This is a genomic window from Adlercreutzia sp. ZJ141, from assembly GCF_011038965.1.
Taxonomy (GTDB): Bacteria; Actinomycetota; Coriobacteriia; order Coriobacteriales; family Eggerthellaceae; genus ZJ141.
In genome coordinates, this window is sequence record NZ_JAAKEB010000013.1 from 1 (window position 1) to 57671 (window position 57671).

49 protein-coding genes and 3 tRNA genes (1 of these 52 running past the window's edge) are annotated in these 57671 nt (G+C 54.6%); 16 read left to right on the forward strand and 36 right to left on the reverse strand.

What is annotated here, in order from left to right; genetic code table 11:
* Window positions 1-554: 554 nt before the first annotated feature.
* On the reverse strand, window positions 555-1481 hold the full coding sequence (locus tag G7Y44_RS07305; RefSeq protein WP_165248702.1) for a zinc ribbon domain-containing protein: 927 nt from the start codon (window positions 1479-1481) through the stop codon (window positions 555-557).
* 393 nt (window positions 1482-1874) lie between these two features.
* Between G7Y44_RS07305 and G7Y44_RS07310 the strand changes: the two genes are divergently transcribed.
* Window positions 1875-3071 carry an ATP-binding protein gene (locus G7Y44_RS07310; protein WP_165248704.1) on the forward strand — a complete coding sequence of 399 codons (1197 nt, stop codon included), beginning with the start codon at window positions 1875-1877 and terminating at the stop codon, window positions 3069-3071.
* A gap of 110 nt (window positions 3072-3181) precedes the next feature.
* Here G7Y44_RS07310 and G7Y44_RS07315 read toward each other — a convergent pair whose 3' ends face one another.
* The 9 genes from G7Y44_RS07315 to purE all read right to left on the reverse strand — a co-directional run bounded on the left by G7Y44_RS07315 (window position 3182) and on the right by purE (window position 13383).
* A complete protein-coding gene (locus tag G7Y44_RS07315; protein ID WP_165248706.1) occupies window positions 3182-4486 on the reverse strand; it encodes an ATP-binding protein in 1305 nt (434 codons plus the stop codon).
* A 256-nt stretch (window positions 4487-4742) separates the two neighbouring features.
* Entirely contained in the window at window positions 4743-5360 is a 618-nt protein-coding gene (locus tag G7Y44_RS07320) for a TlpA family protein disulfide reductase (RefSeq protein WP_165043006.1), read from the reverse strand.
* Between the two features lie 8 nt (window positions 5361-5368).
* The gene (locus tag G7Y44_RS07325; RefSeq protein WP_165248708.1) at window positions 5369-6136 is read right to left on the reverse strand and encodes a cytochrome c biogenesis CcdA family protein; all 768 of its coding nucleotides are present in this window, start codon (window positions 6134-6136) and stop codon (window positions 5369-5371) included.
* A 303-nt stretch (window positions 6137-6439) separates the two neighbouring features.
* Window positions 6440-8014, reverse strand: coding sequence for a sodium:solute symporter family protein (locus G7Y44_RS07330; RefSeq protein ID WP_165248710.1), 1575 nt, complete (start codon window positions 8012-8014; stop codon window positions 6440-6442).
* Window positions 8015-8110: 96 nt separating this feature from the next.
* The gene (locus G7Y44_RS07335; protein ID WP_165248712.1) at window positions 8111-8464 is read right to left on the reverse strand and encodes a hypothetical protein; all 354 of its coding nucleotides are present in this window, start codon (window positions 8462-8464) and stop codon (window positions 8111-8113) included.
* Between the two features lie 347 nt (window positions 8465-8811).
* Complete coding sequence (locus G7Y44_RS07340; RefSeq protein ID WP_165248714.1) at window positions 8812-10047, reverse strand: phenylacetate--CoA ligase family protein; 1236 nt, start codon at window positions 10045-10047, stop codon at window positions 8812-8814.
* Window positions 10048-10287: 240 nt separating this feature from the next.
* Window positions 10288-10947: an indolepyruvate oxidoreductase subunit beta gene (locus G7Y44_RS07345; protein ID WP_165042996.1), complete on the reverse strand. Its 660-nt coding sequence runs from the start codon at window positions 10945-10947 to the stop codon at window positions 10288-10290.
* On the reverse strand, window positions 10944-12887 hold the full coding sequence (gene iorA / locus G7Y44_RS07350) for an indolepyruvate ferredoxin oxidoreductase subunit alpha (RefSeq protein ID WP_165248717.1): 1944 nt from the start codon (window positions 12885-12887) through the stop codon (window positions 10944-10946). Before iorA ends, G7Y44_RS07345 begins: the two co-directional genes overlap by 4 nt.
* A gap of 25 nt (window positions 12888-12912) precedes the next feature.
* Complete coding sequence (gene purE / locus G7Y44_RS07355) at window positions 12913-13383, reverse strand: 5-(carboxyamino)imidazole ribonucleotide mutase (protein WP_165248719.1); 471 nt, start codon at window positions 13381-13383, stop codon at window positions 12913-12915.
* Window positions 13384-13547: 164 nt separating this feature from the next.
* Here purE and G7Y44_RS07360 point away from each other — a divergent pair.
* A tRNA-Phe gene (locus G7Y44_RS07360) sits at window positions 13548-13623 on the forward strand.
* A gap of 260 nt (window positions 13624-13883) precedes the next feature.
* Here G7Y44_RS07360 and G7Y44_RS07365 read toward each other — a convergent pair.
* The 5 genes from G7Y44_RS07365 to G7Y44_RS07385 form a co-directional block, all read right to left on the reverse strand.
* Complete coding sequence (locus G7Y44_RS07365) at window positions 13884-14540, reverse strand: HAD family hydrolase (RefSeq protein WP_165248721.1); 657 nt, start codon at window positions 14538-14540, stop codon at window positions 13884-13886.
* Window positions 14541-14585: 45 nt separating this feature from the next.
* A complete protein-coding gene (locus tag G7Y44_RS07370) occupies window positions 14586-15065 on the reverse strand; it encodes a 23S rRNA (pseudouridine(1915)-N(3))-methyltransferase RlmH (RefSeq protein WP_165042988.1) in 480 nt (159 codons plus the stop codon).
* A gap of 18 nt (window positions 15066-15083) precedes the next feature.
* Complete coding sequence (locus G7Y44_RS07375) at window positions 15084-15605, reverse strand: shikimate kinase (protein WP_165248723.1); 522 nt, start codon at window positions 15603-15605, stop codon at window positions 15084-15086.
* A 247-nt stretch (window positions 15606-15852) separates the two neighbouring features.
* Complete coding sequence (locus tag G7Y44_RS07380) at window positions 15853-16764, reverse strand: DMT family transporter (protein ID WP_165248725.1); 912 nt, start codon at window positions 16762-16764, stop codon at window positions 15853-15855.
* Window positions 16765-16810: 46 nt separating this feature from the next.
* Complete coding sequence (locus G7Y44_RS07385; RefSeq protein ID WP_165248727.1) at window positions 16811-19156, reverse strand: DUF2207 domain-containing protein; 2346 nt, start codon at window positions 19154-19156, stop codon at window positions 16811-16813.
* A gap of 64 nt (window positions 19157-19220) precedes the next feature.
* Here G7Y44_RS07385 and G7Y44_RS07390 point away from each other — a divergent pair.
* Window positions 19221-19311: transfer RNA gene (locus G7Y44_RS07390), tRNA-Ser, on the forward strand.
* A gap of 178 nt (window positions 19312-19489) precedes the next feature.
* Here the strand turns inward: G7Y44_RS07390 and G7Y44_RS07395 are convergent.
* Together G7Y44_RS07395 and G7Y44_RS07400 are read right to left on the reverse strand one after the other, a co-directional pair.
* Entirely contained in the window at window positions 19490-20791 is a 1302-nt protein-coding gene (locus G7Y44_RS07395) for a transglutaminase domain-containing protein (protein WP_206214428.1), read from the reverse strand.
* Between the two features lie 591 nt (window positions 20792-21382).
* Window positions 21383-21459 (reverse strand) — tRNA-Arg (locus G7Y44_RS07400).
* Window positions 21460-22120: 661 nt separating this feature from the next.
* Between G7Y44_RS07400 and G7Y44_RS07410 the strand changes: the two genes are divergently transcribed.
* From G7Y44_RS07410 to G7Y44_RS07425, 4 genes are all read left to right on the forward strand, one after another.
* Window positions 22121-22813 carry a 5-formyltetrahydrofolate cyclo-ligase gene (locus G7Y44_RS07410; RefSeq protein WP_165248729.1) on the forward strand — a complete coding sequence of 231 codons (693 nt, stop codon included), beginning with the start codon at window positions 22121-22123 and terminating at the stop codon, window positions 22811-22813.
* 164 nt (window positions 22814-22977) lie between these two features.
* Complete coding sequence (locus tag G7Y44_RS07415; RefSeq protein WP_165042971.1) at window positions 22978-24285, forward strand: glycosyltransferase family 2 protein; 1308 nt, start codon at window positions 22978-22980, stop codon at window positions 24283-24285.
* A gap of 18 nt (window positions 24286-24303) precedes the next feature.
* Complete coding sequence (locus G7Y44_RS07420) at window positions 24304-25236, forward strand: sulfite exporter TauE/SafE family protein (protein ID WP_165248731.1); 933 nt, start codon at window positions 24304-24306, stop codon at window positions 25234-25236.
* 9 nt (window positions 25237-25245) lie between these two features.
* Window positions 25246-26559, forward strand: a complete 1314-nt coding sequence (locus G7Y44_RS07425) for a histidine kinase (protein WP_165248733.1) — start codon at window positions 25246-25248, stop codon at window positions 26557-26559.
* An 87-nt stretch (window positions 26560-26646) separates the two neighbouring features.
* On the opposite strand, the gene G7Y44_RS07430 is transcribed toward G7Y44_RS07425, so the two are convergent.
* The 12 genes from G7Y44_RS07430 to G7Y44_RS07485 all read right to left on the reverse strand — a co-directional run bounded on the left by G7Y44_RS07430 (window position 26647) and on the right by G7Y44_RS07485 (window position 37695).
* Window positions 26647-27996 carry an MFS transporter gene (locus G7Y44_RS07430; protein ID WP_165248735.1) on the reverse strand — a complete coding sequence of 450 codons (1350 nt, stop codon included), beginning with the start codon at window positions 27994-27996 and terminating at the stop codon, window positions 26647-26649.
* A 299-nt stretch (window positions 27997-28295) separates the two neighbouring features.
* On the reverse strand, window positions 28296-29480 hold the full coding sequence (locus G7Y44_RS07435) for a pyridoxal phosphate-dependent aminotransferase (protein WP_165248737.1): 1185 nt from the start codon (window positions 29478-29480) through the stop codon (window positions 28296-28298).
* A gap of 45 nt (window positions 29481-29525) precedes the next feature.
* Entirely contained in the window at window positions 29526-30869 is a 1344-nt protein-coding gene (purB, locus tag G7Y44_RS07440) for an adenylosuccinate lyase (protein WP_165248739.1), read from the reverse strand.
* A gap of 222 nt (window positions 30870-31091) precedes the next feature.
* Window positions 31092-31763, reverse strand: coding sequence for a potassium channel family protein (locus tag G7Y44_RS07445; RefSeq protein ID WP_165042957.1), 672 nt, complete (start codon window positions 31761-31763; stop codon window positions 31092-31094).
* 36 nt (window positions 31764-31799) lie between these two features.
* A complete protein-coding gene (locus G7Y44_RS07450; protein ID WP_165042959.1) occupies window positions 31800-32459 on the reverse strand; it encodes a potassium channel family protein in 660 nt (219 codons plus the stop codon).
* A gap of 230 nt (window positions 32460-32689) precedes the next feature.
* The gene (locus tag G7Y44_RS07455) at window positions 32690-33499 is read right to left on the reverse strand and encodes a CMP-2-keto-3-deoxyoctulosonic acid synthetase (RefSeq protein ID WP_165248741.1); all 810 of its coding nucleotides are present in this window, start codon (window positions 33497-33499) and stop codon (window positions 32690-32692) included.
* 276 nt (window positions 33500-33775) lie between these two features.
* Window positions 33776-34204, reverse strand: a complete 429-nt coding sequence (locus G7Y44_RS07460; protein WP_165248743.1) for a PspC domain-containing protein — start codon at window positions 34202-34204, stop codon at window positions 33776-33778.
* Between the two features lie 26 nt (window positions 34205-34230).
* Complete coding sequence (locus G7Y44_RS07465; protein WP_165248745.1) at window positions 34231-35070, reverse strand: hemolysin family protein; 840 nt, start codon at window positions 35068-35070, stop codon at window positions 34231-34233.
* Window positions 35071-35095: 25 nt separating this feature from the next.
* Window positions 35096-35746: a PAQR family membrane homeostasis protein TrhA gene (trhA, locus tag G7Y44_RS07470; RefSeq protein WP_165042947.1), complete on the reverse strand. Its 651-nt coding sequence runs from the start codon at window positions 35744-35746 to the stop codon at window positions 35096-35098.
* 96 nt (window positions 35747-35842) lie between these two features.
* Window positions 35843-36865 (reverse strand): hydrogenase expression/formation protein HypE, encoded by a 1023-nt coding sequence (hypE, locus tag G7Y44_RS07475; protein WP_165248747.1) that lies wholly within the window; start codon window positions 36863-36865, stop codon window positions 35843-35845.
* 137 nt (window positions 36866-37002) lie between these two features.
* Window positions 37003-37425, reverse strand: a complete 423-nt coding sequence (gene nikR, locus G7Y44_RS07480) for a nickel-responsive transcriptional regulator NikR (protein WP_165042943.1) — start codon at window positions 37423-37425, stop codon at window positions 37003-37005.
* Between the two features lie 15 nt (window positions 37426-37440).
* Window positions 37441-37695, reverse strand: a complete 255-nt coding sequence (locus tag G7Y44_RS07485; protein ID WP_165248749.1) for a dynein gamma chain protein — start codon at window positions 37693-37695, stop codon at window positions 37441-37443.
* Between the two features lie 112 nt (window positions 37696-37807).
* Between G7Y44_RS07485 and G7Y44_RS07490 the strand changes: the two genes are divergently transcribed.
* Window positions 37808-38263 (forward strand): hypothetical protein, encoded by a 456-nt coding sequence (locus G7Y44_RS07490; protein ID WP_206214429.1) that lies wholly within the window; start codon window positions 37808-37810, stop codon window positions 38261-38263.
* 53 nt (window positions 38264-38316) lie between these two features.
* Here the strand turns inward: G7Y44_RS07490 and G7Y44_RS07495 are convergent, their stop codons facing one another.
* Complete coding sequence (locus tag G7Y44_RS07495; protein ID WP_165248753.1) at window positions 38317-39729, reverse strand: phosphoglucosamine mutase; 1413 nt, start codon at window positions 39727-39729, stop codon at window positions 38317-38319.
* Window positions 39730-39984: 255 nt separating this feature from the next.
* On the opposite strand from G7Y44_RS07495, the gene galE reads away from it, so the two are divergent.
* Window positions 39985-41118: a UDP-glucose 4-epimerase GalE gene (gene galE, locus G7Y44_RS07500; RefSeq protein ID WP_165248755.1), complete on the forward strand. Its 1134-nt coding sequence runs from the start codon at window positions 39985-39987 to the stop codon at window positions 41116-41118.
* A 115-nt stretch (window positions 41119-41233) separates the two neighbouring features.
* On the opposite strand, the gene G7Y44_RS07505 is transcribed toward galE, so the two are convergent.
* From G7Y44_RS07505 to G7Y44_RS07520, 4 genes are all read right to left on the reverse strand, one after another.
* Window positions 41234-42574, reverse strand: coding sequence for an LCP family protein (locus G7Y44_RS07505; protein ID WP_241159222.1), 1341 nt, complete (start codon window positions 42572-42574; stop codon window positions 41234-41236).
* Window positions 42575-42853: 279 nt separating this feature from the next.
* Complete coding sequence (upp, locus tag G7Y44_RS07510) at window positions 42854-43483, reverse strand: uracil phosphoribosyltransferase (RefSeq protein WP_165248757.1); 630 nt, start codon at window positions 43481-43483, stop codon at window positions 42854-42856.
* Window positions 43484-43625: 142 nt separating this feature from the next.
* The gene (locus tag G7Y44_RS07515) at window positions 43626-48758 is read right to left on the reverse strand and encodes an FG-GAP repeat protein (RefSeq protein WP_165248759.1); all 5133 of its coding nucleotides are present in this window, start codon (window positions 48756-48758) and stop codon (window positions 43626-43628) included.
* A 203-nt stretch (window positions 48759-48961) separates the two neighbouring features.
* Window positions 48962-49420, reverse strand: coding sequence for a pyridoxamine 5'-phosphate oxidase family protein (locus G7Y44_RS07520; protein ID WP_165248762.1), 459 nt, complete (start codon window positions 49418-49420; stop codon window positions 48962-48964).
* A 434-nt stretch (window positions 49421-49854) separates the two neighbouring features.
* On the opposite strand from G7Y44_RS07520, the gene G7Y44_RS07525 reads away from it, so the two are divergent.
* The 5 genes from G7Y44_RS07525 to G7Y44_RS07545 all read left to right on the forward strand — a co-directional run bounded on the left by G7Y44_RS07525 (window position 49855) and on the right by G7Y44_RS07545 (window position 54769).
* Complete coding sequence (locus G7Y44_RS07525) at window positions 49855-50631, forward strand: SDR family NAD(P)-dependent oxidoreductase (RefSeq protein ID WP_165248764.1); 777 nt, start codon at window positions 49855-49857, stop codon at window positions 50629-50631.
* Between the two features lie 401 nt (window positions 50632-51032).
* Window positions 51033-51857, forward strand: coding sequence for a response regulator transcription factor (locus G7Y44_RS07530; RefSeq protein WP_165248766.1), 825 nt, complete (start codon window positions 51033-51035; stop codon window positions 51855-51857).
* A gap of 202 nt (window positions 51858-52059) precedes the next feature.
* Complete coding sequence (locus tag G7Y44_RS07535; RefSeq protein ID WP_165248768.1) at window positions 52060-53058, forward strand: ABC transporter ATP-binding protein; 999 nt, start codon at window positions 52060-52062, stop codon at window positions 53056-53058.
* Window positions 53051-53836, forward strand: coding sequence for a hypothetical protein (locus tag G7Y44_RS07540; protein ID WP_165248770.1), 786 nt, complete (start codon window positions 53051-53053; stop codon window positions 53834-53836). Before G7Y44_RS07535 ends, G7Y44_RS07540 begins: the two co-directional genes overlap by 8 nt.
* Window positions 53837-53857: 21 nt before the next feature.
* On the forward strand, window positions 53858-54769 hold the full coding sequence (locus tag G7Y44_RS07545) for a sensor histidine kinase (RefSeq protein ID WP_241159223.1): 912 nt from the start codon (window positions 53858-53860) through the stop codon (window positions 54767-54769).
* 58 nt (window positions 54770-54827) lie between these two features.
* Here the strand turns inward: G7Y44_RS07545 and modD are convergent, their stop codons facing one another.
* Window positions 54828-55673 (reverse strand): ModD protein, encoded by an 846-nt coding sequence (gene modD, locus G7Y44_RS07550; RefSeq protein ID WP_165248772.1) that lies wholly within the window; start codon window positions 55671-55673, stop codon window positions 54828-54830.
* Between the two features lie 298 nt (window positions 55674-55971).
* Between modD and G7Y44_RS07555 the strand changes: the two genes are divergently transcribed.
* A complete protein-coding gene (locus G7Y44_RS07555) occupies window positions 55972-56172 on the forward strand; it encodes a helix-turn-helix transcriptional regulator (RefSeq protein ID WP_165248773.1) in 201 nt (66 codons plus the stop codon).
* A 41-nt stretch (window positions 56173-56213) separates the two neighbouring features.
* Complete coding sequence (locus tag G7Y44_RS07560) at window positions 56214-56747, forward strand: hypothetical protein (protein ID WP_165248775.1); 534 nt, start codon at window positions 56214-56216, stop codon at window positions 56745-56747.
* Between the two features lie 5 nt (window positions 56748-56752).
* Here G7Y44_RS07560 and G7Y44_RS07565 read toward each other — a convergent pair whose 3' ends face one another.
* Window positions 56753-57671, reverse strand: the final stretch of a protein-coding gene (locus tag G7Y44_RS07565) for a lectin like domain-containing protein (protein ID WP_165248777.1). Its footprint extends 1583 nt past the window's final position; only the last 919 of its 2502 coding nucleotides appear in the window; its start codon lies beyond the right edge, outside the window; the stop codon is at window positions 56753-56755.

Genomic DNA, 57671 nt, shown 5'->3' on the forward strand with positions numbered 1-57671 from the left:
TGCGATCTGGACCATCGCAGGCCCATCATAGGACAGGAAAGCCTTTTTCTGATTCTCATGTCAGCGGTACGGTTTAACCGTCTACCGCACCACAGGCATAGCCTGTGGGTTTCTCACATGGCGCTAAAGCCATTGATTGATCCTTACTGAATTACTCCTTCATAAGCATTTCTCCCTCGATGTTTCCAGTAGGAACAATTGACTGTGCTTGCTGTAATGGATGTATAGCTAGACGGCATTATCTGACCGTTTTGCGACGCCCCACACTCAGGACAGATTAAACTCCTTAATAATACTAACCATATGCAATGCAATAGATTATCTGTAACACACCAGCAGAAGGTGACCACAGTGCTTCCAAAGCAATAGCAATAGACGTCTGAAATATCCCTTTTTGATTTGCATTAGCTTCTGTGCTCTCAGCAAGCTTTGAATTGGGAAATCCGACTCATTTTTCGCTATACCACCAGATAGATCTCATTGTTACCAACCAAAAGCATCTTTCTTTCTCTCGTATAATCAATCAATAACAAAGCAGCTCACTACTCAAAGCTTTATGCGTCACGCCGTTCCGCTCTATCTATCTGTTCTAGCACTAACTTCTGTTTCTGTTCCCAATACTCAGCCTTTTCCTGGGAAAGCTCTTTGTCGAAAGTTAGTGTATATGCCTTATTGCGAGCAGCTTCATACTCTCCATTCACCATATCGTCCTCGATTTCATAAAGAACTCTTTCTAGATGGTTTTCTGCCATATTGATGTCATACTGTTCGCCTTGAACCACTCTTGCAACACCATCGATAATCAAAATTACTGCCAGAATTCCGCAAACGACTCCCATTGTTGCTAGGATGCTCAACCAGGACTTCCGTTTTTCTTTCCTTATTTTCTTTTCCGATTCCTCTACAAGTCGTTTTATGGCAGCGTTCTCAGTGCTACCTTCTCCAATTATTCTTGATTTTTCATAAGACTGTCTCAGTGACGATACCCACGCTTCCGAAATGCTACTCTCTCCATATTTGGCATAGTCCGCATAATCGATATTCGAAGCCGCAAGAACTGCGAAATCTAACAGCGCTTCTTTTGTATTAGGAATCCCAAAGCTTCGAATGAGATTGATTTTCCGCAAATCAGTCTCTTCGAGCTGCGTGCCAAGCCTTCGCCCCTTCTTTTTCCGAGGCCTAAGACTCTCTATACGATCAAGCTGAGCAGCGAGTTCACTAACGGTGCTTTTGGAAACACCTCTTACTTCATACCCACATAGATCACAGTGTGTTTGATAGGAGTCTATCCTTCCACCGCAATTTGGGCATTTATACACAGTTCCATAAAACTCTTCCCTGCGTACGCTTTCACTATTACCTATTGTCTGCGCTGAATTCGGTGGAGTTAAAACGTCTTGCACCTTTATCCTCACTCCGCACTTATAGCAAAAGACAGCATTCTCATTTAGAGATGTTCCGCATTGCGAGCAAAACGCCATTATTAAACCCCTTCCGGCGACTCAAACACCAGTCATTATAAGCTGCAAGACAGTGTTTTTTTGCTGAAAAGGGTGACCCGTTCTCATTCATTCCGAAAACTTGGTGTCTCTCGCGATGCTTGATACTCTCAGAACGCATCTTCAAGAAAAGTGACAAAATGCCCTGACCCCAATGTCCCTTCCGTCCCTTATTTTCGAGTTTGACTAACTTCGGAAGATTTATCGGAAATTTTCCGCAATAACTTCCTAAATTGTTCATTTTTTTCTGAATTGGAAGAATGCCGGATAGTGTGTCGAATGAGCATCGAATCGTTCAAAAGTGTCTCTTGATTTTACGCAGTATATTGAGTAAATTTACTCAATAGCGTTCGAAGCTAAAGGAGACGAACCACAATGTTCCAGCGCAAGATCGTTGCAACCATCGCAGCAAGAATGCAAGAGGACGACAATCCCCTCTTGCAGGTAGTGGCAGGCCCCCGCCAAACCGGCAAATCAACCGCAATCGCTCAAGCGCTTGACCAGGTCGAAAAGCCATTCCTTTCGGCAAGCGCTGATGACATATTCGCTCCCAACATAGATTGGTTACGTACGGAGTGGCAACAGGCACGCAATCTGCAGCGCAACTCGGAAAAGCCAACAATCCTCGTACTCGACGAGGTACAGAAGGTGGCCGGCTGGCCTAACGTAGTGAAGGGGCTCTGGGATGCCGACCGACGCGAGCAGCGACCCCTGAAGGTCGTTCTGTCCGGCTCGTCGAGCCTGCTTCTACGCAAAGGTTTGGAAGACTCGCTTAAAGGACGCTTTGAGGTGCTACGATCCACCCATTGGAGCCTGGCAGAATGCCGGGAGGCGTTCGGCTTCACACTCGACGATTTTCTGTTCTTCGGGGGCTTCCCAGGCGCCGCACGACTGGCCGGCGACGAGAGACGCTGGCGCGCCTACATGCGCGACTCGATTATCGAGCCGACTATATCAAACGACGTGCTAGAGCAGGAGGATGTGCGTAAACCAGCACTCATGCGGGCACTCTTTGAACTGGGTGCACGCTTCTCTGCTCAGGAACTCTCTTACACCAAGATGCTCGGACAGCTTCAGGATGCTGGAAACACAACAACGCTGGCGCATTACCTCACCCTGCTCGACAAAGCGGGTGTCTTGTGCGGCCTGGAGAAATACGACCCGAAGGCAATCAAGCGCAAAAAGTCTTCACCACGGTTCATGGTCTACAACACGGCGCTTATGACTGCGGCGTCCGGACGCGCTAAGGAGTTGTTGCTCAGCGATCCTGAACTGCGCGGCCACCTTGTGGAAAGCGCCATAGGAGCTCACTTGCTCGCTTTAGGATCCGACCTTGGCTTTAACGTGCATTGGTGGCGCGAGGGCAACAGTGAAGTTGATTTTGTACTTGAAGGCGAAAACAAACTTGCAGCGATCGAAGTGAAGAGCGGTCGAACGAAATCCCAGGGCGGCATGGCAGCGTTCCTGCGTACATGCCCCGAAGCAACGCGCATCGTAGTCGGCGGCAGTACTGCAGGCGCAGTCTCGATCGAAGACTTCCTCCTTGGTGACGTAGCCCTTCCCTGGTTGTGACAATAGTGACAATAGGGTCAGGTCATTCTGTCACATGCGCACGGATTTACCATCCACCCAGAATGGATCTGCGCACGCAGACCACCGCTTTCGACTTAAGGAAGCACTGATTAAAGATACATCACCATATAGACGGGCAGATAGAGTATCTTTTCCGCCAACGAGACGTTGCCTTCGCACAGCACCACGGCTTTTTCGATTCGGTAGTTCTGGGAGGACAGCACCTTGGTCAAGGCGCTATGCCGCTTGTAGCTCTTCCCGCTCTTTACCTCTATGGGAAGAACCTGTCCGTTCCCTGTCTCTATCACGAAATCGAGTTCGCCTATGCTCTTATTGCGGAAGAACCGCAGTTTATACCCATGGCACTTCAGCTCTTGGGCAACAGCGTTCTCGTATATGGAACCGTAGTTCACCCCCAGCTCGTCGCTGAGAATGCTCTTCGCCACGTCCACCTCGCTCATTGCGCACAGCAGCCCCACGTCGTTGGCGAACAGCTTGAAGAAGCTCCTTTGCTCGGACATCTTGAGTGGATGCCTCGGCTCGGTGACGTTGATGACAGGCAACGCCACACCCGCATCCGCCAACCAAACGAACTCCTCGCTGTACCGCTCGTACGTTCCTTTGGGTGCCAAGCTTGCGAAGCTGAAACGCTTCGACTGCGAATCAAGCTGGGCGGGCAGCTGGTCGTACACGTCTTTGACGACAAGTTTGCTTGTTTCGGCATACTTCGAAATATCCGCACGATACAGGATAACGATATCGTTTTGGATGCGCTTGACCTCGGCCACGTTGCCGGATCGCGCGAACTCGTCAACTGCCGCCGGCATACCGCCCACCAACAGATACTGGTGAAACAGCGAAAGCAGGCGTTCGTGGATGGGCCCGATAACCGAAGTTGACGACTCGAAGCAGCCCCTTACATAGGAGAGGGCTTCGTCACCTACGTCCAGCGCCCAGCAGAATTCCTCGAAATCGAGCGGGAACATCTCTATCGTCCGCAGGTAGCCAACGGGCTGGGATCTTATATCCTGCAGCTCAATGCCAAGAAGGGATCCCGACAGAATGAAGTCGTAACCTTCCCTTTGGACGAGGTACTTTATGTAGGTGATCGCCTCCTTGCACTCCTGCACTTCATCTATAAACACGCACGTATCGCCAGCGATGAACCGGGAACCACCGAACGCGGACAGAACCATGAACAACTCGTCGGCGTTGCGGCACCCTTCCATGGCAGAAAGGAGATCGGGCTGCTCGATGAGATCGAAGCGCACGTAATGCTCGTAGTTGCGGGAAGCAAATTCGTCAACAATGTAGGACTTCCCCACCTGCCTTGCGCCTGTCACCAGCAACGCACGGCTCGCGCGCGAGCTCTTCCACTCTTCCAGCTGCCGCGTGATCTTCCTCTTGAGAGACATAGGCTTTCCTTCTGTAGGATTTTTCCAACCTGATAATCTACGAAAACAGGGATCTTTCCAACCATTCTATCGTCCGTTGGGATTTTTCCAACCTGATAATCTACGAAAACAGGGATCTTTCCAACAAGCACGGCAAGTCGCTCCATCACGCAATGTAATGAGCGCGTCAGAAAGCCGCAAGCAGGGTGGCGGGAGACTAGATTGTACGGCTTGCATGTGACAGAATGACCTGACCCTATTGTCATTCGCTCCGCATCTACAGCAAGTTATCGAGCGCGGTGGCGAGCGCCTCTTCTTCGACAACGCCGGAAACGTAGCCGATAACGTTACCTTCGGGGCTCACGACAACCGTTGTGGGAAAACCTCGCACTGCGTATGCCGACAACGCCTGACCGTCGGTGTCGAAATAAAACGGCATGGTAAATCCACCGTCGGCGATGTAGGCATCGGCAGCTTCACGCGTCTCGCGCGATTCATCGGTGGCGTTAATCATCATGAACTGCACCCGATCGCCGTACGTTTCCCACATGGACTGCATCATGGGCATTTCTTCCTTGCAGTACGTGCACCAGCTAGTCCAGAAGTTGATAACCACCGGCTTGCCCTCAAACGACGACAGCGACACTTGCTGACCATTTTGGTCTTCCACGGTAAAATCGGGAGCCTCAATCGGCTCGTTATCTTTCGCATCCGCTGCCCCATCTTGCCCGTTTTCCGTTCCCTCCGACTGCCCGGCGCCCTGCGCACTTTCCGCACCAGAAGTCAGCGATGCATCCTTCGATCCAGCTAACGCACCGTATGCAACCGCTGCAACAGCCACCACCGCAACCAATGCGACCGCAATGATGATCAGAGTTTTCTTTCCGTTCTGCATAAAGCCTCCTAAAAGCTCAATAGCGAGAGCGCCCTCCCCATAAGCCCTGTTGCCATAAGGACGCCAACCACCACCAACAGCCCGCCGCACACCAGGTTAACAACGCGATAATGCCGTTTGATAACGTTGAACGCTGATTCCAGCTGCTTGACCAGCACCGCGCTGAGCACAAAGGGAATACCCAACCCCAGCGAATAGCACACGAGCATGGTAATGCCAACGAGCATAGAACCTTGCTGAGCGGCCAACAGCAGGGCCGAACCTAAAAATGCACCCACGCACGGCGTCCAGCCGGCAGCGAACACTAACCCAAACAACGCCGACGAGAAAAAACCCACCGGACGCACCGATGAATCCGCCTTGATGGTTTTATTCAGCAACCCAATGTTCAACACGCCCATGAAGTTTAGTCCGAACACGACAACAATCAGGCCACACACGATATTGAACGCTGTTTGGTACGTTGTAAGAAACGCGCCGACCGTACCTGCAAAGGCGCCGAGTATCACGAACACGATGGTGAAACCAAGTACGAACCCGAGCGCATTCACCAGCGTTTTCGAAAGCAGCCCGGCCGATTCGGTTGTGGTGCTCGCTTCGGCAAAACCGTTTGCGGACGCGTCACCACTTGTGGCAACCTCGCCATCCGCACCGGCCGTTGCAATGCCCGTACCAGCATCGCCGGCGAAATACGCCAAGTAAATGGGGATCATGGGCAGAATGCACGGCGATACGAACGTAATGATGCCTTCGAGAAACGAAACAAGGTATTCCACATGCGCCTCCTTCAACAACGTAACCCGGCACTTACGCACCCGCACGATACGCGAGTCTGTTTCACGTGAAGCGTACCATGCATGCAATCACACGCAATGTAAAACTCCGTAACAACTCGGTGATCTTCCTACCGGCATTTCTCACCCCGCAAAAGAGGGAGCAAAGCCGAAGTTCTGCCCCCTCTTGAGGAAACGCTGATTCAAGCCATCTTGTCATGCGTTTCCCGAACACACGCGTTGTTGCCACGTGAGTTCACGCACGCAATTGCGGCGCGAACTGTTTGTCGTTATGTCGTTACCTTGTTACGCCGTAGCACCTTCCTGCGCTGCATCAGCCTCGTGCTCGCTCTCGAGTTCTTTGGCATACTCGCGGTCGATCGCGCCCTCAACCGACGGCGGGTTCACGTCGAACGGCACGCTCTTCGTGAACAGGCTCACCACCGGCACAATGATAAGCGACAACACCATGGCAATTGCACCACAGTTGATAGGACTTGCGATAAGCGGCGTACCCATGAAACCGAGTAGCATGTTGCCCGTGGTCAGGCTAACGCCCACAATGAAACTCACCCACACAGCTGCCTTCGACACCTTGCCGGAGTACAAACCCCACAAGAAGGGCCCCAAGAACGCGCCGGCCAGCGCGCCCCAAGAAATACCCATGAGCTGGGCGATAAAGGTGATCGACGAATGATATTGCACTAGCGCGATAGCAGCCGACACGGCAACAAACACCAGCAGCAGCACACGCATGTAGCGAATTTTCTTCTTCTCTTCCATGCCTTTCACAATGTTGCCCTGAATGAGGTCGAGCGTGAGCGTAGATGAACTGGTGAGCACCAGCGAACTCAATGTTGACATCGAAGCCGACAGTACCAGCACGATAACCAGGCCGATCAGTAAGTCGGGCAGCGTCGACAGCATGGTAGGAACAATGGAGTCATACACCGGCGCTCCGTTGGGCCCCATTTCAACCTGGCTGCCATACAAACGACCAAAGCCACCTAAGAAGTACGAACCACCCGCAACCACAAACGCGAACAACGTGGAAATAATAGCGCCTTGTTTTACCGCAGGGCCGCTTTTAATAGCGTAGAACTTCTGCACCATCTGCGGCAAGCCCCACGTACCCAGCGACGTAAGGATAACCACGCCCAGCAAGTTCAGCGGATCTGGCCCGAACATGCTAATGAACGCGCCTTGCATTTCGGTTCCCTCGGCGGGAATTTGCGAGAGCGTGGTAAGTGCGCCCATGAAGCCGCCGTTGTCGCCGATAACCACCGCAATAACACCGCTGATGCCCAGCAACATAACAATACCTTGCAGAAAGTCGTTCATAACCGTTGCCATGTAGCCGCCAACCACCACATACACGCAGGTGATCAGCGCCATGCCGATAACGCACCATTCATACGGCAAGCCAAACGCCATACCGAACAGACGCGACAGGCCATTGTAGACGCTGGCGGTGTATGGAATCAGGAACACGAAGATGATAGCCGCCGCGGCAATGCGCAAACCCTTACTGTCATAGCGCTTACCGAAAAACTCCGGCATGGTGGTTGCCCCCAGGCGGTGCGTCATCTCGCGCGTACGCGGGCCAAGCACCCACCAAGCAAGCAAGCTACCTAAAATGGCGTTGCCAATGCCTGCCCACGTGGCGGCGATGCCGTACTTCCACCCAAACTGACCGGCATAACCAATAAACACCACGGCGCTGAAGTAGCTCGTGCCGTAGGCAAACGCGCTCATCCACGGGCCAACGTTGCGCCCTCCCAAAACGAACCCATCAACATTAGTGGTCGATTGGCGACAGTAAATACCCACGCCAACTGCAACGCCCACGAAAATGAGCACCATGCATATCTTTGCAATCATGTCGTTTTTTCCTTTCCTTACAAGAACTCAGTTACGCATCGGAGGCGCACACGGCCTTTGCAGGGCAAAAAAAATAGCACCGGCAAAACCCGTGTGCTAACAATATCGGTAGATCAAATTTGGGGAATTCACGCGCGCACGCACGGATTGCTGAGCCTCGTGCTGACTCATCACGGCGCAAGCGTTCTCAACGGACTTCTGAGCTACATGCTGCGACATGATGGCGCACGCCACGTCGTCGCTCGTACACTTCTGGGCGACGTGCTGGCTCATCACCGCATTGGCGGTGTCGAGGGAACACTTCTGAGCGACATGCTGCGACATAATGGCGCACGCAACATCACCTTGCAGGCACGCGGCGGCACGCGCAATCGAAGACGCGCCGTGCGCGATTCGTGCGATTCGTGCGGTTGCCCATGCGGATGCGGTATGTTTCCAAGCGAATGCCATGCGCACCACTTTATCACAGCAAAGCGATTGCGCAAAGGCTTTTTTGCTGCGTTCGAGCTGTGTCTGCCGTGTCTGCCTGCTGTGCCGTACCGAGTTCAAGAGTCCAAAGCCACGCTGTGTCTGAGCTGTACCCGCCGCACCAAACCGTGCTACCATGACGTTTAAGAAAACACTGATTAATTCCACCAGTCCCGCGCTTGCCAAACACACCGCAAGAAACCCCTTCCGAAAGCTCTTTTTCGGAAGGGGTTTCTTCAGTACTCAGACCAATACCACTGTCAGGGCTCGACACCACTGAGACCGGCGTTACCAGTGACGTCGTCCAAATTCAGCGACCAACACCTGCGTTAATAGCGGCTGTCGAAAATGCGTTTGGTCTTTTTCTCGGAACGAGGCAACTCGCCCATAGGCACGCCCTTGGCGTCGGGCGTGCAGCCCAACTTCGCCTTGAAGATCATAGCCAGCTCTTCCTCGCAGCGTGTCTTTTCGTCACCTTCAAGCGGCGTTTCGAACAGCACCGTAAGAACATCCTTGCCGCTGATGTTTTCGATCATCACCTGATACTCAGAGCTCGCACCATTCGTTACCTGAATGACCTCTTCCACCTGAGCCGGGAACATGTTGCACCCCTTCACCTTGAACATGTCATCGGTGCGTCCCGTAAGCGTTGCGATGCGCGGATGCTTGCTGCCGCACGCGCAGTCACCGGGAATGATGCGCGTTAAGTCGTGCGTACGATAGCGGATGAGCGGCGCGCCTTCCTTCTGCAGCGTAGTGAGCACCAGCTCGCCTTCTTCCCCATCGGGAAGCGGCGCACCCGTTGCCGGGTCGACTACCTCGATGTACACATAATCGCTCCAGATGTGCATGCCAGCATGCTCGTCGCAACTGATGCCGATGCCCGGACCATAGATTTCCGTCAGGCCATAAATGTCGTAAATCTGAATGCCCAGCTCGTTTTGGATGCGGTTGCGCATCTTCTCGCCCCAGCGCTCCGATCCGATAACGCCCTTGCGCAGCTTCAGCTTGTCGCGCAAACCGCGTGCCTGAATTTCCTCGGCCAGCAGCAATGCATACGAGCTGGTGGCACCGATAACGGTCGAACCCAAGTCTTGCATCATCTTCAGCTGCTTTTCGGTGTTACCGGGCCCCATGGGAATAGCCATAGCTCCCAGACGCTCGGCGCCCAGTTGGAAACCGATGCCTGCCGTCCACAGACCGTAACCCGGCGTAATTTGGATGCGGTCGCGATTAGTGATGCCTGCCATTTCGTAGCACCGCGCGAACTGAATGGCCCAATCGTCCACGTCTTTTTGGGTGTAGGGAATGATAACCGGCGTACCCGTGGTGCCCGATGAACTGTGAATGCGAACTACATCTTCGTCTGGCACCGCTTGAAGTCCCAGTGGATACGCGGCGCGCAGATCGTCTTTTTCGGAGAAGGGCAGGCGCTCGAAATCCTCTTGCGATTGGATGTCGGTAAGATCGATGCCTTCGAATTTCTTCGCGTAGAAAGCACTTCGCTCTTTTAAGGTGGCAAATTGCTTCTTTAGCAGGGCAAACTGCTCGGTGGTTAACTGCATGGGAACCTCTTTCTCGATCTATGCTGCACGAAGATGCGCTGTTTTGCAGAATTGCGACAATGCGCAGGGTTACGATGCCGCGCAACGTTGCGCACGGAGTTTCGAAATACGACGCTTCAAGCCCACGACCCGCCAGCAACGCCAGCGGGTTCGCCCGAACTTGAAGCTAAAGCCATCGACCAGCCAACGCGGTGCGCGCGGCTATAAAAAGAGAGATGTTCGAACAAGAATCCATGTGCACTATTGTAGGCTAAAGTACTGCTGTTGCAAGCGGCTTTTCACGATAAACCACGGGCACTCTGTGGTGTGTTTCTCCACAACGGTGTCTACTGCGCGTAAGTTCATGTCCACAAATTTCGGTTTCACGCACAAAGAGATGGCGCTTTTCAGCTCGTCAATGGTAATAGGCACGCGACCTTCCGTAATGGCGCAAGCCAAAAGCACCATGTTGAGCACTTTGCTACTGCCGATTTCATGAATAAACTCCGCTTCATGAACAATCGAGAGCGCTTGATCGGCGATCATTGCACGATCAATACCGACAAGCACATCATTTGCCCGATACGGTTCCTTCGACAACGCAGCGGTCACCGGCTGAATGGCAGTGACGGCGGTCACCAGCAAACCGTCGGTTGCCAGATACGGCAGCACGCGTGCCGCCTCTCCCGGTTCGAACGCGATAATCAGATCAGCGGTTCCCGGAAAGATCAGCGGCGCGTGCACCATTTCGCCATCGTTTCCCATGCGTACGTGCGACACCACGCTGCCGCCTCGTTGTGCCATGCCGATGGTTTCCGCCGTGCGCACATGCCAGCCCTTGCTCTGCGCCGCCTGAGCCAACACTTTTGCCGCTAGCACCGTGCCCTGGCCGCCCACACCTGTCAACAGTATGTTGATCATCGGGTTCCTCCTTCTGCTGGCGCAATCGCATCGAACGGGCACACTTGCACGCACAACCCGCAACCGTCGCACAGCGTTTCGTTCACAAGCGCCTGACCTCGATCTTTGCTTCGTGCGCCTGTCGCATCAAAGTCAAAGCCAATGGCGGGACAACCGATCTCGGTAATGCACTTTTTGCAGCCCGTGCACGCTTCTGTATTAATGTGTACCGCCGGATCGGGCTTTTTCAGCTGAATGCACGGCGAACGGAAGATGATGGCGGACGGCCCTTCGAAATCGATCGCCTCGCGCGCCGCCGCTTCCGCTTCCGCAAGATTTAACGGATCGGCGAATGTGATGCATTCCACACCTATGGCACGCAGCACGCCTTCGATGCTTACCGGCTTGCGCTTGTGGCCCATGAGCGTGACGCCCGTGCCAGGGTGCGGCTGCGAGCCGGTCATGGCAGTGGTTGCGTTATCCAGCACCGTAACCGTGATGTCGTGCCCGTTATACACTGCATTCACAATGCCGGTTAGACCGCTCGCGAAGAAGGTAGAGTCACCCACAAACGCCACATGCTTCTTATGCGGCTCTGCCACAGCGAAGCCTTGCGCCATAGTAATGCCCGCACCCATGCACAAACACGTGTCCACCGCGTCGAGTGGCTTGGCATTGCCCAGCGTGTAACAACCAATGTCACCGCACAGTACCGCATCGCGCTTGCCAAGCGCACGCTTCACCGCGTAGAAGCTGCCGCGATGTGGGCATCCCGCACAGAGCACTGGTGGGCGCACGGGCAGCGCGTCGGGATAGCGGGTAAGGGCAGATTTGTAGGTAAACTTCTTGACCAGCGACTCGAAAAAGCAATCCTCTTTGTCGAAGAAGTGCGCCAATCGCATGATAATGTCCTCGGTGGAATTCTCGCCGCGGTCGCTCGCATCGCCCGTGAGTTTGCCACGTACCTCAACCGACAAATGACGCGTGCCTGCAAGCTTTAGCAGCTCGTCTTCAAGCACATAATCGAGCTCTTCGAACACAATTATTTCGCTGAGTCCTTCAGCGAAGCGCGCAGCAGCATCTGTAGGGAACGGGTAGGGCGTGCCTACTTGCATGAAACGATACGCCGGCAACGTCTCACCCATTTCTCTGGCAAGACGATCCAACAGCGAAAGCGCTTCGCGTGCATATGCAGCAGACACACCGCCCGCAACCACGCCAAACCGTGGACGTTCGGACGTGTTGCCGTCTTCTGTCACAGGGTTGAACTGCACAAACGACAGATCTTCGCTGAAGTCGCGCGCTATGTCGCGCATACGCTGATTGATTTCACCATGCGCTTCGAAACTGCGTCGCGGGAAAATGACCCAGCGCGGGTCTTTCTCAAAACCTCCTTCAGGCACGTCAAGTGCTTGGGTTTCCGCCGGTACGTCGAAGAACGTGGATGCATGGCAGATACGCGTGGTGGGGCGCACAATCACCGGCGTGCCGTAGCGCTCCGACAGCTCAAACGCCGCACGCATCATAGCAGCGCCTTCTTCGGGTGTGGAAGGATCGAGCACCGGCACCTTCGCGAATGAGGCAAAGCGACGCGTGTCTTGCTCGGTCTGCGACGAAATAGGACCAGGATCATCCGCCACAAACAGCACTGTTCCACCGCGCACGCCCACGTAATTCAGCGACATCAGCGCATCGCTCGCTACGTTGAGCCCCACCTGCTTGCAGGTGAACAGCACACGAGCACCGCAGTACGCTGCGCCCGCAACAAGTTCCAGCGCCGCTTTCTCGTTGGTGGACCACTCTACGTGCACGCCATGCGCCACACCTGCGTCATGCAGCTTCGCCACCGTTTCGATGAGTTCAGACGACGGCGTACCCGGGTATCCTGCCACCACGCGCACACCCGCTTCCAGCGCCGCCCACGCGAACGCCTCGTTACCCATCAGCAGTTTCTTCGCCATACGTTCCTCTTCCGTCGGCAAAACCTTACGCTTGCGCCATGGCCGCCTTGTAATCGATAATTTTCTGACGCGCTCCCTCGCAACCGGTTCCCATAATTTGAACCGCCAAAATGGCTGCATTCTTTGCGCCGTTGATGGCAACACACGCCACCGGCACACCACTTGGCATCTGCACCATAGACAGCAGCGAGTCAAGCCCGCCCAAATCAGACGTTTTCATGGGCACCGCAATAACCGGGCACGGCGTGTACGCAGCAACAACGCCGCCCAAGTGCGCGGCCTTTCCCGCAGCGGCAATGATCACGCGAATGCCGCGCTCGTGTGCCGTGCTGGCCCACTCGTGAACCTCAGCGGGCTTGCGATGGGCGCTAGCCACCTTCACCTCGTAAGGCACACCGAAATCATCGAGCTGTTTCATGCACGCTTCCATGACCGGCATGTCAGATTCAGACCCCATGATGATGCCAATATGCGGATTATTTCCAGAACACGACATGTTTTCTCCTATCCTCAAAACGCAATAGTCTAAATTCTATCAACTCAGACCAGTAACGAAGTTCGAGTCTGTGTTGCAGAACGAAAAATTCGGTCATTCTCCCACTTGACCCAAGAGCAAAACATAGGTAGACTATCTACTCGCGTTCGAATCGATCGCAATTTGGTCGGGTAGCTCAGTTGGTAGAGCAGCGGACTGAAAATCCGCGTGCCGAGGGTTCAAGTCCCCCTCCGACCACCATAAACCGCACGGCTCCCAACACTGGGAGCCGTTTCATTATTGGGGATAGTCCTGGGACTTGAACCCTGCGAAGGCGAAACCGTCCAGCGGACGGTTTCGGCGCGAGCACCGCGTAAGCGGGGCGCAGCGAAGCGGTTTCGCAAAGCGTAAACGCCAAGTCCCCCTCCGACCACCATAAACAGCACGACCCCCAGCAATGGGGTCGTTTCATTGTTGGGGAGAGTCCTGGGACTTGAACCCTGCGCCTTATGCGCTCGCCGTTAGTACGTCGTCAGTACATCGGCGGGCACTTCAATGATTATGTTGGCACCTGCCTTTTGCAGCACCTCTGTTGGCTGATAGCCCCATGCAACGCCGATGCTGAACGTGTTGGCGCGGCGCGCCACCTCCATGTCACCCGCGGAGTCGCCCACGTACGCCGCGCGACTGGGTGCCACCCCAAGCTCCTGTAGCGTGCGCAAAAGACCTGCGGGGTCAGGCTTGCGAGGAAACTCGTCGCATTCGCCATGTACAACATCGAACACACCCGGGAAATGCTCGGCGATAACCGATTGCGTGGCCGCGTCGAACTTGTTTGACAGCACCGCCAACTTCGCGCCGCGGCTTTTCAGCTGATGGAGCATTTCGGGCATGCCCGCATAGGGAAGTGTGAGCCGATGTCCCAGCGTGGCGTAACTCGCCTTCCACCGGTCGAGCGCCGCCTGCGTGTCGGCTATGCTGGTGTTCGGCGGAACCGCCTGTTTTATCAAAGTGAACGCTCCGTTACCCACGTAGCTTAAGATTTCTTCGCGCGTGTGCTCAGGATACCCGCATTCGCGCAGCACTGTATTCGTCAGAACCACCAGGTCAGGGATCGTGTCGAGCAAAGTGCCATCCAAGTCGAACACGTATGCATCAAATGGGAGTTTTTCGTCCATCTATTCCTCGCCTTTCTGCGGTTTTGCGGCTTTTGCAGCGCTTGCCTACTTATGATACGGCTCCCCGCGCGAGATACGCTGCGCACGGTACAGTTGCTCGAGCAACACCACGCGAGCAAGATTGTGCGGCAGCGTGATGGGTCCAAACGATAGCGTTTCGTGCGCCCGGGCTCGTACTGCATCGCTCACGCCATCAGACCCGCCAATGACGAAGGCCACGTCGCTCGTTCCGCCCAGCGCCAGCGCATCAAGTCTGCGGGAAAAGTCGACGCTACCGCGCTGCGTGCCCTCTATCGCCAACAGCACCACTCTTGTTTGCGCAGGCAGCGCGCCAAGTGTAGCAAGAATAGCTTCGCCTTCGCGGTTGCGCGCATCATCCACGCCTCCAGCTCGCGCCGGATCAACATCAGCAACTTCGCGCACGACCGTTTTCCCATAGGGCTGCAAGCGCTTCACGTACTCGTCACACGCTTCTTTCCAGAAACGCTCTTTCAACTTGCCAACAGCAACGATGGTAAATCTCATGACTGAAAACGAAATGCGCTACGCGTGAAACTTTTCGAGAGCAGACGCAACCTTGCGCGCGGCTTCCGTGATGGTTAGACCGTTCACGTCAACCGTCACTTCAGCGTACTGCTCGTACAAGGGCCTGCGCTCATCGAACAGCTCGCGCAGACTCATGCCCATGCCGCCTTTCAGTACCACGCCGCGCTCTTGCAAGTCGCCCAAACGACGCGTCAGTTCGTCGTAGGTGATTTGCAAGTACACGATAACGCCTTCAGAAGCCAGATGCTTCATAGCAGCGTGCGAGTACACAGCGCTGCCACCCGTAGCTATAACGGTGTCTTCCATGTCGATAACCGACAAAACCTGATTCTCAACCTCAATAAACCCATCGGGGCCACATGCATCAATGATCTTCTGCAGTGTTCTGTCGCATTGCTTTTGAATGAGCAGGTCGCCATCGACGAACTCCATGTTCAGCATCTTCGCCAGAACCACGCCCAACGTCGACTTGCCGGCTCCCGGCATACCAATGAGAACGATGTTGCTCTTTTCCGCCATGAAAACACTCCCTTTCACCAGCCTGCGCGTCCCGGAAAACACTGACCACGTTGCCACATCGCAGCTGCCCCACGCCTGAGTCTTTTACTAATCGGAGCCATTATAAAAGATGACCGCTTGGCCGCAAGTCCCGAACCAGCAGGCATGCAATAAGACACGACAAAACGACGAAATGAGACAAACCCGTGAGAGAAAACTTCTATGAATTTCCAGGTCAATCAGGTGGTTTATCGAGTGCTGCAGATTCTCACGATTGCGATTCCAGTTCATTCGGCGCACAGGAGCGCTTCTTTAACGGAAACGTTTCGCTGATAACGATGGCGGCAAAGATAAGGGCAAAACCCGCGATCAAACGAGGAGTCATCTGCTCGCCATACAACAGCACACTGAAAACCACACCGAATACGCTTTCCAAGCTGAGAAGCAGCGATGCCTGCGCCGGCGGAACATGAGCCAACGCAATGTTTTGAAATAGCAGCGCCAAACACGACGCGCATATTACCAAATACAACATGGTGGTCACTAAATCGGCATTTACTGCCGAAGCAGGGGGCAGTGTTTCTGTGCAGGCCCCCACCGCCAAACCACATACGCCACCAACCAGAAATTGATACACAGTAAGTGCCAGCACGTTTAACCCTGCGTCAGAGAACTTCGAAACACACACGATATGGAATGCGAAGAAGAACGCACATACAAGCGTCATCAGGTCGCCAAACTCTATGGTCAGCTCGGATAGCGAGCCGGTCAGCGACACCAAACCCAAGCCAGCAACGGCAAGCACAGCCGCAACCAGGTTAAATACCGTCGGACGTTTCTTTGCCACAAGCCACCAGGCAAACGGCACGATAACGCAGTACACGCCCGTGATGAACGCGTTCTTCCCCGGCGTCGTATACGCGAGCCCGATCGTTTGCACCCAGAAGGCCAGAAAGTTCAAAACGCCCACAATCAAACCCGCTACAAGATGCCGACGATCGAGTGACTGGCGCACGTGTTTCCACAAAATCGCAAGCAAGATCAGGCCAGCAAACGAAAACCGAATGCCGATCAGGTATGCCGGCTGAAGCACGTTCACGGCGTCTTTCATGAACACGAAGGACAGGCCCCACATGATGGTGGCTGCCACAATGAGCAACTTGTACCAGACGTTTGACATCCCGCTTAACGTATTCCTTCCCTTGTTCTGCTTGCTTGTCGTTTTTCTACCCTTGCGGCCATGTGTTCAGCTCGGTGTCACCCCCAAAACTGCTACGCTCCGAAGACAGCGCTGCACGCGCCGCATGCATGGCCTCATCGAGTGACCGTTGCAGCTCGTCGGCAGCACGCGCGTAGTCGGCGGCTTTCCTAGCATCGTCTGACCCCCAGGCGTTCGCAACAGCGGCGTCCAGCACGCCAAACTGATAGGCATACGGCACCAGAAGCCGCCAATCGACCACGGCGTCGGAAAGCGACTCGCCTCGATCACCGAACTCGAGCAGCCAGTTGCGCAGCGCCTTGCAGCGCGCAACCAGGTTGTTCCCCGAAACGGATCTGCGCGGAAGGTAATTACCCAAAACCGCCATGGCAAGCGCAGTGGGAACCGCAAACACCGCCGGAAACATACTACCCGCCAAAAGCGACAACGCAATGCCGCCAGCAAACACCACCAACGCCGCAATGAGCACGGCTTTTTGAACCGCGCGCGAACGCTCGTCGAAATAACCTCGGTGCCCAATCTCCGCACCAAGTTCGTTATTGAAGGTACTCATGGCATGAACGTACACATGCGCGTCTTCTTCGCCAAAACGCCTGATGTCGGCCGTGGTCAGCTCGCCGGAGTCCTGTGCTATCACATCGAACAGCGCCGAAAGGACCGACGCATCAAAGGGGTCGCTAAGCGTGTCTGGTGCTGCAAGTGCTCGTAAAACAAGCTGGTCGCCGGATGTCGTTTCGCTCGCTTTACCTGCTTCGCCTGCTGCCCCCATTGCGCCCGTTTCACCCGCAACGTCGGCGCGCCACTCCCACGCAAGCGATCCTTCGTTTCGAAGATGCATTACCGTCGCAACAAAATCGGCCCGACTGGGATGATTCCATCGCCACAACCGACCAGCCAGCGCTGGATGAAGGTTGCTGTCGGGCATATCACACCAATAGTCGCCGGTGAAATCCGGCTTGCGCTCGCGCCCGAACGCAAGATAAGCAACAACCGCCGCGAAAAGCGCTATAACACACACGATCGCCGACACTGCCGCCCGATTGAGCTCGGCAAGACGACGCATACTGTTCTGGTCGGCCCATCCATCTTCTTCGTTGAGCGCCGTGGCAAGGCGCATGGTTTCGCCGGTTTCAGCTCGGGCTTCATCGGACACGTCGTAGAGCCAGCCAACCGGGAATGTTACGCGTGCTTCGGCAAATTGCCCCGCTTCAACCCGGTCAGCCGAATACGTGATTGTGCCGTCATCGTTCACGCCAAACGTTCCACTCTGCGGTCCGTGACCCCACGCATGCACGTTGTCGCCAGCCACCGCCGAAACACCTTGGGGTACGGGTAGCGTCAGTGTCATGGTTACCTGCTCCGACGCCACGTTCCATTTGTCGCTTACATACTTCCAATACACCTCGCCAACGTCTTTGTATGCAGCGACACCGTTGACGATTGTGTAGTCGAGCTCCACAACAAGGGGAGTTTGCTTTTGCTTATCTACTTCTTCCTGAGCGCGGAGTTCTTGGTCGGCCGCTTCGGTATCAGTCGTTTCGTTGCCGACGGAGTCAGCATCGACATCGGCGGTGACAGTTGTCATATCGGTTTCGGCGTCAGGCGCTGCGGCGGCAGAAGCGTCATTTTGCGCTTCTGGTTCGCCGGCGGATCGGTTTGCTTCTTCGCCTTCCCCTTTGCCTTCGCCGCCTGCCGTCGCAGTCCCTTCGGCATCTTCGTCATCTGTGCTACCCTCACCCGAGCCAACACCTATGAACACATAGATATCGTTTTGAGGGTTGTCCACCGCGAAGGAATCGGCATCGGGACTCCCGCTTTTCCGCCAATCAACCACGAAGTAAGTGCTTGCCAGCTCGGTCCAATCTCCCACTGCCTCGCCATTGGAATCAGCCGCAGCGAAGCACACCGAGTTGACGGCAAGCTCGGCATTATCGGAAGGCTTCTCAACGTGCCACACGGCCGAAAGTTCGCCGCTCTCCCCGATAAGAACCCGGCGCTCAACCACATGCAGCGAGCCATCAGCACCAACCCGAGCATCAATGGACACGCTAGGGGAAGCAACAGCATCGGCGTACGCTACGGTCCTGCTTGCAGCAACTTGACCGGCGGCGAGCAACATCGGACCTCTGTCAGCAGGCGCCGCCAGCTCGCCGCGCACACCGTTCGCAAAAGGAGCAGCCGCAACCAAAGCGAATGCGCATACAAGCGAAACGAGCGCACGCGCGCACGCCGCCAACAGCGAACGTAGCGAATGACACGACCAACGTCGCGCGATATGCCGCTCACCGCTAGGCGTATAGAACGCATCGGGCGCATTCGAACGCGTTTTCTGCGCATGACCTGTGTTTTGCACGTTTCTGCTCCTTGCAAGTTTTCAGTGGTCACGGTATCATAGCAAATCGCATTTGTTGTTGCGTGGAGAGCTGACCGAGAGGCCGAAGGTGCTCGCCTGCTAAGCGAGTATACGCCAAAAGCGTATCTGGGGTTCGAATCCCCAGCTCTCCGCCACTGGCAAGTTAGTCGAACCCCTACCTATTTTCAGGTAGGGGTTCGTTACATTCGGCGGCACAAGCTAGCGACGAATGCCATGGCGCTTCGCTTGAACCATTGGTCCAGATAAAAAAGTGCAGCTCATCGATTTTCATCAAGAGCTGCACGCTATAACACTATAGATTTGTTGCTTGGCTTATGCTTTCTCTGCAAAAGCAATGGAGTAGACGAACGCATCCGGCGTGTAATAGTCGACCGCTTCACCGTCAACTTCAGCGTAAGGATATCCGAATGTGTTCAACGGATCTCCATCCTGAGCAGGATTCAACGTGAGATCCCTTCCACGAGAAAGCTCAACGCGCTTTTCGTCCCAGTTGCCCCAATAGTACTCTTGCATTTCTTTCGTCTCGTTGGACGACTTATCCCATTCGTTCGTCAAAACAGCCTTTAGAACGTCGGCAGGATCCGCCGGAATCCATCCGGTACCCGGCAAGTAGAACTCTGCCCAGCAATGCTGGTTCTTCGTGATGTCCTCATCGTTGATACGAACGCCGAACATCTCGCGAGCAGGCACTCCCGACGCACGGCATAAGGCAACAAACATGGAATTGATGTCGGTGCACTTGCCCGCCTTCGTATCCAGCAAAGCACAAACATCGCCCTGGCCGCAGCCCTTAACATCGTTGTCGCGGTTCATGTTGGCAATGACCCAGTCGTAAATCGCACGGGCCTTGCCCAAATACGTCGTTTCGTCCTTCGTAATTTCGTCGGCAAGATCTTTCACTTCACCGGTCACCGACACCATGCTGGAAGCGCCAAGGTACTCTTCCATGTCGCTTCCAACTGTGCCTTCTTCAACCAGTTCGGGGCAAGCTGCCTCTTCACGCTCTACGAAGAAAGAGCAGCTCGCAACTCGGCTCGCGGGCTCAACCGAGGCATCCCATTCAACGTACAGCATCTGATTTCCATAAGTATCTTCGGTGATTTCGGCTCTTGTTGCACCATCGGCTTCATAGGCAACATCGTCGATTACCTGATACTCGTTCGACTGAGCAACGGGAATCCAGGCACGAACAACACTACCCTTGTCGTATTGGGACATATCGACGCTCGTCGTAACCGTACCGGCTTGCGTTGCTCCTTCAACAGTAACCGGAACGGATGCCCGAACCTCATCAGAGTCGGGAGCCATGGCGCTAATCGTGGCAGAACCAGCCTTAACGGCAGTCACAACACCTTGGTCATCAACCGTTGCAACATTTTCGTTGCTCGACTGATAAACGACATTGCTTGCTTCTTCAGCAGGAGTCACTTCGATCGTTGTGGTATCGCCCTTCTTAAGCGCCTGGTTGGCAACGTCGATTGTGATTTCCTGAGCAGCGCTGGGCTCTTCGGCAGGCTCTGAGGTCTCCGAAGACGTGCTGCATGAGCACAAAGCGAGAGGGAAAGCGATTGTCGCCATAAATAAGGCTGCCGCTTTCCGAACAGTCAGTTTCATTTTGTTCTCCTTTACAACATTAGTAAACGTTGTTTTCAACATTAGGAACGTTGTTTTTCGGCACTACACGCCATAAGGCATGAAGAAGGCCGTGCAGAAGGCTCCATTCGCTTTACAAGCTCAAAACAAGCTGTCCCCCACATGGCAGGCACGAACGGAATAATGAAAGCAGATAACGCGAATGAGGCTCGTACGCTGCCCAAGATATTCAACGAGCAACAAGCCGCAAAGCAGCCCTCCCCCGCTGCAGAAGCGAATATCTAGATCGCGAAGTGATAGTCTAACTTGCTAGATTCGATTTCGCAACTTCCCCTTCTTATGTTTCCTGTGTTGCGTATTTAAATTTACAAGAATTTGATGTTTTGAGGTGCCTACACACAACCCAGCCAAAAACGGATGCTGAGAGATTGGAGGCCTCATACAAGATTGGAACACTCATTCAAGACTCGCTCAAAACCCTGACTACAAGCAGTGAATAATCGGTCCTCGCACACTTTTTGAAACTTAACCCTGAAACCCGATAAACAAGGCAAAAACCGCAGAAAACAAAAATCCTGAAATCGTCTTCGATTCCAGGACCTTACGTTCAAGTGGTGCGCCGTGAGGGATTCGAACCCCCGACGTACTGATTCGTAGTCAGTCCCTCTATCCAGCTGAGGTAACGGCGCACTTCCAAAACAGCAAAGGCTATTTTGCTACTAAGACAAGCTCCTGTCAAGCACGAATTTCACTTTTTTACAATGGACGTCATTGCTTGTTACCGCCCACGGATCAGCGAAACTTTTCATACTCAGCGCAACACCCCCGGGTGTTGCAGTTACTTTGAAAAGTTACCCACAGTATTGCAGCCCATGGGTTAGCCGGCTGGACGGATAGCACCGACCTGCGTCAAACAGAAATCGACGTTGCCTTCTTTGCCATTCTCTATTCTCGGCGCAGATAATCCGCCAAATACGGAACTGCAAATGCAACTTTCCCTCGAGCAGGTGCTTCAATGATTCCAGCGTCAATAAGCCTTTTGCGGTACTTTTGAACGTAGTCGTGCGGAAAAGACATTGACTTCCCGTTGTGGAGGTTCGTTTTCCTTTTTTTCCTATTTGTCAAGAAAGCGCTCAGCAACGGTTTAACCTCAGCCTGTCAAATGACACGTCAGGCCATTCCCTCTTGAGATGAATAGACGAGCAGAATATAGAAAGCAGAAGAGCCACTCGTTGCAAGTTTGGGCAAGAGCGGAAAGTGAGTTGATTCTTGCAGTTTCTTGCAAACGGCATCTTTGAAGCGCGAACGTCTTTTTTTCTCTTTCCGCGCCGCTTTGCTATACTCGCCCTTATGACTGATCGAGAACAACAAGCCACGCAGCAAAACGCCCGCAACGCTGCTGAAAGCACAACGTACGCCGACAAGGCCGCGAAAACAGCCTGTCGGAAAGCGGCGCTGGCCGCGCGCGATGCGATTCCACCCGAATTGCGCGCACAGAAAAGCGCTGCTATTTGCGCCGAGCTTGTTCGTTTGGCCGACAGCCTTCTGCAGCAAGCCAATATCGCGCCACATACGCGCGCCATAAAAGCAACGCACAAGCCAACCATAGCCGTATACTTCCCCATGAAAAGCGAAGTTGACCTGCATGACTTCTTCTTTGCGGCGTACAAGCGCGGCTGGCGTCTCGCCTTCCCCGTGATGACCGATACCGGCATGGCGTCCTACGACATTCCCGTTGCGCGCTTTACCGAAGCTCGCAACGCTTTTCTCAGCACGCCGCTACGCACGATATCGCATGCCCACATGCGCGAACTCGTATATTGCCAGGTCAGCGCCGCTTCCATAGACCTCGCGATATGTCCGCTTGTCGCCTTCGACAACAGCAACGCACGCTTAGGATATGGCGGCGGAAATTACGATCGGCTCCTTCCCCAGCTTCGAGCGAACGCGCCCGCGATCGGTGTCGCATTCAGCGAGCAGCGCGTCCACCACGTACCCACCGAGCCACACGACAAGCCGCTACAACAAATCGTGTGCGCGTAAGCGAGCGCACCCTCCACAAAACCCCGCCAAGCCGCTTGCAATGATTCGATGAAGAGCGCTTTCAATCTGCGAAAACGAGTACAATACGAACCCAGCGGCAGCAGTGCGCGCACGTTGCACGCGCTACCCGCATCGCAGCATCGCACCCGAAACGAAGGATTTGCATGAACCCAGCAATTGTTGTTCCCACCTTTGTTTCCGCTCGCGCCGCCCGACGCGACGGCGGCGGCGTGACTACAACCTACGACCACACCACACCCCTTCAGCAAGATGGCGAACTTCCCCGTTTGCTTGAATCGTTGCAATCGGTAACTGGTGTCGGGCAAATAATTATCCTTGTTGCCGCTGAAAAGCCTATCGAAACGCAGGCGGCCGAGAAGGTGCAAGATATCGCCATGCGCTTCCCGACGCTCAACATTGTAGTTATCGGCGCGCCTGAAGCAGCACTGGTGCATCAGCGAATGGAGCAGCTGAATCTGGGTCGTCCCACAAAGGAAGTAGGGCTTGCCGGATATGGTGCCATCCGCAACATGGGCCTGGTGATCGCACATGTACTCGGGTTCGACTCGGTGGTATTTTTGGACGACGACGAAGTCATCGACGACCCGAACTTCCTGGTAAACGCCATGTATGGCCTAGGCAAGCTCACGCGTAAGGGTATTCCTATTCTGGCCAAAACCGGCTTCTACTTAAATTCCCAAAACTCGTGCATGGCCAGTCGCGAAAACAAATGGTACGACCGCTTCTGGCAGCAGAACTCAGCCTTCAATGAATGGATAGCGAAAGCGTTGCGCGGGCCGCGATTGTCGCGCTCGAACCACGTGTGCGGCGGGTGCTTAGCCATCCACCGCGAAGCGTACAAGCGCCTTTCGTTCGACCCATGGATCGCGCGCGGAGAAGACCTCGACTACATGCTGAACCTGCGCATGTACGGATCGGATATTTGGTTCGACAACAAGTGGCACATGCGGCATCTGCCACCCGCAACAAGAAGCGAAGGCACGCGTTTTCGCCAAGACATCTACCGCTGGCTGTATGAATTCCGCAAGATGGAATACAGTCGCACGCAAATTGACCTGATGAAGATAACCGCCGACTCACTCGAGCCGTACCCTGGTCCATTCTTGCGCCCAGGCATCCGCCGCCGCATCCGTTTGACCGCATGGCTGCGCAGTATCGGTCGTCCCGACAAGGCGGCTTACCGCAAGGCAGCAAAAGCCGCGGCGGGCGAGGCGTCCGTGTACGCCGAGCGCAATTGCACGAACTACTTCGAGTTCCAGTACGTATGGCCTGAGCTCATGTCTCGCCTGGAAAATGACCGTGCACTGCGTACGGCGCTCGTCCAGTCGACCATTCAGCGTCGCGGACTCGATGTCGCGCAAAGCGCTGCGGCCGTAGCCGAAGAGCCCACGCCAGTCCGCAACATCGACCCGGGCGCAACCACGGAGATTCGCCTGAACTTGGCCGAGTAGGCGGACACAGGAATCGGAATGGATGTTGTTTCGCTGATCGTTCTCCCCGCGCTTTGCGGCGTGGGAATCGGCATTTTCTCGGGGTTGCTGGGCATCGGCGGCGGCACTGTTATGGTGCCCGCATTCCGGCTGCTGTTCGACATGAGTCCCACCATGAGCACGGCAACCTCGATGTTCGCGATTATTCCCACGTCCATTTCCGGAGCGACACAGCACCTGCGAAACAAAACGTGCCTGCCAGCCGTCGGCCTTGCTGCCGGCATCGGCGGGGCCTTCACCTCTCCAGTAGGTGTGTGGCTGGCACAATGCTCCCCTGGCTGGATGGTTATGCTCGCGGCAGCGCTGGTTATCGGCTATTCGGCGTTCACCATGCTGCAGAAAGCCGTGAAGATGGGGGCGTCTTCTCAGGGGGAGTCTTCTCAAAGCTCGTCCTCCCAAAGCTCGCCCGCGCAAGGGCTACATTCCCAAAGTTCGTCTTCACAAGCCGAAACGCAAGCAACGGCCGAGCCACTTGAAACCCCAGCAGCAACCAGCGTAACCAGCGTAACCAGCGAAGCTGCTCCGACAAAAACATCGCGTCGGCAACTCGCCCTTGCCGCGGGAATCGGCTTGATTGCCGGAGTCGCTTCGGGATATGTGGGTGTGGGCGGCGGCTTCCTCATGGTACCGTTGTTCATATCGCTTATAGGTCTGTCTATGAAGCAGGCTTCGGGCACATCGCTCATCGCGGTCATGATTTTGGCCGTTCCGGGCGTTATCGAGCAAATGTTGCTTGGCAACGTGAACTACTTCGCCGGACTCGCCATCGTAGCGGGAACCGTTCCCGGTGCCATCATAGGTGCACGCCTGGTTCGCCGCGTGCCCGAACGCGCACTGCGTTTCATCTTCGGCGGCTTCCTCGCGTTTGCCGCCATCATGTTAGCAGTCAACGAATTCGGCTTAATCGGCTAGGAGGGCACCATGACGCAAGAAAACGGGCGCGCAAGCAGTGCCATGTCCCATTCGTTCGTTCTCGAAATGCTCATGATCACCATTGCGGTGGCGTCATCGTTTGTGTTAGCCGGCACCATCTTCGGCCCACTGCATAGCCCACTGCTCACCGTGTTGTCGGGCTTAGTGTTCACCCTTTCCGTAGTGGTGGTGGTGCGGCTGCTGATGGATCCCGACTCCGTACGCGCGCATCAAACCGACTCGATGCTCAAGCTCGCCCGCCAAACTCTGGAGAACATATCGGGCGAGGAATTCTCCACCGTACAGGCACAAAAGATTTGTTCGCTTTTGCTCCCATCAACAGCCGCCATCGCCGTGTCTATCACCGATACCGAAGTTATCCGCGGATACGTTGGCTACGATGAAGAACGAAACCCCACCGGCTCTCCCATTCGCACACAAGCAACCCGCAACGTCATTAACGATGGCGAAATGCGCATTCTCACCAGCTCATCTGCAATCGGCTTTCCCAGCCAGAAAACCAAGATCAACGCCGCTATCATTGTGCCGCTGAAGAAAAGTCGTCGGCAGATATGGGGCACCTTGAAGTTCTACTACCGCAACCCGAAGCAAATCACTGAAACGCAAACTTCCATTGCCGAGGGTTTTGGCAACCTGCTGTCAACGCAGCTTGCAGCCGTGTCGCTTGAAGAACAGACTAAGCTTGCAACGCAAATGGAGCTGAAAATGTTGCAAAGCCAGATTAACCCTCATTTTCTGTTCAACACTATCAACACTATCGCGTCGCTGATTCGCACCGATCCGAACAAAGCCCGGCAACTGCTGCGCGAGTTTGCCGTATTCTACCGGCGCACGCTGGAGAACTCCGTCGATCTGATTCAGTTCGACCGTGAGATGGAACAAGTCGAACGGTATTTCTCGTTCGAAGTGGCCCGTTTTGGCACCGACCGTGTGCAGCTTCACACCGACATACAGCCCGCCGTGAACGAAATCATGGTGCCGTCGTTTTTGGTGCAGCCCCTGGTAGAAAATGCCGTGCATCATGCCATGCCTGCCGAAGGGTTGTTGACCATTACCGTGAAAGGTGTCATGCACGGTGAAGACGCTATTATTCACGTCATCGACGACGGCGTGGGTATGGATGAGCAAACATGCGCGAATATCATGAGCCCCGAAATGAGCACCGGTATGGGCATCGCCGTGAAAAACGTACGCGACCGTATTGCCGGCTACTTCGGAACCGGCGCAACCATGGAAGTTGCCAGCGAGCTGGGAGAAGGAACGCGCGTGACGCTGGTGCTGAAGGATGCCGCGAACCGTTAACTATCTCGGCCAGCTGTTCTAAGTTACTCCGACAGCCTGCGCTTTCCTCATTCCAGATAGCACAACCAATTGCCACCCTGCGTTTCGTTAATCTTTGGGTGCACGCAGCAAAGCGAACGACCCCGAAACACCAAGGAGCACGAGCATGGCAAGCACCGTAACAAAGGTGACATCATATCCAACGCCTTCGATAAGGAAACCCCACGCCGACGTGAACACCACGCCCGACAGCGAGCTTGCCGTGGAAATACGCGAGTAAATTGCCGGGTACTCACGCGTACCGAAGATGACGCGTGCCATAATGGGCATCTGCACCGTTTCCGCCGCATACAGAATGCCATACAGAAAACCAGCTGCCAAAAACAGCGGCGCCACGTTCGGAATCAGCCACAGAACAACAATACTCACAACTCCACATCCACCGGCCAGCAGCAATCCCGCAGGCGCGCTTTTGTCGCCAACAATCCCCAGCAAAACCTTACCGATTGCCTGCCCCGCCATGGTAGCGGCGGCAAGCGTTGCCGCCAGGGCTGCGATCTGAGGATACTCATTTCCAAGTGAACTTGCATACGACGGGAAGAACAGGTAGAACGACACCAGCGCCGTAACCATGACAGCAAACACCAACATGGCATAAAACGACGGCTCGCGCAGGGCCTCCTTGGCGGTAACGCCCCGGCGTGGTGATCGAACCGGCCGGGCCGCTTGGGTTGATTGGAGCGGTTGAGCCGAGCGGTCGGCTTGGACGGATTGGGAAGATTGGTCGGATTGGCCTGATTGATCGGATTGCGGCATGCCCGCCTGCGCGCACCACTCTTTCGACCACACCGGATGCATTCCTAAATCAGATGGCCAACTTCGCACACAGAACAAGGTAAACGGCAACGCAATGGCAATCGTTAGGACACCGAACACCAGATACCCCAGCCTCCAGCCTTCCGGTCCACTGGCAATAATCGCCCCGCCAATCGGGTTAAAGATAACGCCACCCACACCCGTAAACGCCATGCAGATTCCCACGTAAAAGCCCACTCGCTTTTCGAACCACCGTCCTACCAGCGTCGACACAGCCAAGTAGAGAATAGGTGCATCACCAATACCCATGATAGCTCCGGCAAGATAGAAATCCCACACCGAGTCGAACTGAGACATCAGCGCCATCGGGGCACCCATAAGTACCACCGCCACCGACAGCACGATACGCAAGTCAGCCCGCTCCATCAAACGACCCATGAACGGCAGCGCAAGCGTTTGGGCAAGATAGAAAAATGTCATATACAGCGAGAATACTCCCTTACCAACGCCTAGTGCCTCGCTTACCGGTGTGTAGAAGATGCCAGCACAACTAAACGTCAACGTAATCGGACCTAAGCAGAGTGCGCAGCCTGTCGCCACAACCAGATAGGGAAATATCTTTTGCTTGACTGAAAGCGCCACGAGGATCTACTCCTTCTACCGTTTTCGCGGAGAAAGGGCGGCCGCCTTCTTCCCATAAGGCAGTCGCCCTTTCCCCGTAACCCACGCATCGAAGGGAATTGTAGCGCCACGAAAACGCAACCGTCTACCGCATTGGCATGCGGAAATGTCAGCTTGCTTATGAAGCGTTGCGACGCTGCGCCATCCGCGACGACACTAATGAAAAAGGGATCGTCCAGTCACGCATGAGCATAACTGGACGATCGTTTAAATCTGCAAACGCGAGGCTTGAATAAAAGAAAGCCGCACGTTAATCGATGTTATTCTTGCCGATAGCTCTCCATAAGAGCCTTAAACCCAGGCATAGCGCCGGTAATGACTTCAGGGGCAACGCAGTAGCTGATACGCACCCAGCCGCCCACGCCGAAGCTATCCGATGGAACGAGAAGCAGCTCGAAGCGTTTCGCGCGATCACTGAACGCCTGCGCATCATCTTCAAACGCCTTCACCCACAGGTAGAACGCACCATCGGGCTGCACGTACTCGTAGCCAAGCTCGCTCAATCCCTCGGTTAGCAAGCGACGATTCTCACGGTACGCTTCCACATTGGATGGCTCGTCAATGCATTTCGCAATGGCACGTTGCATGAGCACCGGAGCGCAGATGTAACCCAGCGCTCGCCCTGCACCAGCAACAGCCAGCGACACCTCGTGCGCGTTAGTCATGCGATCCGACACGTACACGTAACCGATGCGCTCACCCGGCAAGCTCATGCTCTTTGAATACGAATAGCACACGATGGTATTCGCATACAAGCAGGGCACATACGGCACCTCGCAGCCGTATGTAATCTCGCGATACGGCTCGTCGCATACGATGAAAATCTGATGTCCCAACTCAACCTGCTTACGCTCAAGCATGTCTGCCAAGCGTTCCAACACCTCGCGCGTATACACAGCACCAACAGGGTTGTTCGGTGAGTTTATAATGATAGCGCTCGTGCGCTCGGTAATAGCCGCCTCAATAGCTTCAACATCCAGCTGGAAGCTGGGCACCAGCGTGGGAACTTCGATGCGCGTGCAACCAGCGGTTTCAATCCACACCCCATATTCGGGAAAGAAGGGGCTCGGGACGATAACCTCATCGCCCGGCTTCGTCACCGCAGACAACGAGATGGCAATGGCTGCGGCGGCGCCCGCCGTCATGTAGATGTTGCCCGGCGTGGCTTCAATACCGAAACGGCGACGAATGCTATCGGCAACTACCTGCTTTACCGCAGGATCGCCCGACGCCGGCGTGTAGCCATGCAGCGCGCAGGGCGGCTCTTCCATCAGCTCAAGTACCGCGCGCTTCAGCGCCTCGGGCGCAGGAACACTCGGATTACCGATGCTGAAGTCGAACACCTTGTCAGCACCGATTTCTGCCTTACGCTTCAAGCCGTACGAGAACAGCTCACGGATGGCGCTCGGTTCGTCGCCCAGCCCGAACATCCTCTCGTTAATCATGTGACATGCACCTTTCCTTCGAAAACTTTTCTTGCTCGCAGCGCGCTAGAACTCCAACTCCTGCAAACGCTCAAACACCGCATCTTTGCGCGTAAGGAACGCCCACGGATCGAAAATAGCGTCGAGCTGTTCGGCCGACAGCTTGGCATCGGGGTCGGCTTCCAAGCGTTCGCGATACGTGGGGCCATCAACCGCGTTCTGAATGTCTTCCCACACTGCCATGGCATTGCGTTGCACGATGACGTAGGCATCTTCGCGCGTGATACCCGTTTGTACCAGCGCCAACAGCACCTTCGAGCTAAAAATAAGGCCGCGCGTCCGCCACAGATTCTGCTCCATCTTCGCCGGATAGGTGCGCAGGCCATCGAGCATCCACTGCATTTTCCCGAACATGTAATCAAGCGCCGTGAAGCTATCGGCCAGCGCCACACGTTCGGCACCAGAATGCGAGATGTCACGTTCAAACCACAGCGCCACGTTGTCAAGCGCCACTTGTGCGTTGCTCTTCACCACGCGCGACAGGCCACACACGCGCTCCGCCGTAATGGGGTTGCGCTTGTGAGGCATGGCCGACGAGCCTTTTTGCCCTTTCGTGAACGGCTCTTCCGCCTCAATAACGTCAGACTGTTGCAGCAGACGCACCTGCATAGCGATGCTTTCCAACGTAGACGCGCACACAGCAAGCGCGCACATTACCTGAGCATGACGGTCGCGCGCAAGCACCTGCGTGGACAGCGGGTCGGGAGTAAGGCCCATCTTCTCGCACACGTACTCTTCCACAAACGAATCGATGCTCGAATACGTGCCTACCGCACCCGAAATAGCACCTGTAGCGGCTACCTCACGCGCTTGCTCCATGCGCACTTGCGCGCGCTTTAAGGCCCACGCCCAGCTGCCGAATTTCATGCCGAACGTCATGGGCTCGGCGTGAATGCCGTGCGTACGACCCACACACAGCGTCTCCTGGAATTCGAATGCACGACGCTTGCATGTTTCCCCAAGTTGCTTGATGTCATCCAAAATAATGTCAATCGCTTGCGTGATCTGGTAAGACAGCGCGGTGTCGCCCAAATCAGACGACGTCATGCCGTAGTGAACCCAACGGCTGGGCTTTTCTTGCCCCTCGGGAACATCGGCGTCAATGCATTCTGCCATGTTTGTGGTGAAGGCGATAACGTCGTGATTCGTCACCTTCTCTATCTCGTCGATGCGTTCGACGGTGAAGCCGGCGTGTTCGCGAATCCAGGCGGCTTCTTCCTTGGTAATGCCTGCTTGACCCAGCTCAGCTTGGGCTTCGCACGCAAGAACCTCGATCTCCTTCCAGATTTCGAACTTGTTCGCGAGCGTCCAAATATGACCCATAGCAGGGCGAGTGTAGCGATTGATCATGGCAAGGCCTTTCTACGAAAATACGCACTACGAAGTATAGTGCGTCAATCGCGGCCGCGCCCAGAAAACCACCGGAAACGAATCGAACGGCACAAGGGGGTGAGTTACAACTCACAGGTCAACCAGACAGGCAGCATGTTCGGCTGCACGTAGATGAAGCCGGCAGAAAACTCGCGAAATGCGCGATTGAGCAAAGTTACAGCGATCGCTATTTTGCTTGCTCTACAGCGCTTTGAAGATGCTGCGCACGTGATCGAGTAGGTCGGTGTCGGAGACGACAATAGCTTTGTCGCCGGGGAACAGGCGTGTGTCGGCGTTGCACACAATAGCGTCGTCCTCTTTGGCAACTGCAACAATCAGGCTGTCTTCGGGCATGGGAATGTCAGCAGCTAAAACGCCTTCGGCGTTGGAATGATGTCTCATACGCGGCACCAGCATTTCAGCCAACACCACGTTGCCATGCGCCAGCGACGACACGACACTCACGCTGCCCAGTAACGCTTCCTCTTCAATAAGCCCCGCGATAACCGTGGTGGACGACACACACTCGATGCCTACCTCTTTGAAAATGCGCAAGTTTTTTGGGCTGTTCGCGCGGGCAATGCACCGTGGCACGTTGAACACGCGCTGGGCAATTTCGCACGAAACCAAGTTGCTGTCATCTTGTCCGGTAACCGCCACGAACACATCGGCATGACGAATGCCAGCATCCTCCTGATAACGGGAGTCGCAACCATCGCCATGAATGACCAGGTAGCGGCCTTGTAGAACAACCGACAGACGGTTCGCGGTTTCAAGCGATTGCTCAATGACGGCAACCGAGTTGCCGCTTTCCAGCAATACGCTTGCCAAATACTCCCCTATCTTTCCTCCACCGGCGATAACGATGTACATGGTTGCCCTTTCCTCTGCCAAGCGCTTTTCGCGCCGCTAATCTTGAATGTACTTCGAAAACGGCTCGATCAGATCGTGACGAACGCACGCGAGAATGGAGTCGCCATGATACAGAATGGAATCCTTCGTGGGAATCGAGCTCGCCGATCCGTCGCCGCGCTCGAATACGATGATCCGCACGTTGTGGTCGCGCTCTATTTCGGAAACGCGGATGGTGCGCTTGTCGTGCCAACTTAAGTCGAGCGAGAACCGCAGCACTTCGAACTCACCAAACGTGTCGAGGTGCGAACCATGCCCCGACACCACCTTACTGAACACATCTTCGGCAACGAGCGAGGTGCCACACACGTAGTCGATACCCAGTTGCATGTACGCACGTTCATGATCGGGATTGTACAGACGTGCGATCACGTGAGGCACTCCACATAGACGGCTGGCAACCTCAGCGACCATGAGGTTGGTGTTGTCAGACTGGGTGACTGCCGCAACAACATCGCACTCCTTCGCCCCTGCTTGAATGAGCAGGTCTTCGTCGAAGCCTACCCCTTGTAGTGTGGAGCCGTTGAAGCCTCTTCCTAAATTCGTGAACGCGTCGGGGTTGCGGTCGATGACGCACACGTTGTTACCGCTATCGGAAAGCATATTCGACAAGCTCGAACCAACGCGGCCGCACCCGACAACAATGACATTGCTCATAGACGTTCCTTCTACGAATAACGATGCTGCCAAAAAGCATACCCCAATATGGGCCGTAATGAGAGACGCGTCGGTTACAAATGAAAAACCGCCGTACGAAGACGGCGGGAAAACTCAAACGATACAACGAAACGAGAAAGCCACTGCAAAGGAGAAATACTCAGACTGAAGCCTTTCAGAAAACCTATCCATTCCACCAGCCCTGAACAGACGAGTCGACACGGAGGGCTTTAAATAAGCATCATCTGGCCCAGCGTGTTATAGAACCAGTGATCGTAATTCGGTGGGCAGTATTTTTGGGCACCAGCATAGGTTATCGAGTAACCATAACCTTTGGCAAGACCAGCCACATGTGCGCGAATGGCCTCTTCCCAACTCGACCAGCTCGAACTGCCCCAGCCCCATGCGTTGTATGGTTTAAAGCACACCAGTCCGTTGCCGCTTTCGGTGTTCGAAATAGCCGGCGAGAAGCGTGGGTCGATGCCGTTGTCCCATGCCGCTTCCGCAAACACGCTGCCATACCCGGCTAAATTCGTGCCAGCAAGGTACGCATCAATGCGCGCGCTCCATTCGGCAACGAATGCGTCTTTGCCAACTTCCCAGTCCACTTCGGACAACTGGGCTACAGCAGCCGATGCGGCGTCAGCGATCATCGTCGCCTGCTGCTCAGCCCGAGCCTGCTGCGCAGCAGCGATGCGAGCTTCTTCCTCCTGACGAGCAGCTTCCTCAGCCGCTTTGCGCGCCGCTTCCTCTTCAGCTTCGATGCTTTCAATACCCGCAGAAATATCGCGATTCGTTTCCATAGCTAACGACGAGCTATCAGTCGACAAGGTATCGGATGTTGCACCAGAAAAGTCAGTCGCAGCGGACGACGCGCTAACGGCGTCGATTCCAAACGTGTCAGCATCCGATGAGGCCCCGCTTCCCGCAGAGGCGAACCCGAGGCCGATGAAAACGGCGAATGCGCACGATACTAGCGAGCCAACCGCGAAACGCGCGACAATGCTCGTTGTACGATGCGTTTTTCTCCGCTGTGCCAAGCGGCTTCCTTTCTCCGGACAACAAAAACACGACAACCGCAAAGCGGATGACAGCTTGTTGGATTATGAGTGGGATTACTGTCGAAAAAGAGCTTTATGCTTTTGTCGCTGGTTGTATTTTACCGAATCGAACAGCCTAAACGCAAAGTTATATGGAGAGCAGCTCCATGTTTTGTTCGCTTGACAGTGGCAAAATTTGGCAAAAAACCAGGTCGTTTTACAATTTGCAGTAAGCATCAAAGTCCTGCGCACAAAAAACGTCACAAATCGCGCACCTTACGTTCGATCGCTCTTTTGCTGCTCAGCGGTCGGTAGATCGGTCTCATCGGCGTTCCAACAACTCGGAGGCTGCGGAGGTAAATGACCCACACTTACAAAGCGGTTCGACAGATTGGAAGACACGACATAACGTGAATCAGGATTTTTTGGACGCAAATACGGTCGGCTCGACACGTACTCAACCCGCCCGTACGTTTCGGAGAGCACCGTTTCTGGACGCACCTCGTATGGGTCGTCCAAGGCAGAGGCCATAGGAAGGAGCTTCCACAGCACAAGATACGCAACGCCGGCAACACCACCTGTTACCGGCATCGACGCGACAAACAAGATGCGCACCACAAGCGAATCACACTCAAACGCATGGGCTATTCCCGAACACACGCCGCCGACAACGCCGTTTCTGCTTCGCGTGATCTTTCTGTGCATCGCTGTTCCTCACAAATCCTCTTCAGTTATGCCTTGGTGGCATCTACCGTGTCGGATTCGGGCAAGCACTCGATACGGACCTTCGATATACGTAGGCGGCGCATAGCAACAATACGAAAGCGATATCCCTGGAAATCAAGCTGGTCGCCGGTTTCTGGCACAGTATCGAGCTTGCTCATAAGCCAGCCGGCCAACGTTTCGTAATCGTCGGAATCCTCAAGCGGCCAACCGCGCTCGATAGCTTCTTCCACCGTGCAACGCCCATCGGCCAACCAAGCGCCGTCGGACACCACCGAGATGAGCGTCGCTTCGTGGTCTGTCTCATCCGCAATTTCGCCGACAATTTCCTCAACGATGTCCTCGACGGTAATAAGGCCATCGGTCCCGCCATATTCGTCAACCACAATGGCCATCTGCTGTCGTTTCGTCTGCATTTCTGCGAGCAGGGGAAACACATCTTTCGATTCGGGAACAAACATAGCTTCGTACGCGTAGTCGGCCACAGTATCGTCGCAGCGACCATCCATAAGCGGAGCAATGAGATCTTTGAAATGAATGATGCCGGTAATGTTGTCGCAATCCTCGTGATACACCGGCAAGCGGGAATAACCCGTGCCACGCATGCGGTCGAGCGCTTGGCGGATCGTTTCCACATCTTCAACTAAAATCATGTCGACGCGAGGAATCATGATCTCGCGAACTGCCATGTCGCGCAAATCGAGAATGTCGCTGATCATGCGCTTCTCGTCGGCAAGTAGTTCCTCGTTGCCTTCGACCATTGATTTAATCTCTTCTTCAGAAAGCGACTGATTCTTTCGATTGAAGAGCTCGAACATGCCACGGCCCTGCTTCTTTCCCTTTTCCATTCTCTAATCAATCCGCCTTTCGCGGTTACACGACGTACAACGCCACCGACAAAAACTGTAACACGCTACCTGCAACCACGAACAAATGGAACACGAAATGCAGGTAGGGAATTTTTTTGAACACGTAAAACACGGCACCGATCGTATATGACAAGCCACCGGCAAGCAAAAGCCAGAAGCCTGGCGCCGCAAGCGAGCTGTACAAAGCAGGCAGGAAGAACACGATGCTCCACCCCAATAGGAGGTACAACACCGCCGACACCCAACGTGGACGAAACACCCAAAATGCCTCGGCCGCCATACCCGCAAGCGCTACCGCCCACACGAACACCGCCAGCAGTATACCGCCATGCGGTGCGAGCGTGATCAGGCAATACGGCGTATAGCTTCCCGCGATAAGCAGGTAGATACCACAATGATCGAGCACCTTAAACACGCGCTTTGCCTTTTCGGCAGCGATGGCATGGTACAGCGTGGACATAGTGTATTCGAGCAACAGCGATATGGAGAACACCAACGCCGCAAGCAAACGAATACCGCCGCCATGGCTAACCGCAATAACCGTGAGAATAGGAATCGCGGCGATGGAAAGGGCAGCACCGATGCCATGAGAGATTGAATTGGCGATCTCTTCGCCAAGTCGGTACTCGCGCGTTATGTTCGTTTTCGTCGTCATGGGTTTACTCTAACATGTATTCAACCCATTGAGTGTGGCGTTGCTGTCTGTAATGAAGCTGCTACCAGCCAGTGGCCGAATCGCCCACTTACCGCGTTAGCAGATGCGGGGCAATTGCTCACCTACCAGCATGTCGAGAATGCGCGTGCCACCAAACGCTGTTTCCAACAGCACTTTCGGCCCCCGGTCTAAGCGGGCTGCCGACACCTCGCCAATAATGGCCGCATCGGCACCGTAACGGTTTGCACGCATGGCGGAAAGCGCCGCATCGGCCTCGTCAGGCGCAACAACACACACCATCTTCCCCTCGTTCGCAACTTGCAACACGTCGTACCCGAGCATGTCGCACGCGCCCTGCACGGCTGGCTTTACCGGAACGTCACTTTCGCGCACTGTAATGTCCACACCCGCCTGCGCAGCCAACTCGTTGAGCGTCGACGCCAAGCCGCCACGCGTGGGATCACGGAAGCAGCGCGTATGTGGGGCAACAGCCAACACATCAGCAATCAGATGATTCAGTGGTGCGGCGTCGCTTTGTACGTTCGCGGTAAACGACAGGTCCTCACGGCACGCCATGATAGCAATGCCGTGATCGCCCAACGTGCCGCTCACCAGCACCTTGTCGCCTGGGCAGCATTGCGCGCCGCCCAGGTTCACACCTTCGGGAACTATACCGATGCCGCTGGTGTTAATATACACGCCGTCGCCGTGCCCCCGATTTACCACCTTGGTATCGCCCGTGACGATGCGCACGCCAGCTTCTGCTGCAGCGACAGCCATCGAAGCACAGATGCGCTTGAGGTCAGCGATGGGATACCCCTCTTCCAACACGAAACCGCAACTGAGATACAACGGGGCGGCGCCGCTTGTCGCCACGTCGTTTACCGTGCCGCACACGGCCAAGCGCCCGATGTCTCCGCCAGGAAAGAAATGCGGTGTAACCACGAAGCTGTCGGTCGAAAACGCCAGGCGCTCGCCTGCCTGCAACGCTGGCAGCACCGCAGCATCATCGCCACGACGCAGCTCATCGCCTGCGTACGCTTCAAAGAACACTTCGTCGATGATGCGTTTCATCATCGTGCCACCGCTTCCGTGGCCCAGCATGACTGTCGTATCCATAACCTTCCCTATAACGTTTCTCAATTCGGCTTTTGTGAGCAGCCCCGGCACTTTCGCACTTGATCGGTCGCACGGTTACATGGTCGCACAAGTACTCGGTTTCGCGATTCCCTCGTCAGTTGCGCAGTTTCGCGCAGCTATGCAACCGACGGAGCAACCGTAAGCACCAGCTTGCCGTGTTGCACGCCCTTCGTTCCCAAAATCAAGTTCGCAACGTCTTGTACCAGCGTTACCTCGCCGCGCAAAACGATAACTTCCAAGCATGCATGTGCATCAAGGTGCACATGCAGCGACGTGGTGATATTGGCGAAATAATCGTGCTGGATGGCGTGCAGTTTCTCCTGCAAATCGCTCGCGTGGTGGTTGAACACGATGGTCAGCGTGCCCACCACTTCGGTGCCGGGCAGGGCGCATGCTTCCTCTACCAGCGCATCACGCACGAGATCGCGCACCACCTCGCTGCGATTCTTCGCAAGACCCCGGCGCGCGACGAGCGCATCAAAGCGAACGAGTAAGTCTTCCGGCATGGCAACCGAAAAACGCATGAGGTCGTTGCTCATCGTATCCCACCCGTTCTACACAAGGCTCACCGTTATGTTCGATGCGCTGGCTGCATCATCTTCCAGCGCGTCTTTTGCCTCGTCAAGCGCTGCACGTACGTCATCGAGCAGCGCTTGTACCGTATGCAGCTTCTCGGACACCGTTTCGTAGCCGGCATCCCCCGCCATATGAGCGAGTGTGTGGGACCAACGGCGCTCCAGCTTGATATGATCGTCAATCTGGTCAATCATCTGCTCGAACTGCCCAGTATTTACTCCATTTGTGCACATGGCTTTCTCCTTACGCATCGCGTTGTTCTTGCTACTATGGGTTATACGGCTAATCGGTAGCAAGTTCAAGCGCGGCTCGCAAGGAAGTGTGATTTTTTCTATGAAAGGTAACATGTACGAAACAGCTCTTGCTGAAACCTGGGCCTTGTTCGGCGACTACGCATGCGGCAGCGAAGCAGCACTGACGTGTGCGGTGTCTACATCCCCTTTAACTATTGAAGCACAGCGCGCCTTGAACAGCTCGTTTGCAACGTTTGGGTACGGGCGCGACGCCACGACATTCGTTGTGATGCGCGGAACATCAGGTCAAGAACAGCCGCTCGATCCCCAAGCACTGTTCACGCTGATTGAGGGGTTCGATCCGCTGCTATTAGTCGTTACCGATGCCGATGCGACTCGCCTGCTGGCAGAAGCGTACCGGTGCACCCTTCCACTCGATGACGCGAGCCATGCGTTCGGGCGAACCGTAGTGGCGTTTCGCAACTTCGAAAACCTCATGGAAAGTGCCCAGACAAAGCAAGTCGCCTGGGCACTATTGAAACGGCTCCCCAAATTCGGAGAATGCTAAGCAAAGCACCTGGAAACGCGCGTTCGGCGTTGCGGGCTCTTGACACGTAACCGTCAGGCGAGAATCACAGCCTTCGCGGCATCAAGCAGATCATGCACCTCGTCAACCGTTTCGGCTTCGGCGTAGATGCGAACGAGCGGCTCGGTGCCAGAGGGGCGCATCATTACCCACGCATCGCCTTCTAGGTAGAACTTCACGCCATCACGCCGATCGACATCGACCACCTTCTTGCCACACACCTCGCTAGGCGCATACGCAGGAATAGTGTTCGCGCGGAAGTTCACCATCTGCTCATCAGTGATCGTAAGACCCTGACGCTCAAATTCGAGCTTACCCACTTTCTCGAACATGTCGTCCATCAGCTGACCCAAACTCATGCCGCGCTGCGCCATTGTCTCGCACAGAAGCAGCGCCATCAGCAGGCCGTCACGTTCCATAACGTGGCCGGGAATACCAATGCCGCCGGATTCTTCGCCGCCGAGCATGACATCACCCTTCTCCATTTCGGCGTAAATCCATTTGAAGCCTACCGGCGTGCTGGTTAGTTCGAGCCCCAAGCGCTTGCACTGGCGCGCAAGCATGGCTGATGCCGTAATGGTTGACACCACCCGACCAGAAAGCCCCTTGTCTTCGGCTAGATGCGACGTAATCAACGTGATGATGCGATGCGGGTTCACAAAGTTACCGTGCTCATCCACTGCACCAATACGGTCGGCATCGCCGTCGTTAATGAAGCCGGCGTCGTAGCCCAACTCGGGGACTTTCGCCAGACAGCGGTTCACCCATGGCGGAATAGGCTCGGGATGCAGTCCGTCGAAGGTGGGGTCACACGCGTTATTGATCTCGCACACTTCCACACCAATCTCGCGCAGCAGGTTCGCCAGATGAATACGCCCAGCGCCATATAACGGATCGACAACCACGCGCAGCCCCGCGTTGCGAATGGCCTCAACGTCGACTGCTTCCTTCAGTGTGTGTAAATACGGGGTCATCAGATCAACTTCGACGTAGCTTGCGCGCGCCGACGTGGGCTTATCTGAAAACGCCGCCTCCACGCGATCGGTAAATTCCTTGCCTGCGGCACCACCATCCGCCATGCGCAGCTTCACGCCCAGGTATTTGGCGGGGTTGTGGCTGCTCGTAAGCATAATACCTCCCACCGCATCGGCATCTTGCGCCACACTCCAACACAGCGTAGGCGTGGGGCAGTAATCCTGGGTAAGCTTCACGGTAAAGCCATGCGTAGCAGCAACCTCGGCTGCCAGCTGCGCGTATGCATGAGCATCTTGACGGCAATCGTGCCCGATGATAATCGTGCCAAGGCTGTCGGCTGCGCGCCCCAACGCAACGGCATCCTCTTTAAACACACGCGCCGACGCATCGATAACGCGAACGAGGTTGTCGGCCGTGAAGTCCTCACCGATGATGGCGCGCCATCCGTCGGTTCCGAAATGAATATCAGTCACGGGATCCTTCTTTCTTGTCCGGTTGGCTGCCTGCGCCCTCTCATCCCTTGCGCCAGATGACGTGACGGGGAAAGAAGCGAGCCGCCAACTCAAAGCCACTGCTTGTCACCCCATTATAAACAAGTTGTTTGTTCCTTTTGGCGAAAGCTCGCCGCTTCCCATAACCAAGCATGTAGCCTGCTACCATAGCCCTATACAAAATGAAACAAACGGGACGAAGCGGGACAAGCAAAACGCCCAAGATAGGAGACAGTTATGTCGAACAGAAGCCTCGCTCACAGCCATGGGGAAACCTGCATTCTGGTTACCGGCGGCGCAGGATTCATAGGAAGCCACACCTGTGTTGAGCTGCTCGAACAGGGCTACCACGTGGTAGTGGTTGACGACTTAAGTAATTCAAGCGCAATCGCACTTGACCGCGTGCGCGAGATAACTGGCCTTTCCGCCGATGATAACCGTTTGCGCTTCTACGAGAAGAACATTCTCGACCGAGCGGCAATGGAAACTATCTTTGCAGAGAACGACATTGACGCCATCATTCACTTCGCTGGCTTTAAGGCCGTTGGTGAAAGTGTTGCAAAGCCGCTCGAGTACTATTGGAACAACATCACTGGCACCCTAACCTTGTGTGATGTCGCGCGTTCCCACGGCGTGAAAAACATTGTGTTTTCTAGCAGCGCAACGGTATATGGTGAGCCCGAGTTTATCCCCATCACCGAAGATTGTCCAAAGCACAGCGCCACAAATCCCTACGGGCAAACAAAGAGCATGCTTGAGCAAATTCTGTCCGACCTCTACGTGGGCGACAACGAATGGAACGTTGTGTTGCTTCGCTACTTCAACCCCATCGGCGCGCACGTGAGCGGCAAAATTGGTGAAGATCCGCAGGGAATTCCCAATAACTTAGTACCCTACGTTGCGCAAGTTGCCGTTGGACGCCTAAGCAGCGTTGGTGTGTTCGGCGACGACTACCCCACACCCGACGGCACGGGTGTGCGCGACTACATTCACGTGGTTGACTTAGCACGCGGGCACGTTGCAGCGCTTGACTGGATGGGCGGCAAAGTTGGCAGCGGAACCACCGTCACTTTAGGTGACATTCCCGGAGAAGCAGCCGAAGATGGCACCCGCCGTGGAGTTGCCATCTTTAACTTGGGAACAGGAACAGGGTCGAGCGTTTTGGATGTCATCCATTCCTTCGAGCGCGCCTGCGAGCATACGCTTCCCTACGATATCAAGCCACGTCGCGCAGGCGATATTGCCGAGAACTATGCAGCATGCGACAAGGCACGCGTCGAACTTAGATGGGTGGCTGAATACGACCTTGACCGCATGTGCCAAGACAGTTGGCGCTGGCAGTCGTCAAACCCGAACGGATACCGCGGCTAGCGTCGACCAATATCGGTTAGCACCGATTAGCGCAGCGTCAGTTAATGAGGTTGTTATGGACGCGGTTACACACACGCCCGCAACAACCTCATGATAGTTTGCTAGCAACCTGCAACTAGCCTACCGTCGCATCGCCTGTAGCCACACCACTTGCGCCACCTGCGCTTTGACCTTGAGTGTAGCCGGGATCAACGTATCCAGGATCGGAATACCCTGGGTCAACATACCCCGGATTGGTAAAACTCGGATCAACGGCCCCTGGGTCAACGTAGTTCGGATCGGTGTAACCGTAGTTATACCCCGGATCGGTGTAATACGCAGACGAATCATCGTAGTACGCGCCACCACTTTGATCGGCACCCGTAGAATCGCTCGCACCGCCACCCGTACTTACCACTTCAACCGTGCTGGGGTCTTCTCCTGCTTCAACGAGTCTCATGAATTCGTCAAGCACCGCTTCGTCGGTGTACACATATGATATTCCATCCTCCATGCCAGTGTAGGAAGGCACCATAGCCGAATAGATAACAAGCTCATCGGCAGAATCTTTAAACTGAGTTGCCAAATCAATCAGATCATCAACCGACAAGTCGGTGGTAACACAACTTGCTGCTGCGCTAATAACCCTCGGCAGATCGGTTACGGGCATTGCGAGCACTTCGTTTACAATAGCCATCACTAGTTCACGCTGATGAGCTGTGCGCGTGAAGTCGCCGTCAACGAACTGGCGTGTACGTGCGTAAGCAAGCGCCTGCTCGCCGTTGAGATGCTGCTCACCAGCTTCAATATACACACCAGGAATATGAGGGTCGTCAATGGGCTCTTCAACCGTGATATCCACTCCACCAACCGCATCGACCAACTCTGAAAGGCTCTCGAAATCGACTTCAGCATAGTGCGAAATATCAATATCGAGTAGCTTTTCCGCCTCTTCGATGGCACCTGCCGCACCAAGATAGTTATACGCTGCATTGAACTTGTTCGTTCCGTAACCTTCGAGCTGAATCTGCGTGTCACGGGGAATGGAAACCATAGTGACAATACTCTTCGTTGGATCGACGCGAACGACCATGTTTGTGTCCGATCGCGAACCCTCAACCGAACCATCCGCACGTTTGTCGCTACCGATGAGCATCATGTAAAACGGCTCCGTGAACGACTTCGGCTTATCGGTTGACAAGGCATCTTGAATGGCGAGCAGCTCGTCATCGGTTTTGTCACCCTTGGTAAGCTCATTGTTTACCGAGTTAAAGTACAACGCAGCAGCAGACCCTACACCTAACGCCGCCACAATAAACGCAGCCAGCATTCCGATGGCAATCTTTTTTCCAACACCCATGCGGCTACTCTTTTTGGAGTACGCCGGATTCATACGCGAGTATTGACTCATGTTGCCAGCAGGGTTCACTGCCCCATACGAAGATCCCGGATACGGGACACGATTACCGTTAGCCATGTGCTGACGAGCCTGTCGCTCATAAGAGTTATTGAACTGCCCATATTGCTGCGTGTTTTTTTTCCGCCTCGCCATAGATGCCCTCATTCTCCCTCAAAGCCGTACGGCGAACTTTTTCCTTGAATGCATAAAACAAACAATTATTTTACCATCTCATAACGCCGCACATAAAACGGCCATTCGCGCACGATAATCTGCGCAAAAGCTGCGAAAAAAGCAAAGTTGCTCAGTTGGCTGCACAGGCGGCTCGATATGCCGAAGGAGTCGCTGGGATCGATTCTACTTTGTGCCGAATATGCGGTCGCCTGCATCTCCCAACCCAGGAACAATATAGGCATCTTCGTTAAGACCCTCATCGATAGCCGCCACGTAAATATCCACGTCAGGATGAGCTTTTTGCATAGCGGCAACGCCTTCGGGAGCTGCCACCAAGTTCATGAGACGGAGATTCGTGCAGCCGCGGCTTTTCAGTGCACTCACAGCATCTATGGCGCTGCCGCCGGTTGCCAACATGGGGTCAACCACGATTACAATGGAGTCCTCAACCCGCTTCGGCATTTTAAAGTAGTACTCCACCGGCTGATGGGTTTCCTCATCGCGATACATGCCGATGTGGCCCACATGCGCAAACGGCATAAGCTCCAGCATACCGTCAACCATACCAATACCCGCACGCAGGATGGGCACGATCGTGATGAAGCGCTGCTCAAGCTGCGGAAACATGCCTTCGCACAAGGGAGTTTGCACGCTCACTTGCTTTACGGCGAAATCACGCGTCACCTCATAGCCCATAAGCAGCGATATCTCTTTCAGGAGCTGCCGGAAGTCCTTCGAGGATGTATCCTCGCTGCGCATATGCGACAGCTTATCGAGTATCAGCGGATGAGACATAACGTGTACTTCGCTCATAGAAGCATCCTTCCGTACGGTCTTTCGTTTTCGCATGCACCCGTTATAGCAGCTACCGATCGTAGGCAAGCCGCCACTCGCAGGAAAACAACAACCGCACGGAAGGAGAGCGCACTGCTTTCAGCCTCGCATTCAACACTCGCTACGCACGTCGCCGCACGAGACGAATTACCGCCGCAATCATCGCCGAAACAGCTGCCACAAGTGCAAACGTAATAACGAATTTGTACGTGGTATCTCCCGTTTCGACAAGTGCGGCAGGTTTCTTGGTGCCACCTGCGTTTGGATCCTTCCCGTCTAACGGAGGATTACTTGTGCTACCGCCACCGCCACCGTCGCCATCCGGCGGGGTCACTGGCCCAGCCTCAGGCTTCGTTTCGGCTTTGCCCAAAGGATGCGTAACGCCTGTCAGCTCCACCGATTTTTGCGACACAACACCTGCCCCGTTGGTGAGACGTAGCGTGTACCAGCCGTTTTCTAGGCGACCGTCATCCAGGGGTTTTTTGTCTGACCCTAGTGTGGGATCGGCCCATTCAGCTATGTAGGTGATACCCTTCTTGTAGCTGTTGCTCACATCAACAAAACCGCTCGTAGCATTTTGCCCACGGGCGATCTCCACACGGCCCACATCCGACGGCCCCGTTGAAGGCCAGACCATAATGGTACGGGTGCCATTGTTAGCACTGGAACCATTTTCGTCGACACCGTTGATGCACCATATGGCCATATCGGGCACTTGCGAATCCTTCGCGAACACAACAGCGCGCGCATCGAAGAGTGGGTCGTTAACACTCTGAGCAAGCGCTATGACCTTATGTGTTCCATCGGAAAGCGGACTTATCGTTTCGCTGATCCGTCCTTCTTCGGCCCCAATCATCTGTAGCGTTTTCTCATTATTGGCAGGGGATGCCAAAAGTACCGAACCAATATTCACATTCAATGCGCTGAGATTCAGCTTCGCCCCCGCATCCGTTATCCACAAAGGTGTATCAACAGGCTTTGTGTCGGTTGCACCCGTGTTTGCGGCACTCTCGCGGGAATCCGCACCCGCAGTGACCTCATTAGCATCTTCACCCTGCACTTCCGCGCCCTCAGATGTCGGCGTCTCTTTAGCAGCTACGTGACTTATACGCTCGTCGCTGGCAAGCGTCGTGTCATCAGAGCCGACTAAGCTCATGCCCCAATCGCTAAACTCAATTGCCGTGGGCGTCACAGGGCCATCAGGGTTGTCTGGCACGCTCGGATCAACTGGTGTCAAAGAGGTGGCTTTCACCGCAATATCGCCATGTGCCTCACTGATAACCAAAACCTTTCCGTCATCAAACACCTTGACACGCGGATCGCTTGTAATGTCGCTGGCAATTCCGTCACGCGTTTCGGTCACCTGCCACGAGTCAACCTGCCACCCGTTAAAGGGCAACGCGATGAAATCGAGTTGCGAACCATCGGTAAAAAGTGCACCGTTGGAAAGCGCATGCTTCCAACCCGTTTCAGCACTCACCGACCGCGCTGCCATCAGCCCCCACGGGTTGAATTCGTCGAACGTCACCGTAAACGAGTCAACTTGCTCGGTTTGCGCTACAGCCGTGCAGGAGTGTTTGCGCTGTGAGTCGGTAATGCGGTACGAGTACGATGTATCGGAGAGAAGCCGCTCATCAGTTCCGTTGCCATCGGGGCCACCCTGGTCGGTGAATGTTTCCGTAAAAACAGTCGGCGAGGTTTCGTCCAGGTTTGGTTTCTCGAAGGTGTGGATGGTTTGCCATTGACCTGTTGTGGAGTCCAGTCGCTCAAGCAGATAGGCGCTATCGGAGTTATCAGCCCCCCAAGGAATATCCGCCGCGATGTCTACGGTATGTGCCGTAGTATCAGCGATTTTTAAGCCGCGCGGCGTTGCCACTCCGTAACGCACATTTTCGGTATCATATCCCACCACGACATACTCGCCTACAGAGTCATTGTTGCTCATCGGGTCTTCTATGGTGGTGTAAGTTTTTTTGCCAGCATACATCGTCATCGACATGCCGTAGTCGTTCCACTCTTCGGTCAGACACTTCACATCACCCTTGTAGGCTTTACCGTTGTATACCGACTTCCCGCCATTTCCGGAAAGGTTCATACCAAACGCCAGCGTGAACTTGTTGAAACGCGAGCTTTCCTCGAACTTCAGGCCCATCTTCAGATTCAAAGCACACGAACCACCATCGGAATTCTTCCAGGTACTCAGCAGCGACTGACTACTTGAGCCGAAATCGTTGCCGTAGTCGAGCGCAAGCGGTGTGTCGGTCAAATTGAATTCCGAAGTATCTAGTCCGTCGAGACGTGTATAGGTTTCGGGCTTCCCTTTTGTGTGGGGCATCAGCGTATCCGCTTCGGGCAAAAGCGCAAGCCGAGGCGTTTTGCTAGACAATCTTTCGTTGAAAGCACTTATAACCTTGTTGTAATTAATAGCCTGTTCATTATACGTCTCGATGGGCACAATTTTCACGTTGGGAGCATTAGGTGCACGCATGACGGCAAGGTCGAGATATTGATGGGCGCCAGGCCGCAGCACTTCGTAATAGTACAAGTCCATGGGGGTGCAGGTTAGCACCACACTGTCCTGCCCCTTAGAAATGTTCACAGAATACTGCTCCTCATGGGTTTTCGAGCCCTTGTACGAAGGAGTTACCCCAAACCCGGGCGTCTTTCCCACCTTCATCGAGTTCTTACCAGCTTCCGCGCCATACAATATGTTGAAATCAAACGACACCGATGCACTGGCACCGTACTCCACCGTGTTACCCTCAATGCGAGTAAGTGCCGTTGAACCCGAATCATAGCCGCCGGTTGCAAGAGACACATCATAGCCGGTTGCAAGAGACACATCTTCAAAGGAAGGCGGCGCCTGAAGAACCGACTCCACCACAGGCTCGGTGTAGACAAACTCATGTCCTACCAAGCGCAGGTACATGGAGTCCCGATCTTGGGAGAAGTCTGAATCCATATCTGAATCCATACCCCAATCGAGGTTCGCCAAGAATGGAACGATTGGCGAGTTCTTACCCCAGTCGAACTCTATTTTATCTTCTTTATCGTTGCTCCAGGAAAAATCTACGCTGCTGCCATTGTCGTGGTAGGTATAACGATCGATGCGCATCCTGTCGCCGTAATCCTTTGTTTGGTCGAATAGCGCTGCCTGATAGAGAAGCTCGGCACCGTAATAGTCCATCATGGTAGCAAGACCCGCATCGGACGACTCACAGTTGGGAACCATGTCCTCAGCTACAGTAGGCTCGGACAACATCAGCAAAAGGTTATTGTTATCCAGCTCGTTGAAATCCTCATGAATTCTGCCGCGCCACGGCGTAAACGTCCCACTCCCCTTGTCATAGCCGTAGAAGTAGCTTCCGAAAAACACCTGGTCGTTGGTATTGTTGTCCACGTATCCCGTTAGGCTTAGGCAATTCAGCGGCACTGTCCAGTTCGAAGTATTCGTATAGCGCGAAAGGTTGTAGGACGCATAGTTGTTTAATCTGCTTTTGTAGAAGGTACTGTCTGCGTCCTCATAGTACAGCGAGGTATCCTCATCGGCTTTATGACCGGCAAGCTTGCTGCCCGTTGTTTTATGCAGCCCGTTGTCGTCAGTAAGCCAGGTGAACCCGTACACGTTTTCCATGTCCAGGTAGCCGCTCGTTCCGTCCGGGCTCGCACCGTTCGCTGGGTCTACACTCGCACCGCTCTCTTCACCTGAATTCGCACCGCTTGCTTCGCCTGAACTCACATCACTTCCGTATTCAACCCACTCAAGATAACTCAGATACAGCTCGCCTTGCATGGCATTTGACCCTGCGTAGCCGCCCACTACCAGTTCTGGGTGGCTATCGGCGTCAATATCGCCCACCGAAACCGAGGTCATTTGGGTGCTCGGCCCGCCAGCGGGTGCCCAGCGTGCACTTTTTTGAGCAGTGTTCGGCTGGGTAACGGTGATCGTCTTGGGTTCCTGGAAGTGATTCTTAATATTGAACTGCAGATCGGTTCCCTCAATCGTCTGGACCACCTGGATACCCGAACAGTAATTCGATCCCGCCGTAGGGTCGCCCGCCTGGAAGGCAATGATAATCTCTGCCTTGCCGTTTCCGGAAAGATCGGCCACTTCAAGCGATGCGGGCAGGTAGACGTTGCCAACCTGCGCGCCGTAATTTTGCAACGGTGCGGTATCAACAGGTATCGGCTGATGGTAGAAAAGGAGTTGGTCGGTTTCGCGCTGTTTCTCTCCTAAGCGCTGGGAAGCTTGCCACCCTTCGGGTAAGGAGATATCGGCATCCATTCTGGCCTGTTTAATGTAGAAGGAATACCACACATCCAGCCAAGGCTTGCCGTTTTCGTCGTAGCAGAACATCACAAGGTCTTCGTAGCCGTTGCCGTCAAGATCGCCCGATTTCAAGTGATAGAGGTTGGGCTCCTGTATTGTGGCACTGTATTTGTCGTGGTCGAGCTGCTTGTACGATTCCGCACCGTCCGTGCGTGTATAGAAACTGCGACCCGGATCAAAGACGGCTATGTTTCCCGTCTGATAATCTTCAGGTACTACTCCGCCGTAGCAGGATCCTTCGCCGTACGAGGCATTGTAGACCCTTACCTTACCGTCACCACTGAGCACTGCAAGGTCATCAAGGCCATCGTGGTCTAGGTCAACCGGAGCGACAGCTCCTATAGTCCCGCCTTTAGCTGCGAAGTCGTAGTAGAGGCTTCTCCAGTGCTTCGTGTTGTCAACATTTTCTGCAGTGGTTTTCACTATGTCGGAAAAATACATGGGAGATGTTATGTGGGAAGAACTCGAGCTATAAGGGTCGTACGTTAGCCAGCCGTACTCCAGCGGCGTGATGCCGACCCAGCCGTTCACGGGGTTGTCGGTGCCGCATTCTTCCGACACCGTGTTTTTGCGCGTGGTGTCAAATCCCATCAGACTTGCGCTCGACAAGCTCGAGTTGTCAGCGACAGGTACCAAGGTGGTACCGTCGTTGAGGGTTTCTCCGTATTCGAGGGATTCCTCATCGGCAGAGACGGGCTGTGTGGTGCTTGAGGTGGGTGCTGTAGTATCTGCTTGTGTTGTGTCGGATTGCTGCACACCTTCGTTAGAAGAGGAAGGCTCCGCCAGCGCCCATTGCGTAGGAAAAAGCGAAGCCACCAGCGTGCAGACGATTAGTATTGATACGAGAGAAGCAAGATCAGGCATACCCTTTGCACGAAGGGCACGGAAAGCACGAACCTTAAGGGCGGGCGTTTTTCTCATCATGAGAGTAACCTCCGAATCCGTTATGTTGGAGGTTCAAGTGTAGCAACCGCTCTAAAAGAAATGCCTTTTGAACAGGAACTTTACCTACGCTTGCGCATGCATGTGAACAGAAGTTCAACCTCGCTCATAGCTTGTACGCAGATACTTTACAACAACGCGAGGATGTACGACAGTGTGGCTCTTTGACCCATCTGTTCGCCCCGCTACGCATGCCGGGCTTTTCCCGTTATTGCTGTGGGCGTTAATTTCCACACAGCGGTGCGCTTACTACTTTTGGCAAGGGCGTCTTCGAAGTTGCCTACGTTCTCAGGAGCGTAGCGCGCGGCAATAGCGTACAGCGCGGCGGTTCGCTCGTCGGTATCTTCTACCAGCGACACAACACCGCACGCGACGGCGCTGGCGTAGGTGGTGGAGTACTGCTCGGGCAGGGGTACGACGTCAGTCACGCCCGTAAGGCAAGCGGCAGGGTTTGCCTCTATGATCTTGGTTTTCTCGCCATGCTTGGCGGAATGGAAGTACACAGTACCGTTCAGCACCACATGCGATACCGGCACCGCATAAGGCGCACCCTCGCAGTCGACAAGCGAAAGCACGCCGTAAGGGCAGCGCCCTAACACGTCCCAGGCAAATTCCGCGGTTTGTTCCCTATCCTTGCGACGCATGTTCGGGGCCTTTCTCTTCATAACTTCAATCAGTGTTTCCTTATGATCCACTTGCCAAGCTTATCGCTAAACAGCTGTTTCTTGAAGGGTGCCAGCGTGCCCGTGGGCAGTTAACACTTTTGCGGCACCGCAATGCCTGTAACGCTTACGCACAACGAAGACGCACGAGAAACGTAGATACAACAAGCCCATAACTTTCGTCTACGCTCAGCTCAGATCAGTTCAGATTCCCAGACTATCGTGATAAAGCTATGGGGGAGGGTAAACACAATGATGCGATACTAAGCACAATTTGTCACCCCTCTATTCTCCATACCATTCACAGTTTCTCTTTGGCGAAGTTAGGCGTCCTTTTACGGTTTTGTACAGCCATCTTTAACCATAATGCGATATAAATCACGTGGGTGTATCTCCAAAGAGAAAGAAGGAATCGTATGAACAAGGACTATTTCGATCTGACCGGTCAGGTGGCAATCGTTACGGGTGCGTCGGGGGGCCTCGGCGTGCAGATGGCCAAGGCGCTGGCCAACCAGGGTGCTAAGGTTGTTGTGATGGCGCGCCGTCAGGAAAAGATCGACGCGGTGGCCGCTGAGATCGCCGAAGAGTTCGGCGTGGAGACGCTCGCTATCCGCTGCGACATCACCGACACCGAAAATGTAAACGCCGCCGTGGCAGAAGTCGTTGAGAAGCTGGGCCGCATCGACATCCTTATCAACAATGCGGGCACGGGTGCCGTGGCTCCTGCTGAAGACATCACCGACGAACAGTTCTCTAACGAAATGGAAATCGACCTGTTTGGCAGTTTCAAGGTTGCCCGCGCCGTAGCCAAGCAAGCCATGATCCCGGCCAACTACGGGCGCATCATCAATATTGCGAGCATGTACGGCCTGGTGGGCAACAAAGTTGCCGGCAGCGCTCCTTACCATGCGGCAAAGGGTGGCGTGGTGAACCTTACGCGCGCACTAGCTTCCGAATGGGGTAAGTACGGCATCACCGTGAACTCCATCTGCCCTGGCTACTTCTACACTCCGTTGACCAAGGAAACGCTCGACAGCGATTTCTTCCAGCAGAATGCCAAGACCATGATCCCCGAAGAGCGCTACGGTAACGAGGGCGAGCTCGACACGGCCGCCGTCTTCCTGGCGTCTCCGGCTTCGAGTTACGTTACGGGTGTGCAGCTGCCCGTCGACGGTGGCTACACCTGCATGTAGTAGAAGCGAGCATAGTAAACAGCACCGAAAGGGCCGCATGAGATGTGCGGCCCTTTCGCTTTACATGCTTTATTCGACAAGCATCCATTTCCAGGCGGGAACTTGCCTGACGGTGCGCCCGTTGTTCCACTGTGACCTATGGGCAGACGCGGCTGTGCGCCTGTGCTCCTGTGCGAATTCCGGCCAGATGCCCCAATGTGACAAAGACTCACGCTACGTGGCATAATGACGCAGTTCGAGTCGTCGTTTGGAAGAGTATGCGTCAGAAGCGGCTGTTGCTTTAGCTCATTGAGTGATGTATGACATTTGGTGTGACCCCCTCTGACACAGACATATGCAGGGAGACAGTGTGGTATTAGCTGGTCTTTGGCACACGTTAACACACGAAAGGGGTGCGATCGATGTCTGGAAGAGAAGCAGACTCCCGTTTTGCCTGGTCACATCACGCCAAAATTCTCGTGATCGAGGACGATGCGGCTATTAGTGACGTGGTGTGTTCGACACTGTGCGGGGCAGGATTTTGCTGCATCCCTGCCTATTCGGGTACGGAAGCTCGATTGCTGCTTGATCAAAAGGACGTTTTCGACCTCGTGATTTGCGATTTGATGTTGCCCGGCATTCCCGGTGAAGAAGTAGTCTCGCTCATCCGCACGAAAAGTGCCGTTCCGATACTTGTGACCTCCGCGAAGGCGCAGGTGGTCGACCGCGTGGCATTGCTTCATATGGGAGCCGATGACTATCTGGTCAAACCGTTTGATCTCGACGAACTTGTTGCACGTGTAGAAGCGCTCATTCGGCGCTCGATGCGCCCCGTCGGCGTTTTAGGTGAGAGCACAGCGCCCAAGCTCGCCAGTTCATCCAATTCCACCAGCCTCACCGCGAACTCATCTGCCCCTTCCCAAACATATGGGAAGTGGAAGCTCTACGAAGACGCGCGAAAGCTCGAAGCTGCAGGCACCCCTGTCAAGCTAACCCGCACCGAGTTCGATATTGTTGCCGCGCTCATGCGCCGTCCCAGTAAGGTATTCACCAAGCGCGAGCTCTACCGCGAGGTGTGGCATGAGGACGCCGCTGTTGAAGAGAAAGCTATCAACACGCACGTCTCCAACATCCGGACGAAACTAAAAGGAACAGGCACGGAGAGTTACATCGAAACCGTATGGGGCATTGGCTTCAAGCTAGCGGAGCTGGAAAAGTTGGAAGAGCTGTCGGAGTTGGAACAATGACTCAGCCGGCGTTCGCCCAGCTCGAAAGACAAACAGCCAAAAGGTTGTCTTCAACAGCGCGCTCCTTTGGCGCGCTTTGTCATAGGCCATCCAAAAAGCATGCCGAATCTTGTAACTTTCTTATAACTTCACGGAAGGTTCGTAAACCTTTGCCGTCCATACTCGAATCATCGAGAGGAACGATGGTTCGAAAGGAGAAGGAATGGACGCAATAAGAACGTCTGACCTGACGAAGACGTACGGCGCCAAGCGTGCTGTTGACAACGTGAGCTTGCATGTGGGCGCAGGCGAAATCTATGGATTTGTCGGGCGTAACGGTGCTGGCAAATCGACCGTCATGAAGATGCTCGCAGGGCTGGTGTTGCCCACGGCGGGCGAGATCGAGATTCTGGGGGAGCGGCAGGCGCCTGGGAGCACGAGTCGCCGACTCGGCGCGCTCATTGAGAACCCGGGTGTTCATCCGGGGCTGTCCGCTCTTGACAACGTTATGGTGCGCGCCCTTGCGCTTGGTGTTCCCCAGGCGAGGGTAGCGAGCATGGACGCACTTGAGATCGTAGGCCTGGCACCGGTTGCAAAGAAGCTCGTCAAAACTTACTCGCTGGGCATGAAGCAGCGCCTCGGGCTCGCGCTTGCGTTGGTGGGGTCACCCGACGTACTGCTGCTCGACGAGCCGTTCAATGGGCTAGACCCACAGGCGGTGCGCGAGGTGCGCACAACCATCGTGAACCTTGCGCGGGCTCGCTCCCTTACGGTGTTCGTCAGTTCTCACGTACTTGACCAGCTTGAACGCATGGTTACCCGCTACGGAGTAATCCGCGACGGGCATCTTGTACGCGAAATGAGCGCGGCGGAGGTCGATGCCGAATGTGCCGACTACTTATCTATTCGCGCGGCAACGCCCCAGCTTGCTCTCGCAAAGCTTCAGGAAGCGTTCCCGACAGCGCGCTTTTCCGTGATGGAAGACGATGCGATCCGCGCGGAAGGCGAAGTATCAGCTGAGGATGCGGGGCGCGCGTTGTCAGAGGCGGGAATTCCCGTCACGGAGCTGTTCGTTCACGAACGTGACATCGAAGAACTATTTGTGGGGTTGATGGGTGCCGACCTGGCTATGCTTGGTTGCGACAGCGCCGCTTGGTCTCAGGCAACGAATGCCAACAGGCCGCGCGGGTTCGCTGGGAAAGAGGGTGGTCAGGATGCTTAGCATGGTTAGATCGCTTCTCTATCGTATCGTGAAGTTACGCATCTTCGCTGCCTTCATAGTAGTCATCCTTCTCTGTGCTTTGTTTACCCCCTTTATGCTGTGGCTCAACGAAGTGTGGCCCACCTTTGCCGCCACGGGGATTGTTGAACTTCCCGATGGGCCCGCGCCGGCGCTCCAGCTGTACGGATTTTCCCTTGTTGGAGGCTCATTCCTTTCTTCCGTTATCTGCTTGATGGTGGGGTGCCTTGTGGCATACGATTTCAACTTCGATTTCGTGAAGAATCTCGTTCAAGCAAAAGGTGGCAGGTTATCCTATGTTTGTGCGGCGATGATAAGTGCAGTTGTCCTTACCACGATCGTCGTTGCGGCGGGAACGGCTGTTGTGGCGCTCGCGCTGTTTCTGCAAGACATTCCGCTGACGCCCCCCGAAGTTGGCGAGGCTATTCAATGGTTTATCCAGGTGGTGCTCTGTATATCTGCCTATGCGTCCATAGCTGTTTTTCTCGGTATCGCCACGGGTTCTGAGACGGTTGCGTGCATTGGTGGGGTGATTTTTGGCGGAGGTGTGATTGAAGCAGTCCTGCAAATGATCCTAGCCAATGTGCCTGGTCTGCCCGTTTTCATACGCGACTGCCTTGACGGGTACCTTGCTGCTGATTTAGATGTGCTGACCCAAGGAATCGTATGTGACCCGATGACGTACGTGCAAGCGGTGGTGACGCTGCTCGTCGTTGGAATTCTTACCGCTCTCGTCATGCGGCGCAGGAGTCTGGGATAAGGTGTACTGGAAGGAGAGTCCATGGACGGGGTGCTGGCAATAGCGGTGCTTGTTGTGGTGATTGCTGCGACGGCAGTCACCGTCGCACTCTACGAGCGAGAGCTCAAGCACATTGCGTACTTCCTGCGCCGTAGCGATCGCAGTTCCAACGAGCGGGCAACAGTAGGACTCTCCACGCCGGGCATCTCGTCGGTGGCTGCTGCCGTGAACAGCGAAATGGACAAGCTGCGCGATGAGCGCTCCGCCATGGACGAGCAACAAGAAACGTTTCGGCGCGACCTTGCCGCTCTCTCCCACGACATCCGCACCCCCCTTACGGGTGCGCAGGGGTATCTTCAACTTTATGAACGAAGCTCTGACCCCGAAGAACAGGCCCGCTGCTTGCGCGAGGCGGCTTCGCGTCTTGCGGCCATGCGCGAGCTCACCGATAAGCTATTCGAGTATTCGAAAGCGGTCGACACTGACCGGCCTTTGGAGTTGGGGCCGGTCGAGGTCCTTCCTGTTCTTGCCGAAGTTCTGGCAGGCGCGTATCCTCAGTTTGCCGCACGCGGTTGGGAAGCTCGCATCCACTTCGAAGATGAGGACGTAACGATTCTGGGTGATGAAGAATCGCTTGCTCGCGTGTTCTCGAACTTACTGTCGAACTCCCTACGGTATGGTGCATCTGCCCCAGCTATCACGCAGGAAATTGTGCCCGAGGAAGGCGACATGTTGGTTGTTATTTCGGTTTCCAATGAAGTAACGGACCCCAATTCAATTGAGACAGATCGGCTGTTCGAGCGGTTCTATCGCGCCGACGGCGCACGCGGCGGCGGCGGATCGGGCTTAGGTTTGGCAATTGTTGCGAGCCTTTGTTCAAACATGGGAGGTTTCGTAGAAGCGCGTCTCGAAGGGAACAACCTCACTGTTGTCGTGAAACTTCGATCCGCGTAAGCGTTACAGGCATTGTGGCGCCGCAAAAGTGTGACCCTCTGACACGTGGGCACCCGTCCTATAGAGAAGGGACCATGCGAGCACTCATGTCCATTGGTTTAGCTGCGAAAGGTGCTGTGGTTGCCAGACCATCTACTCCGGTGCCTGCATACTCTTCGACATTCTTGAGACCGATACCACCCGCCGCGATAAGCGTGATATGGCTGTTCACGGCCCGAATTTGCTCGACAACGTCTTTCAACTCTTCGGCAGGTATTTTGTCTAACTGGATACCATCGACGCCCGCTTTTGCTAAATCTAAGGCATGGTCTACCCCGGATTCGACAAACAACTTCTTTTCTATGCAGCGCGCTCTGAACTCAGGCATTCTTTCGATGAACGCATCGAAACCCCCCAGGAACGCGAGATGCTGCTCAAACACCAAAACCGTTTCAGACAGTCCTAAGCGATGCGGATAAGCGCCACCTATCATAACTGCCTCGGTCATGAGATCCTTCACGCCCGGCATGCTCTTACGAGTCGTGAGTATTTCGCAGTGCGGGTTTGCCCTATGAGCTGCATCAACCATCTTTCTTGTCATCGTTGCGATGGCCGACAGATGATCGAAAACGTTGAGGCATACCTTCCAAGCAGCATGAAGATCGGCAGCTGACCCCTCAACTACCAAGAAAACCTCGCCGCTTTTCAGCTTCGCGCCGTCATCGCGTCCTTCGACCACACGACATCCGATACGCTCCATGATCTGTCTCACAACGCTCGCACCAGCCAGCACGCAATCCTCACGCGTGAAGTATTCCATACGACCTGAACAATCACCTATTCCCAGAACCATGCTTGTCAGGTCGATGTAGGGTATGTCTTCCTCGATGAAGCGATCTATGCGCTCAGTCGGTATTCTTATCATTGAAACTTCCTTTTCTCGTCATGCGACGCTACGCGACAGTGAGTACACGAACCTATTGTCCCAAAATGAATGGAGAGGGGCAAAAGAAAATAACTGTCCTTGTTGTCCTGTGCCCATTGTCCGTATGCATTGCCCCGTACCTATAGTTTCGTGCCCATTGTCCGTTCGCTAAAAGCTGCGGGAGCTTTCGCATGCTAGGAGAATACTGCGATGTAAAGGGAATTCTATTGACAAGCCCCCACATGCAATATATATTTGTCATGTCACATATATATTGCATGTTGAGAGGGGTGATGCCGTGGATGACGCAAAAAACGAACGCTTACGATCCGCACGTACCGAGGCGGGGCTTTCACAGCAGCAGTTAGCCGATGCCGTAGGGGCAACTCGCCAGACCATCGGTCTCATAGAGGCTGGGCGCTACAACCCAAGCCTCAAGCTGTGTACTGCCATCTGTAAAACACTGGACAAAACACTCAATGATCTCTTTTGGGAATAGGAGATGAAACTATGCTTTGCACGCGTAAATGGAACGATATTATGGGGCCAAAGGACGAAAGGCTTGAAGCCGAAGAGAACAAGGCCATGAGGATAAGCATGTACATCTTGCTTATCGGTTCGGTTTTATGTCTTTATTACGCCATCATGCTCAACCAAGTGGCTTCCACCACGCAGCATCCCATCATGACCGACTTGGGCGCAAGCCTTGTCCCCGTGCAGGTTCCTCTTACGATCACGATCCTCATTGCGGGAATTGTTTCCCTGTGGATTCAACTTAAATCGGGTGCGGTGTCCAGCTACAAGCGTTTTGCGGAAGTGGATGCTATTCCCTGGGATTACGTTGTAATATGCTCTGCATTTTGCGGTGCTGTGATAGGAGCCCTCACCTGCGGCATGCGTATCGTCGCAGAGATTCAGATTGTTGGCATTAATCAGGTTACATGGTTCGGAGACATCGCTATAGGGGCCGTATTCTTTATCATGAGCTTTGCTATCAGCTTTGTAGTTCTCGCTTACACAATCCACGATGCCATCAAGCACCGCCGTGCGCTCGATAGCGAACTGGAAGGATAGGAGCACTACCTGCTGCGACGACGCATGCGCACGACGGCAACCGCACCGGCGCATGCGGCTATCGCGGCTATGCCTGTTGCAGTTGCCGCAGACACCCCCAGCGAGTCGCCCGTGGCAACCAGCGGCTTTTTCGTCGCACCTCCCGCCGGAACAGGAGCAGGTGCAGGAGAAGGAGCTTCACCAAACACACCGAACGGCGAGAGCGTGGTAACATTCACCGCTACCTTGCCATTCGTGACGACGAGACCCTTAAACACCTCTTCTTGAGCGCCGGCAGGCAGATGCGCCACGTTCACCATCCATCCCTCATAACTCGTACCAACGTCGAACGTGAGCGCCAATGACCCCTTGAAATCAATAGGGTACTTGGTATTCTTGTCACGTAAGGCCACATCGACCGCAAGGATTCGCTGCTTTTCCCCGCCCAACTCCGCAAGAGCGCTTGTGGTCTTCTCATCCACCGCAGTTAACACCAGCTCCACATCGGCCCACTCCGGAAACTCACCGATTGCGCTTACGATAACAGTCTTGTTGCCATCAACAAAGGGGGCTGAAACAGGCTTTTCAACGTATGCCGGCTCGGGCACTGGATTTGCGTAGGCCTTGATAGGGAAGTTATCATAGTCAAAGCTGTCGGAGGGAATATCGTCTTCGTCACCAGGATTGGACGCCTTCAGCTCTGCCACAATGTCGAATAGATCCTCTGTTAACTCCCCGCTATCCTCAGTTGTAATCGAATAACTTTCTCCGGGGTTGACAATACCACACGAATACTTTGTAAGAACTCCTTTCAGGTCGGGATCATCCTCGATCAACCTCTCCCAGCCGAGCCTGTTGATGCCTTTGTCAAGCTGGACAAGATAGAATTCTCCGTCTAAACCGGGCACGGCAGCTTTCTCTGTTACCACAACCGAGTACCTATGC

Bases quoted from the DNA above. Each gene is read 5' to 3' on its own strand.
- purB (WP_165248739.1), bottom strand. From the start codon at position 30,869: ATGATCAATCGCTACACTCGCCCTGCTATGGGTCATATTTGGACGCTC.
- G7Y44_RS07530 (WP_165248766.1), top strand. From the start codon at position 51,033: ATGTCTGGAAGAGAAGCAGACTCCCGTTTTGCCTGGTCACATCACGCC.
- G7Y44_RS07525 (WP_165248764.1), top strand. From the start codon at position 49,855: ATGAACAAGGACTATTTCGATCTGACCGGTCAGGTGGCAATCGTTACG.
- modD (WP_165248772.1), bottom strand. From the start codon at position 55,673: ATGATAAGAATACCGACTGAGCGCATAGATCGCTTCATCGAGGAAGAC.
- G7Y44_RS07395 (WP_206214428.1), bottom strand. From the start codon at position 20,791: ATGAAACTGACTGTTCGGAAAGCGGCAGCCTTATTTATGGCGACAATC.
- G7Y44_RS07410 (WP_165248729.1), top strand. From the start codon at position 22,121: ATGACTGATCGAGAACAACAAGCCACGCAGCAAAACGCCCGCAACGCT.
- upp (WP_165248757.1), bottom strand. From the start codon at position 43,483: ATGAGCGAAGTACACGTTATGTCTCATCCGCTGATACTCGATAAGCTG.
- G7Y44_RS07505 (WP_241159222.1), bottom strand. From the start codon at position 42,574: ATGGCTAACGGTAATCGTGTCCCGTATCCGGGATCTTCGTATGGGGCA.
- G7Y44_RS07545 (WP_241159223.1), top strand. From the start codon at position 53,858: ATGGACGGGGTGCTGGCAATAGCGGTGCTTGTTGTGGTGATTGCTGCG.
- G7Y44_RS07365 (WP_165248721.1), bottom strand. From the start codon at position 14,540: ATGGACGAAAAACTCCCATTTGATGCATACGTGTTCGACTTGGATGGC.
- G7Y44_RS07490 (WP_206214429.1), top strand. From the start codon at position 37,808: ATGTACGAAACAGCTCTTGCTGAAACCTGGGCCTTGTTCGGCGACTAC.
- purE (WP_165248719.1), bottom strand. From the start codon at position 13,383: ATGTCGTGTTCTGGAAATAATCCGCATATTGGCATCATCATGGGGTCT.
- G7Y44_RS07560 (WP_165248775.1), top strand. From the start codon at position 56,214: ATGGGGCCAAAGGACGAAAGGCTTGAAGCCGAAGAGAACAAGGCCATG.
- G7Y44_RS07415 (WP_165042971.1), top strand. From the start codon at position 22,978: ATGAACCCAGCAATTGTTGTTCCCACCTTTGTTTCCGCTCGCGCCGCC.
- G7Y44_RS07520 (WP_165248762.1), bottom strand. From the start codon at position 49,420: ATGCGTCGCAAGGATAGGGAACAAACCGCGGAATTTGCCTGGGACGTG.
- G7Y44_RS07315 (WP_165248706.1), bottom strand. From the start codon at position 4,486: ATGTCTCTCAAGAGGAAGATCACGCGGCAGCTGGAAGAGTGGAAGAGC.
- G7Y44_RS07310 (WP_165248704.1), top strand. From the start codon at position 1,875: ATGTTCCAGCGCAAGATCGTTGCAACCATCGCAGCAAGAATGCAAGAG.
- G7Y44_RS07450 (WP_165042959.1), bottom strand. From the start codon at position 32,459: ATGAGCAATGTCATTGTTGTCGGGTGCGGCCGCGTTGGTTCGAGCTTG.
- G7Y44_RS07535 (WP_165248768.1), top strand. From the start codon at position 52,060: ATGGACGCAATAAGAACGTCTGACCTGACGAAGACGTACGGCGCCAAG.
- galE (WP_165248755.1), top strand. From the start codon at position 39,985: ATGTCGAACAGAAGCCTCGCTCACAGCCATGGGGAAACCTGCATTCTG.
- G7Y44_RS07330 (WP_165248710.1), bottom strand. From the start codon at position 8,014: ATGATTGCAAAGATATGCATGGTGCTCATTTTCGTGGGCGTTGCAGTT.
- trhA (WP_165042947.1), bottom strand. From the start codon at position 35,746: ATGACGACGAAAACGAACATAACGCGCGAGTACCGACTTGGCGAAGAG.
- G7Y44_RS07425 (WP_165248733.1), top strand. From the start codon at position 25,246: ATGACGCAAGAAAACGGGCGCGCAAGCAGTGCCATGTCCCATTCGTTC.
- G7Y44_RS07305 (WP_165248702.1), bottom strand. From the start codon at position 1,481: ATGGCGTTTTGCTCGCAATGCGGAACATCTCTAAATGAGAATGCTGTC.
- G7Y44_RS07515 (WP_165248759.1), bottom strand. From the start codon at position 48,758: ATGATGAGAAAAACGCCCGCCCTTAAGGTTCGTGCTTTCCGTGCCCTT.
- G7Y44_RS07375 (WP_165248723.1), bottom strand. From the start codon at position 15,605: ATGGCGGAAAAGAGCAACATCGTTCTCATTGGTATGCCGGGAGCCGGC.
- G7Y44_RS07380 (WP_165248725.1), bottom strand. From the start codon at position 16,764: ATGTCAAACGTCTGGTACAAGTTGCTCATTGTGGCAGCCACCATCATG.
- G7Y44_RS07460 (WP_165248743.1), bottom strand. From the start codon at position 34,204: ATGCACAGAAAGATCACGCGAAGCAGAAACGGCGTTGTCGGCGGCGTG.
- G7Y44_RS07320 (WP_165043006.1), bottom strand. From the start codon at position 5,360: ATGCAGAACGGAAAGAAAACTCTGATCATCATTGCGGTCGCATTGGTT.
- hypE (WP_165248747.1), bottom strand. From the start codon at position 36,865: ATGGATACGACAGTCATGCTGGGCCACGGAAGCGGTGGCACGATGATG.
- G7Y44_RS07340 (WP_165248714.1), bottom strand. From the start codon at position 10,047: ATGCAGTTAACCACCGAGCAGTTTGCCCTGCTAAAGAAGCAATTTGCC.
- G7Y44_RS07370 (WP_165042988.1), bottom strand. From the start codon at position 15,065: ATGAGATTTACCATCGTTGCTGTTGGCAAGTTGAAAGAGCGTTTCTGG.
- G7Y44_RS07445 (WP_165042957.1), bottom strand. From the start codon at position 31,763: ATGTACATCGTTATCGCCGGTGGAGGAAAGATAGGGGAGTATTTGGCA.
- G7Y44_RS07345 (WP_165042996.1), bottom strand. From the start codon at position 10,947: ATGATCAACATACTGTTGACAGGTGTGGGCGGCCAGGGCACGGTGCTA.
- iorA (WP_165248717.1), bottom strand. From the start codon at position 12,887: ATGGCGAAGAAACTGCTGATGGGTAACGAGGCGTTCGCGTGGGCGGCG.
- G7Y44_RS07485 (WP_165248749.1), bottom strand. From the start codon at position 37,695: ATGTGCACAAATGGAGTAAATACTGGGCAGTTCGAGCAGATGATTGAC.
- nikR (WP_165042943.1), bottom strand. From the start codon at position 37,425: ATGAGCAACGACCTCATGCGTTTTTCGGTTGCCATGCCGGAAGACTTA.
- G7Y44_RS07540 (WP_165248770.1), top strand. From the start codon at position 53,051: ATGCTTAGCATGGTTAGATCGCTTCTCTATCGTATCGTGAAGTTACGC.
- G7Y44_RS07420 (WP_165248731.1), top strand. From the start codon at position 24,304: ATGGATGTTGTTTCGCTGATCGTTCTCCCCGCGCTTTGCGGCGTGGGA.
- G7Y44_RS07335 (WP_165248712.1), bottom strand. From the start codon at position 8,464: ATGGCATTCGCTTGGAAACATACCGCATCCGCATGGGCAACCGCACGA.
- G7Y44_RS07435 (WP_165248737.1), bottom strand. From the start codon at position 29,480: ATGATTAACGAGAGGATGTTCGGGCTGGGCGACGAACCGAGCGCCATC.
- G7Y44_RS07465 (WP_165248745.1), bottom strand. From the start codon at position 35,070: ATGGAAAAGGGAAAGAAGCAGGGCCGTGGCATGTTCGAGCTCTTCAAT.